We start from the raw sequence: 55,590 nt of genomic DNA on the forward strand, positions 1-55,590 counted from the left end.
CGAGCGCGTCCAGCTTGCGCCGCAGATAGCTGATGTAGGTCTCCACGACGGTCGACTCGGGCGGTGTGTGCTCGTACTGCCAGACATGGCGCAGGAGTTGCTCCTTGGGCACGATCCGGCCGCCGTTGCGCACCAGGAAGCGCAGCAGGGCGTACTCGGTGGGGGTGAGCTCGACGGAGCGGCCCGCGCGGTGGACGCTGTACGTCGTCTCGTCCAGCTCCAGGTCGCCGTAGCGCAGCGGGGGCCGCTGCGGCAGGACGTCGGCCGTGCGGGTGCGGCGCAGCACCGCGGTGATGCGGGCGACGACCTCGTCGATGTTGAACGGCTTGGTGATGTAGTCGTCGCCGAAGCCGAGGGCGCCGACGATCTCGGCGGGCGAGTCCCGCGCGGTGAGGAAGACCAGCGCCAGATCGGGCCGCCTGGCGCGCAGTTCGCGCCCCAGTGCCCGGCCGTCCCCGTCCGGGAGCATCACGTCGAGCAGCGCCGCGTCGGGCCGGGTGCGCTCGGCGAGCGCGAGGGCCTCGCGGACGGTGCCCGCGACCATCACCTCGAACCGGTGGTAGCGCAGGGCGATGGCGAGGACGTCCGCGATGCTCGGCTCGTCCTCCACCACCAGCACGGTGCCTGGAGCCGTCGTCATGACCCCAGTATCGGGCGGGCCACTGACAGCGGGGCCGGATCCCTCTTTGGAGTTCCTTGAGAGTCGGGGCATCTCCTGTCCACGCGCGCGCGGCGCCGCCAATCCTGTTGCGCAGGACCTGGGGGACCAACCGACGACCGTAGAGGAGCGTTGAACGTGGCGGCATTGGCACGGTGGTGCTATCGGCACCGGCTGGTGGTCCTGTTGCTGTGGGTGGGGGCGTTGTTCGGTCTGGGCTTCTCGGCCTCGACGGCGGGCACGAACTACGCGAACGTCTTCTCCCTCCCGGACACGGACTCCAAGAGCGCGTACGACCTGATGGAGAAGGCCTTCCCGAACACCTCGGGCGACACCGACACGGTGGTCTGGAAGGTCGACCAGGGCTCGGTGCGGGACCAGGCGGTCCGGTCCCGGATCACCCCTGCTCTCGACAAGATCGCGAAGATGCCGGGCGTCGGCGCGGTCACCAGCCCGTACGCCGGCAAGCAGGGCGCCGCGCAGGTCAGCCGTGACGGCACGATCGCGTACGCCCAGCTGACCTTCGCCAAGCGCGCGAACGAGGTGCCCAAGGACCTCGTGCAGAACGTCATGGACACCGCGCAGGGCGCCCGCAAGAGCGGTCTGCACGTCGAGTTGGGCGGCCAGGCCATCCAGCGCGTCCAGCAGCCGCCGCAGGGCCTGTCGGAGATGGTCGGCATCATCGCCGCGGCCGTCGTGCTGTTCCTGGCCTTCGGCTCGTTCTTCGCGATGACGCTGCCGATCGCCATCGCGGTCTTCGGCGTCGGCATGGGCCTGTTCTCCACCCAGCTGCTCAGCCACACCACCGACATCCCCGACATCGCCCCGCTGCTCGCCTCCCTGATAGGCCTCGGGGTCGGCATCGACTACGCGCTGTTCATCGTGACCCGGCACCGGCGCGGCATCCTGCGCGGACTGGACCCCGAGGAGTCGGCGGTCACCGCCCTCAACACCTCGGGCCGGGCGGTGCTGTTCGCGGGCGGCACGGTCTGCATCGCGCTCGCCGGCATGCTCGTGACACAGCTGCACTTCCTGGACGGCGTGGTCATCGGGACGTCCCTGACGGTCGTGCTCAGCGTCATGGCCGCCACCACCCTGCTCCCGGCCCTGCTCGGCTTCCTGGGCCCGCGGGTGCTCAGCCGCCGCCAGCGCCGCAAGCTGGCCGCCGAGGGTCCCGAGCAGGAGCGGGCGAGCGGCCTCGCGGCCCGCTGGTCGACCAACGTCGAGAAGCGGCCCCGCAGGATCGCCGCCCTCGCCCTGGTCGTCATGGCCGTTCTCGCCGTCCCCGTCCTGTCGCTCCGCCTCGGCGCCACCGACCAGGGCAACGACCAGGCGTCCACGACCACCAGGAAGGCGTACGACCTGCTCGCCGACGGCTTCGGACCGGGCTTCAACGGCCCGCTCCAGGTGGTCACCCAGGGCGGCGACACCGCCACCCTGGTCAAGGGAATCGAAACCACCCCCGGAGTGGCCCGCGTGGCCGCCCTGCCGCCCGCGCAGGGCGTGACGGTCATCCAGGTCGTACCGAAGACGTCACCGCAGTCCAAGGAGACCGACGACCTGATCGACACCCTGCGCGACGAGGTGATCCCGAAGGCCGGGGCGAACGCCCACGTCGGTGGGGTGACCGCGGTGTCCAAGGACTTCGCCTCCGTCACCGGTGACCGGCTGCCGCTGTTCATCGCGACGATCATCGGCCTCGGCTTCCTGCTCCTGCTGATCGCCTTCCGCTCCCTGGTGGTGCCGCTGACGGCCGCCCTGATGAACCTGATCGCCGCGGCCGCCTCCTTCGGCGTCCTCGTCGCGGTCTTCCAGTGGGGCTGGGGCCTCGACCTGCTGGGCCTCGGCAAGGAGGGCCCGATCAACGCCTTCCTGCCCGTCATCATGCTGTCCCTGCTCTTCGGTCTCTCGATGGACTACCAGGTGTTCCTGGTGAGCCGGATGCACGAGGAGTGGGTGCACACGCGCGACAACGCCCGCGCGGTCCGGGTCGGTCTGGCGGAGACCAGCCGGGTCATCAACTCCGCGGCCCTGATCATGGTCTGCGTGTTCCTGGCCTTCGTCCTGAGCGGCGACTCGGGAGCGGCGATGGCGGGCGTCGGCCTCGCCGCCGCGGTCGCCCTCGACGCGTTCGTCCTGCGCACGGCACTGGTGCCGGCCGCGATGCATCTGCTGGGCAACTCCAACTGGTGGCTGCCGGCCTGGCTGGAGAAGCGGCTTCCGCACCTGGCGGTGGAGCCGGGGGAGGAGGCCGAGACCGGACCAGGGGAAGGCCCCGCCTCCGTGGTCCACGGCTTCATCCGCACCGCCGACGGCGAACCGGTGGACGGCGCCTCGGTGACGCTGCTGTCGCAGGGCGGACGCCGGCTGGACCGGGTGACCTCACTGGCGGACGGCTCGTACATCGTGTCGGTGCCCGCACCGGGGACGTACCTGCTGGCGACGAGCGCCACGTCGTACGGCTCACGGGCGGCACAGGTCGTGGTGGCGGACGGTCCGCTGGTGTACGACGTGGAGCTGGCGGAGGGGGAGGTGGACGCGGTGAACTGACCGCGTCCCGCGCCTCAGGACGATCTGCCGGGGGTCGGCAGCACCTTCGTCATCCCCGGCAGGAAGTCCGTGAACAGCTCGTGCACCTCCCGCACCAGCGGCCGCAGCACCCGGAACCGGGCCAGCGACACTCCGCGGGCCGTCAGCCGCGCGCCCCGCTCGGCCAGCCGGTAGCTCCGCTCCCGCCCCTCCGTCCGGTCGAAGATCCAGTACAGGACAAGACCCATCTGGGAGAGCCACATCAACTCGGGCAGGACGTCCTTCAGTTCCTCCGGGACCTTCGTCTTCGTCGCGCCCGCCAGCACCTCCCGGTGGACCGAGATGGCCTCCACGCGCGCGTGCTCCGACTCCTCGGAGAACGGGCTGAGCGGGCTGTCCGGGTCGGCGGCGTTCTTGAAGAACTGCACCGCGAACTCGTGGTACGGCGTGGCGATGTCCAGCCACACCTTCAGGACGCCCGCGAGCCGCGCCTCCAGATCGGTCTCCCGATCCAGGACCTCCCGGATCGCCACCCGGTGCTCGGCGGCGAGCCGGTCGTAGAAGCCCTGGATCAGATGTTCCTTGCCGGCGAAGTAGTAGTACGCGTTGCCGACGGAGACCCCTGCCTCCTGGGCGATGGCCCGCATCGTCGTCTTCTCGTAGCCGCGCTCCTGGAACAGCCGCATCGCGGTCTCCAGGATCAGCGCGCGGGTCTGCTCGGACTTGCTGGGGTTGCCGCCCTCGTCGGGGCCGTCGTTCTTCGCAGGCACGGAAACAGAGCCTACGGGGTGACACAGGAGCCGCCGTCGCAGCCCGGTGCGCTGTACGTCCAGCCCTGGCTCGGGTGGTACTCCCACCCGTCGCCGCGGCGGTACACCCGGCCGCCCCACATCGAGCCCCGCCACTTCGAGGCCGCGAGGACCGCCCCTCGGGCGAGCCTCGCCCCCGACGGAGTGCTGAGCCGGTGGGCGAGCGGCCGGTGTTCGCGCAGCGCCCACAGGGTGACGATCCAGGCGGCGGCGGACCGGTAGACCTGGCCGGCGTCGCCGACGACGGTGATCTCGTCGAGGGTGGCGCCGTGGTCGAGTCCGGGGAAGCGCCGCCGGGCCGCTTCCGAGGCCGCGGGCAGCAGCTCCAGCGGCACGAGCTGCGGCTGCCGTACGAGCCAGTCGCGCAGGAAGGCGCAGAGCGCGCACTCGGCGTCGTACAGGACGGTGAGCCGGCGGACCGGGACCCGGTCCGCCGTCGTGGCGCTCACCTCGCTCACGCCCCGACCCAGTCCTGCGGCGCGACCGGCGGCACCTGCTCCCGCTCCAGCATCCCGCGCCGCCGGATCTTGTTGAGGACGTACACATTGCCCAGGTGCATCACACCGAGCACCAGCAGCACCACGCCCAGCTTGGTGGACAGGGCCTCGAAGATCTGCCGGGTGTCCTCGATGGTTTCGTCGCCGCTCAGGTACAGCGCGACGAAGCCGAGGTTGACGAGGTAGAAGCCGACCACCAGGAGGTGGTTGACGGCCTCGGCGAGCTTCTCGTTGCCCTTCAGCACGTCGGCGAGGAAGATCCGCCCGTTGCGGCTGAGCGTGCGGGCCACCCAGATGGTCAGCGCGATGCTGACCAGCAGGTAGATGACGTAGGCGATGACCGTGCGGTCCATGCCCCACCCCTTCTTGAACGCGTTCAAAACGCTGACAGGGATGACTGTAGACCTGTTTTTGAACACGTTCAAGCCCGAAGTGGCATCGCAGGGACGCGGGGTCGCGGGCGGGCCTCAGGGGCGGCGGCCGAGCTCCGGGCGCTTGCTGTAGTCGGTGAACCCGATGACGTTCCCCCACGGGTCGGCGATCTCCGCGGTCCAGCCGGTGGCGACGGAGAAGGGGTCGTCGAGGAGCGGGATGCCCGCGGCGGCGAGGGAGTCGGCCGCTTTCCGTGCGTCGGCCACCTCGATCCACACCCGGGGTGAGGGCCACGGCGGCGACCGGTGCCCCAGTTCCTCCTCCTGGCGCAGCAGGATCCCCGGTGTCTCGACCCCGACCTTCAGCAGGGCGATCCCGGCTTCGTCGAACCGGAAGCCCACCGTGAATCCGGCGCGCCGGTAGAAGTCGACCGCCACGGCGAGGTCCCCGACGGGCAGCAGCACGTTGTCGAATCCGAGCAGTTCGTACGACTGGTCATCTGACATACCGTCAGAATAGGAGCGGTGCAGCGCACCCGTGGGGACCGGCCGTGCGCGGTCACTCATTGGGGCGAGCGCCGCCGTCCCCCGGTACGCGCACGGCCCCACGAGCAAGGGCCCCGCCCCCGGAACGGATTCCGGGAGAGGGGCCCTCAGCGGCGTACGGAAGACGTACGACAGACCTGCGAAAGGAGGTCAGAAGCGGCGCGTGATCAGCGCCCGCTTCACCTCCTGGATCGCCTTCGTGACCTCGATACCGCGCGGGCAGGCGTCCGTGCAGTTGAAGGTCGTACGGCAGCGCCACACGCCGTCACGGTCGTTGAGGATCTCCAGGCGCTGCTCGCCCGCCTCGTCGCGCGAGTCGAAGATGAAGCGGTGCGCGTTGACGATGGCGGCCGGACCGAAGTACTGGCCGTCGTTCCAGAAGACCGGGCAGGACGAGGTGCACGCGGCGCACAGGATGCACTTCGTGGTGTCGTCGAAGCGCTCGCGGTCCTCGGCGGTCTGGAGACGCTCACGCGTGGGCTCGTTCGTGTCCTTCGTGATGAGGAAGGGCATGACGTCCCGGTACGCCTGGAAGAACGGCTCCATGTCGACCACGAGGTCCTTCAGGACCGTCAGGCCCTTGATGGGCTCGACCGTGATCGGCTTCTCGGGGTTGATGTCCTTGATGAGGGTCTTGCAGGCAAGACGGTTCTTGCCGTTGATCCTCATCGCGTCCGAGCCGCAGATGCCGTGGGCACAGGAGCGGCGGAAGGTCAGCGTGCCGTCGAGGTCCCACTTGATCTTGTGGAGGCCGTCGAGGACGCGCTCCTTCGGGTCGATCTCCAGCTGGAAGTCTTCCCAGACCGCCTCCGCCGAGACCTCGGAGTTGAAGCGGCGGATGCGGAAGGTGACCGTGATGTACGGGGAGTCGGCGAAGCCGGGCTCGGGGGCCGCGTCCGCCTTCTCCAGAGTCGGGGTTGCCATCAGTACTTACGCTCCATCGGCTGGTAGCGGGTCTGGACGACCGGCTTGTAGTCGAGACGGATGGACTCGGTGCCGTCGTCGCCCACCTCGCGGTACGCCATGGTGTGGCGCATGAAGTTGACGTCGTCGCGGTTCGGGTAGTCCTCGCGGTAGTGACCGCCGCGGGACTCCTTGCGGGCCAGCGCCGACACCGCCATGACCTCGGCCAGGTCGAGCAGGTTGCCCAGCTCGACGGCCTCGAGCAGGTCGGTGTTGAACCGCTTGCCCTTGTCCTGGATCGCGACGTTCTTGTAGCGCTCGCGCAGCTCGGCGATCTTCTCGACCGCGGTCTTGATCGTCTGCTCGGTGCGGAACACCATGACGTTCGCGTCCATGGTCTCCTGCAGCTCACGGCGCAGGACGGACACACGCTCGGTGCCGGTGGAGGTACGCAGCCGCTCGATCTGCGAGACGACCAGCTCCGCCGGGTTCTCCGGGAGCTCGACGAAGTCCGCCTTCTGGCTGTACTCCGCCGCCGCGATGCCGGCCCGGCGGCCGAACACGTTGATGTCCAGCAGCGAGTTGGTGCCGAGGCGGTTGGCGCCGTGCACCGACACACAGGCGACCTCACCGGCCGCGTACAGGCCCGGGACGACCGTCGTGTTGTCGCTGAGGACCTCACCCTCGACGTTCGTCGGGATGCCGCCCATCGCGTAGTGCGCGGTGGGCTGGATCGGGATCGGGTCCGTGTACGGCTCGATACCGAGGTAGGTGCGCGCGAACTCCGTGATGTCGGGCAGCTTGGCGTCCAGCTGCTCCGGCGGGAGGTGCGTGAGGTCCAGGTAGACGTGGTCGCCCTCGGGACCGCAGCCGCGGCCCTCGCGGATCTCCGTGTAGATGGAGCGGGAGACGACGTCACGGGACGCGAGGTCCTTCATGACCGGCGCGTACTTCTCCATGAAGCGCTCGCCGTCCTTGTTGCGGAGGATGCCGCCCTCACCACGGGCGCCCTCCGTCAGCAGGATGCCCATGCGCCAGATGCCGGTCGGGTGGAACTGGAAGAACTCCATGTCCTCCAGCGGCAGACCCCGGCGGTAGACCGCGGCCTGGCCGTCACCGGTCAGCGTGTGCGCGTTCGACGTCACCTTGAAGAACTTGCCGCAGCCGCCGGACGCGTAGATCACGGCCTTCGCCTGGAAGACGTGGATCTCGCCGGTCGCCAGCTCGTAGGCCACGACACCGGCCGACTTCTTGATGCCGTCGACCTCGGTGATCAGCTGGTCGAGGACGTAGAACTCGTTGAAGAACTCCACGCCCTCCTTCACGCAGTTCTGGTACAGCGTCTGGAGGATCATGTGGCCGGTGCGGTCGGCCGCGTAGCAGGACCGGCGGACCGGGGCCTCGCCGTGGTTGCGGCTGTGGCCGCCGAAGCGGCGCTGGTCGATCGTGCCGTTCGGGGTGCGGTTGAACGGCAGGCCCATCTTCTCCAGGTCGAGGACGGAGTCGATGGCCTCCTTCGCCAGGATCTCGGCGGCGTCCTGGTCGACCAGGTAGTCACCGCCCTTGACCGTGTCGAAGGTGTGCCACTCCCAGTTGTCCTCCTCCACGTTGGCCAGCGCGGCGGCCATGCCGCCCTGCGCGGCGCCCGTGTGGGAGCGGGTGGGGTAGAGCTTGGTCAGCACGGCGGTGCGGCTGCGCTTCGTGGACTCGATGGCCGCGCGCATGCCCGCGCCACCGGCGCCGACGATGACGGTGTCGTACTTGTGGATCTTCATGGTGGTTGCCTCAGCCCCGTGCCTAGCGGATGTTCGGGTCGAAGGTGAAGATCACCAGCGTGCCCAGCAGGATGGTGAACACCGTGGCGGTGTAGAGCAGGCCCTTGAGCCACAGCCGGGTGTTCGCGCGCTCCGCGTAGTCGTTGATGACCGTGCGCAGGCCGTTGGCGCCGTGCAGCATCGCGAGCCACAGCATCAGCAGGTCCCAGACCTGCCAGAACGGGCTCGCCCAGCGGCCCGCCACGAAGGCGAAGCCGATCTTCGACACGCCGCCGTCCAGCACGAGCTGGATCAGCAGGTGGCCGAGGACCAGGACGACCAGCACGATGCCGGACAGGCGCATGAAGAGCCAGGCGGCCATCTCGAAGTTGCCCCGGGTCGACTTCGGGGACTTCTTGGTGCGCTTGCGCGGGGCCTCGATGAGGGGCGCCGGGTTGTCCACGTTGTAGAGCGAGCCGCCCTCGACGGGGCCGATCCCGGACGCGGTGGTGTCAGTGGTGGCCATCGGTGTCAGCTCCCGAACAGTTCACGAGCGGCGTGACCGAGGACGGGGTAGATCGCCCCGAGCATCAGCACGACCCACAGGCCTACGACGGACCAGAGCATCTGCTTCTGGTAGCGCGGGCCCTTCGACCAGAAGTCGACGGCGATGACGCGCAGGCCGTTCAGCGCGTGGAAGAGGATGGCGGCGACGAGGCCGTACTCCAGCACAGCGACGATCGGGGTCTTGTACGTGGCTACGACCTTGTCGTAGTCCTCGGGTGAGACACGGACGAGAGCGGTGTCCAGCACGTGAACGAACAGGAAGAAGAAGATGAGGACGCCGGTGACTCGGTGAGCCACCCAGGACCACATTCCTTCCCGGCCGCGGTACAGCGTTCCAGCCGGCACGGAAGTCCCTCCGGGAGCGGGGATTGGGGCCGCGCCGGCTTTGCCTGTCGGTCGGGCCCGGCCGGGTACGGTCCACCGGCCCCCAGCATGGTAGCCAGCCGCCGGCTTGACGCTTACAGGGGGCCTACCGGTGTGATCAAAGTGGCACGCGTATGGGTTAGCGTTTGCGGCTTCTGAGGTGGGGTGTCCTGGTTCAGTTGCCGGGTGCGGCGCCGTGGGGGCTTGTCGCGCCCACGCGGCGGAAGCCGCAGATCGTCACAGCCCCGCGCCCCTGAGGGAGTGGCCCAGCCGCTGCCTTGCGAGGCGCCGGAGCTCTTCAGCCGCAATGACCCGTTCTTCCTCCGCGTCGTTTGCCAGACGTGACCGGATGCCCGCCAGCGTGTGGTCCAAGGTCTCGTTCGCGTCCAGGCCCTCCAGGCAGATCACGAAGGCGTGGCCGAACTTCGCCTCGTATGCCGCATGGGCCGCGCTCAGGGCCGTGTAGGCGATTGCGTACGTTTCGTCCGGCAGTGGCGGCAATGTCTCGCCTGCCAGGGCCTCCGACAGATCTGTCGGGGACAGGTCGTATGCCGCCTCGTCCGCTGCGGCGAGTAGGGAGTCGATGTCCGGGTACGGGCGATGGTCTGCCACCCGGTGGGCCCAGCGGAGGCTGCGGAGGCAACCCAGGAGCAGGTTGCGGGCCTCTTCCGTGGGCGCGATGTTGAAGGCGTCCAGGATGGTGGGCAGCGTCGGTATGGCGGCGACTCGGCCAGGAAGGTGTGTGGGCGTCACGTGTGTTTCGGCAGAGGATGCTGTGAGAGCTGCGAGAGATGTGGTCTTACGTTATCGAGATTGGACGCGAGGTGTCCGACGGATGCCCGAATTTCACCCGCAAGAGAGACTTTTGGGATGCGTGGTGGACGCGTCGTGTTGTCTGTGGGCTTTAGGTTGACGCTGTGAGCCAGCACAGGCGCCGGTCTCCGGCGCGGAACGTGAAGCAGCAGCGGCGCATGATCATCGCGGGTGCGTTCGCCGGGACCGTCGCGCTCGGGATCGGCCTGGGGTTCTGGGCCTCCGGTGACGACAGCGGGCCGGCCGGGTCCGCGCAGAAGCAGTCGCCGTCCGCCGGCAGATCCCAAGCGCCCAGCGCCTCGGGCGGCCGGAGCCCGGCGCCGCGCCCGAGCCGTTCGTACCCCCTGTCGAAGGCCCCGCAGACCATCCCCGCCGTGCGCTCCCACACCGCGGCGCGCGGGCCCGGCTGGCGTCCGGTGCGCGGCGAGCGGGTCGTCGTGAACGATGCCGACCTGGCCGACGAGGGGCGCCTGATCGCCGGTGAGCTGGGGCTGACGTACGCGGGGGAGAAGGACGACGTGCAGGCCGGGGACGTACGGCTGGCGCTGAACGACGACGAGGGGGCGAACCCGGAGTCGTATGCGATGACCGTGCGCGGTGGCCGGGTCACCATCAGCGGGCCGACGGATGCCGGTGTGTTCTACGGCACGCGGACGCTCAAGCAGGAGGTGCGCGGCGGGGGTACGGCGCCGGAGGGGGTGGTGAACGACCGGCCGGCCAAGGCGGTGCGCGGGTTCATGCTGGACATCGCGCGCAAGCACTTCACCGCGGGCTGGATCGAGGACCGGGTGCGGGAGCTCGGGGACCTGAAGTTCAACCAGCTGGGGCTGCACTTCTCCGACGACCAGGGGTTCCGGATCCAGTCCGACACGCACCCCGAGATCGTGTCGCAGCAGCATCTGACGAAGGCCGAGGTGAAGCGGATCGTCGATCTGGCCGCCGGCCGGCACATCACCGTCGTGCCCGAGATCGACTCGCCCGGGCATCTGGGGGCCGTCATCGCCGCTCACCCCGATCTGCAGCTGCGCAATGTGCGGGGCGTGGCGGCGAAGGGTGCCGTCGACATCTCCAAGCCCGCTGCCGCCAAGATCGTCGACGATCTGCTCAACGAGTACGCCGGGCTGTTCCCCGGCAGCCAGTGGAATCTCGGCGGTGACGAGTACCTGGCGCTGATGGTGTCCAACCCGGCCGCCTCCTATCCGCAGCTGGCCACCGCCGCGGTGAACAAGTACGGACCCGCCGGCACCGTCTCCGACCTGACCACGGGATGGCTCAACGACCGTGCCGACACGATTCGGGCCCACGACCGGACCATGCGGGTGTGGAACGACGGGTTCTTCCGGGGGACGTCCGTGCAGCCCGCCAAGGATCTGCAGGTCGGGTACTGGACGGGCAAGGAGATCGGCGCACGGCAGCCGGTGGAGTATCTGAGCGCCGGACGGAAGCTGATCAACTACAACGACGAGTTCCTGTACTACGTCCTCGGGCAGCCCAACAGGTTCTTCTACCCGACCGGGCAGCGGATCTACGAGCAGTGGACACCGCTCGTCGTGCGCGGCACGCAGGCGGTCCCGTCGCGGTACGACGGGCAGATTCTCGGCGGGTCCTTCGCCGTCTGGTGCGACCTGTCGAACTCCCAGACGCAGGACCAGGTCGCGGCCGGGATCCGGATGCCGCTGCGGGCGACGGTGCAGAAGCTGTGGGATCCGGGGCGGCCGGGGCTGTCGTGGACGCAGTTCAAGGCGCTGGCCGGCCGGCTGGGCTGACCGCCCCCGAACGGCCTGGGCTTTCTTGGCCCATACAGCTGCGAACTGTCGTACGACTGTGGTGTATTCGGCGCGAGCCGAAGGTACTGCGCCTTCCCGGGGGGTGACCCCCGGACCCCCAGCAGAAAGGCAGGTCAGCGGGGGTTACCGGTGCGGACGTTGCGAGGCAGATCTGAATGACACAGCCGTGGGGGGCCGGGATGGGCTACTGGGGGTATTTCGTCGTGGGCCGCAGCGAGCGGCCGCTTGCGGAGCTCGACGCGCTCGCCGGGGTGAAGGGCATGGTGCAGCGGTCGTCGGCGGCCGGTGGCTGGCAGGTCTGGGAGTATCCGAGCGGGGATGGCGAGGTCGGGAACATGAACGTCCTCGCCGCCGAGACCGGGGCGCCGGCGCTCTTCGGGTACGTCATGGACAGCGCCTCGGTCGTGGTCGAGGCGGCGGCGCCCGAGAGCGGGGCGTGGACCACGTGTCTCGCGCGGGCCGCGATGGCCGGGTACCTCGGCGCCGCGAGCGAGGGGCTCACCATCGAGGACTACTTCCTGGAGCCCCGGGACGCGGCCGACCGGGCGGTCGCGTGGGCCGCCGAGGCGGGGCACGACGTGGACACCGGGCCGTTGCTGGACGTACTGACCGCCGACCCCGATCCGTTGGCCGAAAACCTGTTTTTCCAGTTGCTCGACCGGCTCGGTGTGGTACCGCTGTGACACTCCCGGGCCGTCGCACGCAGTAAGGGGAAGTGCGGGCTCCGTAAGGGAAGAGCCCTGCTGGGCCCGGTACGGGACCCGCAGAAGGAGGCGTGGATGAGCCTGGTGGAACTGATCGCTCAGGCCGACGACCGCGGACTGGCCGCCAGCGGGTTGGCTTGTTTGGATCGGTGTGTGCCGCTGCTGGGCGGTGATGACGAGATCCTGCGGCCGCTGTGGGCCAGCCTCGCGGACTCCGGTGACGTCGGTGAGTGGGGTGCGCGGCTGGAGCACGCGCGGCTGAAGCTCACCGGGGGCGGGGAGTACGACGAGTCCGTCGAGGACGAGGCCGCGTTGCTGGCCCGGCGGATGCTGGCGGCGGCGCCGGTCGACCGGGCGCCCGCTCAGGTGCGGGTGTGGGCCGACGCCTGCTCCGTCGCGGCGCTGCAGATACACCGGCTGCTGGATCCCATGGACGATGCGGCGTCCTCGGTCGACTCCCGGCGGGAGGGGCGTACGGAGGGGATGTCTCCGCTCGTTGCCGCGGAGCTGCGGCGACAGGTCACCGTGCTGGAGCTGCTTGCGGGGCATGGGGCGGGGGGACTGCGCCGTGCGCTGGAGGTGTCCATCGAGGGGCGGCGGGTTTTGCAGGCGGTGGTGTCGCGGAGGGCGCGGCGCGGGTAGAGCGGTAACGGTTGGTGGGCGCCGGCGCCCCAAGGCACGAAGTCAGCGCAGCAGGCACTTCACCACCGCGTCGCCGTACTCGGCGGTCTGGGTGTAGAACGCCGTCAGGTCGCGGTGGGCCGAGGTGATGAGGGCGTGGGCTTCCTGTTCTGAGGCCGGGCCGCCGTAGCGCGGGAGGAGGTGCTCGCGGGCCCCGTGCCACAGGGTCTCGATGTCGGCCGAGGTGAGGAAGGCCGCCACCCGGGCCGCCTGAGCCGCGGTCAGCAGGAGAAACGGTGGGTCTTCGGGGGCGTGGTGGGGGACCGGGCGGCCGCCGAGGACCACATGGGTCCGGGGGCCCTCCTCGGCGCGGGTCGGGGGTGCGCCCGCGTAGAGGGTGTCGTGGTCGACGTAGTGGTGGTCCAGCATCTCCTCGCGGTGGCGGTCGATCCGTCGGCGCACGGTGTCCCAGTCGTCCTCGAACAGCCGTTGCAGCCAGGTCGCACTGTTGCGCAGGGCCGAGGGCGGCACCGCGCGGAGGTGGAAGTACAGGCTCATCAGTGAGAGGAGCGCGCGGAAGGGGCAAAGCGTCACTCCCGGGAAAAGCGCGCACCTGAGGGAGTCCTGTGACCGTCCTGCGGTGGCAGTGGGGCGGTCCTGCGCCGGTATCGGGGACTCCCCGGAAATCGCGTGACGGATGGCCCGCCGACCCCGCTCCTGTCTATGTGACTACCTTCCACGAGACCAGGCCGAGCGCGGCGACGAAGCCCGTGCGGTGGGCGGCGGACGCGGTCGCGGCGATGCGCGAGGGGGCGCGGCTGCGCCTCGACTACTCGGCGCAGAGCCTGTGGCGCGTCGACCGGATGATCGAGGGGATACGGCAGGAAGGGGCGCCGTACGCCGCGGTGGAGAGCGTCTTGCGCGGTTTCGGGGCGTACGCCGGTGAGGTGATCGTCCGTCAGACGGGCGCCGAGTGGTGGGCGACCGGCGGCGACCACTGGATACGCACTCCCGACGGCCGGATGTGGGACCCCTTCGACGAGGCCCGGCGCTGCTGGAGCGGGGACGGTTCGCTGCGGCTGCTGTGCCGGGACGCGACCGGCGGCGCCCGAAGGTGACCGCGGTACGGCGCTGCCGAACACCATCGCCGGACCGGGCGCCCACCCCGCGAGCTGCGCAGGAGCGGACGCCCGGACCGCTGGAGACGGCGATGTGAACTGCCGGGAGTCGTCGCCTACTTGATGTAGACCAGGCCGTCCGTCGTGACCGTCGGGCGGCCGCTGGTGCCGACCACCACGATCTTCACCGTGTGCTTGGCGCTGGACGACCAGGTCTTCGTCCAGATCGCCTGGCGGTACAGGGTGGTCGACGACTTGAGGTCGACGGTGCCGACCTTCACGCCGTCGACGTAGACGTATGCCTGGCCGGAGGTGGTGGCGCGGCTGACCACCCAGGAGGCGGAGCGGCCGGTGAAGGTCCAGGTCAGGCTCGCGCCCTTCGCACCGCTGGAGTACGACTTCCCGCCGAGGTAGCTGGTGGAGGAACGGGCCGTCCAGCTGCCGGACTTGGTGGCCGAGGTCTCCTGAAGGATCACCGGGGTGAAGGACGCGGACGACGTACGGGTGTTGCCCGCGTAGTCGTACGCCTTCATCGACCAGGTCCCCGCGGTGCCGGACGCGGCGGTGCGGCTGGAGCTGGTGGTGGTCGGGCCGAAGGTGGCCGTCGTCGGGGTCAGCAGGCTCACCGACTTCAGGGCGGCGTTGTCGGTCGCCTTCCAGCCGAGGGTGACCGGGACGGCGCTGGTGTTGACCGTGCCGGTGCGCAGGGAGAGCTTCGGCGCGGTGGTGAAGGTCGGGGCGGTCGTCTCCGCGACGACGTTCAGCGCGGCGGTCGTCGTGGTCTTTCCGGACTGGTGCACGGCCCGCACGGCGACGGTGTGGGTGCCCGGGGCGAGGGTCGCGCCGACCGAGGCGGACGTGCCCGAGGCGGTGGCGGCGACCTTGCCGTCCACCAGCAGCTCGAACCTGGAGATCAGCGAACCGGGCGTGGTCGTCGACCACTTCGCGGTAATGGCGCCCTTGGTGTAGTACGTCGAACCGGACAGGCCCGCTCCGGACAGCGAGGTCAGCTTCAGCCCCTGCACCGGACCGGACGCCCAGGCGCGGACGGTCGGCAGCTGGGCGTAGAGGGAGCTGCCCGGGCACTGGGTGTTGTAGCCGTCCCGGTGGCCGGAGATCCGGTTGAAGGGGTACGAGCTGCCCGCGGTGAAACCGGTCCCGAAGTAGTTCGTCTGGGTCGCGCCGGCCTTGAGCTGCACGGTGGTGGCCGGGTCGGCCCCGTACTGGCCGAGCTTCCAGGCCGCGATCCGGGCGATCGAGGTCAGGGCCGCGTCGGTGGCACCGGTGGTGGTGTAGTCACCGAGCACCGCGATGCCGGCCGACTCCCGGTTCCAGCCGTAGGTGTGCGCGCCGAGCACCGGGCGGTCGACGCCGCCCTTGCGGCCCTCGAAGACCGTGCCGCACTTGTCGACCAGGAAGTTGTAGCCGATGTCGTTCCAGCCGTTGGTCTGCGTGTGGTACGCGTAGATGCCCCGGACGATCGCTGCCGAGTCGGCGCACGAGTAGTCGTTCGTACCGTCCGTGTGGTGCACGAACACGGCCTTCACCTCGGCGTTGTACTCCGAGGGGTCGGGGCTGAGCGACTCGTCCGCGCCCCAGCCGGCCCGCGAGACGATCGGCGGCTCGGGCACGGTCGACGGCGGCGCGGTGGGCGTGGTGGCCGTGGGGCTCGCGGAGGTGCTCGCCGAAGGGGATGCGCTCGTCGAGGGGGACCCGGAGTCGCTCGGGGAGGCCGAGTCCGTCGGCGACGCGGAATCGGTCGGAGACACCGAGTCGGTCGGTGACGCGGAGTCGGTCGGTGACGCGGAGTCCGTCGGCGAGGCGGAGTCCGTGGGCGTCACGTCCGCCGCGTACGCGGCCGGCTCGGCCTTCTGCTCGGCGGCGGTCGCCACCCCCGGGTCGACCAGGTCGACCTCGAGCCCCTTGGGCAGGGCGGAGCCGGTGGAGCCGTCCTTGTGGACGACCTGGACCTGGACGCCGTCGGAGGGGCCGACCCACAGCGGTTCGGAGGCACCGCGCGCGCCGGCGCCCGCCTGCGGGTCCTCGAGCGGGTCGACGTTCGCCTCGAGGTCCTTCCAGGCGGTCCACTCGCCGGTCTCGCTGCTGCGGGTGCGCACCTGGGCCGTGCCGTGCAGCCGCTTGCCGGCGTCCTTCCAGGAGACACCGAGCATCGAGAACTGCTCGGTCCCCGTGCGCGGCAGCTCCCGCTTGCCGCCCGCCGTGCTCTTCAGGGCCAGGTCGTAGACCTTCGCCGGCCGCCTGGCCTGTCCGTGCCCGGAGGAGGGCCCGGCCACCGCGTACGTCGCCACACCCCCGCCGCCCAGTACCACCGCGCCGAGCGTGATCCACGCCCGTCGCTTCATGCTCAGCGGTCTGTACGCACGCGTACCGCGAAGACTCACTAACCCCACCCCTAGAAAGAGACCATGGCTGCCACACCTGTCACAGGACAGATGGCACTTACACACAGCGCTCGGCTCTGACCAAACGTCACTGCGCGGCAGCTGGGGTGTCGGCGCCGGCCTGTGACACTTCCGTGAGGGGCGGCGCAGTCTCTGACGTACCACTTGCATCACTCGTACGGACGACGAGGACAGTGTTGGGCCAGGGACGCGGACCCCGCCGAGGACAGACGTACGACGGGGAGCTGGGCGCGGCCGTCGCGCGGGCCCAGGAGGGGGACGAGGCCGCCTTCGCGGTCGCGTACCGGATCGTGCAGCCCAGCCTGCTCGGCTATCTCCGCGGGATCGTCGGCGACGACGCCGAGGACGTGGCGTCCGACGCCTGGCTGGAGATCGCCCGGGACCTGCGGCGCTTCAAGGGCGACGGGGCGGGCTTCCGCGGCTGGACCGCGACCATCGCCCGGCACCGCGCCCTGGACCACCTGCGCCGGCAGAAGGTACGGCCCCGGTCGTCGGCGCTCGAACAGGACGTGCTGGAGCTGCCCGGCACCCACAACACCTACGACCAGGCGCTGGAGGCGCTCTCCACCGAGCGCGCCCTGGAACTGGTCCGCAGCCTGCCCCGCGACCAGGCCGAGGCCGTGCTGCTGCGCATCGTCGTCGGCCTCGACGGCCCCGCCGCGGCACGCGTGCTCGGCAAGCGCCCCGGGGCGGTGCGCACGGCCGCCCACCGGGGGCTGAAGCGCCTCGCGGCCCGGCTGGGCACCCCAGGTGTGACGAATGAGGATCCCAGGACGCTGGGGGAGTCGAAATGAACGTCGACGGCGCAACGAACGTCAACGACGGAATGAACATCAATGACGGAATGAACGTCAACGACGGCAGGGACGGCCGCGAGGGCCGGCCGTCGGACACGGATGGATACGGACATGGGTGAACGGCAGAGCGACGGCAGTGCCCGCGGCGGCCGTCGGCGCGTACACCCCGGCGGGACCCTGTCGGGCACCGAGGACTGGGCTGCCGGATCCGTCCTGGAGAGCCTGCTCACCGACGCGATGTGCTCGGGCGCGCTCGACGCCGACGCCGAGCAGCGGGCGGTGGCCGCGTTCCGGGCGGCCCGCGACGCCGGGACGCTACGCGCGCGGACCCGGCGCCGGGACGACTGGCGCCCGCGTGAGCACGCCCGGGCCCGCCGCTCCCTGCGGGCCACGCTGACGCTGGCCCTGGCCGGACTCACCATGGGCGGTGTCGCGTTCGCGGCGATCGGCTCGGTGGGCGGCTCCTCGCACGACGACGGGAAAGCGGCCCGGCAGCGGCAGCACGCACCCCTCGTGCCCTCCGCGCGGGCCTCCGGTACGTCCGGTGCCGACGCCGGGCCGGACCAGCCGGAGACGGCCAAGGACACCGAGGCGCACTGCCGGGCGTACGAGAAGAAGCTCGACGGCAACGGCAAGGCGCTGGACTCGACGGCCTGGCAGCGGCTGATCGCGGCCGCGGGCGGCGAGGCGAACGTCACCGCCTACTGCGCCGAGCAACTCGGCAGGTCCACGGCCACCCCCAAGCCGGGCAAGGACGACAAGACCGCCAAGGCCGAGAACACCCCGAAGGCCGACACCACCGGTAAGGCCGACACGTCCGACAAGTCCGAGAAGCCGCGGAAGAGCGCCGGCAAGACGAGCGGCAAGACCGGGAACTGACCACCGGCCGAGTCGGCTCACCGCCGTCAGCAGGGCCTCCGCCGGCGGAGGACTTCCCCGAGTTGATTACGGCCCGCACCCGACTCGCTGATCAACCCCGCACCCCGGAGATTCGGTTCTGCCTGAACCCGACCGGACAGAAGGGAGCGGGGCCGTGTCCCGTTCACTCCGTAAAAGAATCGCCGGCGCCCTGGCTGTGGTCGCCCTCGCGGGCGGGTCGCTGACCCTCGCCGCCGGCGGGGCCGACGCCGCCACCTCTCCGCCGCCGCGCCCCTTCCCCCACCCCGCCTGCAACTCCCCCGTCTTCACCGCCTGCGTCGAGATCGTCAACCAGAGCGTGGACGCGTACAGCTGGCGTATCAGTGTCACCGAGCCCAACGGCCACCGGTGGAACCGCTGCCTCACGGGCGGCCGGCCCGGTGAGACGAGCTACTACCCGAGCGTGTGGTTCTCCAACAGCGACCGGGTCTCGCTGACGGCCTTCCGCGCAGGGAGCTGCGAGGGCTGGAGCCAGAACGACGACTGGTGGGGCGACTGGCGCTCGACCCCGGACCAGTACCACCTGATCGTCGTCAACAGGCACTGACCGCCGTACACCGCTCGCACACCAGACCCTCCCCCCCTCATTCCCCGCAAGGAGCCACCCCAGTGCGCCCCCACGCTCTGACGACCCCCGAAGCAACGCCCACAGTGACCAAGAAGGGCAAGCACCGCCGCTGGCTGGCGCCGGTGCTGAGCCTGGGTCTCGCCCCTCTCCTCCTGCTGGCCTCGCCCGGCTCCGCCTCGGCGGACACCTGGTGCTGGAAGCCGGACGGCTACAACATCCGCAAGGGCGACACCACCTGGGCCAAGGCCCAGTCCCAGGCCGGCAACACCTGGCAGGACTGGGTGTGGCGCGGTCCCACCTTCCGCTGCCCCACGAACGCACCCAGCTGCGGCTACGCCTGGCAGGAGTCGAAGACGTCGGGCTGGCAGTGGTCGGTCGGCGTCAGCGTCAGCAATCCGGTCCCCTGGCTCAACCAGGTGCTCGCCAGCATCACCCCCTCCTACGGCCGCAACGGGTCCACCACGACCTCATTCACCTTCAGCACGAACCTGAGCCCGGGGCAGTACGCCCAGCCGATCCAGGTGGTGGAGCGCCGCTGGACGCAGGGCACCTTCGTCGGCGCCTTCCGCACCGACCACTCCGGCTGCGAACACGGCAGCGAGCGGTACTGGTGGGACGGCAACTACCAGTGGGGCCACTGGGAGTCCAACCTCCGGGTCAACGACTACGGCACCTACAACATCTGGCGCTGACACCCCAGACCGGCCCGGCCCCGGTGTTCCTGCACCTGCACCGGGGCCGGGCCTCCTTCTCTCGCGACCTCGGACCCCGTGAGGAACCCCCAACCATGCACCCGCGCCGTCTGTCCCGCACCGCCCTTTCCGTAGCCGCCGCCCTCCTGTGCGGCCTGCTCACCTCCTGCTCCACGGGCAGCGCATCCCCGGCCGCGGCCAGTGCTGCCCCCAGCCGTGCCGCTCAGGGGACCAGCAGCTCGCCCGCCCCCACGGTCGACTCCTCGCCCAAGACCCTGCCGCCTTCCCGCCTGTGCGCCGTCCTCGACCGGTCCGCCGCCCGGCAGGTGCTGACCAACCCGAAGCCGGCTCCCCGCCTCGCACCCGGCAAGGGCACGGCCGGCGACTCGTGCAGCTACGCCTCCGGCGACGGGACGGCCCTGCTGACCCTCAACCCGTCCGCGCGCTCCTACGACGCCGAGGTCTCCGCCTCGCACCGCCTGGTCCGCGACCCCGCGTCGGCGGGCATGAGCGAGGTGAAGGTCACCGAGGTCGACGGGCTGGGGCAGGGCGGCTTCAGCGAGAGTGCCGAGGTGCTGCAGCCGAGGCAGAGCGTCGCGTACGTGGTGTGGCGCGCCGGTTCCCGCACCTGGGTGCTCACCCTCGCCACGCTGCCCGCCGGGTCGAAGGGCGGCGCCGATCAGCTCGTACCGCTGGCCCGGAAGCTCACGCGCCGGCTCAGGTGAGAGCGCGGACGAATACGGCCCACGCCTCAGGCGCCACGCCGGGGTGCGCGGCTTGGGGAGCCGTGAACCGGCTGTGCATCAACCCCCGCAGACCCGCTGGTACGGCACGTCCCGCACGTAGTTCTGCCACTGCGCCCGCGTCAGCCCCCCGCCTCCCGTCCGGGCGCACACCGTCGTCACCGCCCGCGCCGGATCGACGGTGTAGCGCTGGAGCGGAACGTGCGCGCTCGCCGCGTACAGCGTGCCGCTGTCGGCGCTGAAGGCCACGGTGTCGATCTTCTCGCCGGGCGTCGTCAGGAGGCCGCCCAGCGGCTGCTGCGTGGCGATGTCCCACAACTGCAGGCTCCCCGTCTCACCGGCCACCGCCAGCGTGGTGCCGTCGGGGCTGACCGCGAGCGCGCTCACGCCCTCCGAGGTGTCGCCGGTGAGCACGTCGCCTCCGTCCGGGAGCGCGGGGAAGACGCTTCCCAGGATCCCCCGCTTCTGCCGGAGACCGGCGTCCCACACCGCCACCCGGCCCGACTGGTCCCCGGCGGCCAGCAGCGAGCCGTCCGGGGCGAAGGCGAGCGCTCCGATGCCGTCGATCTGGACCAGGTCGTGGTCGGTGACCTTGCCGGAGGGCAGAGCGGCGACGCGGTTGTCACCGACCAGGACACGGCTGTCGGGGCCGATGGCCAGGTGGCTGCTGGACAGGCCCGGCAGGAGGGCCGTCCTGCGGCCGCGCGCCGTGTCCCAGACCTCGTCCACCGGGTGGGCGGCGGCGCCGGTGCGGGCGGCGTAGAGGGTGCGGGCGTCCGGGGCGAGGGCGATCGTGACCGCCGCCGCGGTCGACGCCTTCGCGGCCAGGTCGAGCGTGGCGCGCACCCGGCCCTTGGTGAGGTCCCAGATGGTGAGCGGCTGCCGGGAGGTCAGGCTGCTGGGTGCCGAGACGCCATAGGCGAACGCCTTGCCGTCGGGGGTGAACGCCAGCAGCGCGAAGGTGTCCCGCGCGGACACCGGTGCGGAGGGGTCCGTGGAGACGGGGAGCCGCGGGGCGGGCAGGGTGCGCAGCAGACGGCCGTCGTGGGGGTCGAGCAGGTCGACGCGGTAGTGGTCGCCGATGCGCCGCGCGGTGGCGAGGGTGCGGCCGTCGGGGCTGAGCAGCGTCCTGTCCAGCGGCTGCTCCCGCCAGGCGGAGGTGGTGGCGGCCGAGACGTCCAGCGTGTGCACGGTGCCGCCCTCCAGGTAGCGGAGCAGCGGGCGGTCCGGGTCCCACTCCAGTTGGCCGTAGAGATGCTGGTTGTTCTGGGAGTGGCGGAACACCGGGGCCTCGACGCCCAGCCGCCACACCCTGATCTCCTGGCCGTCGGCGGTCGCGAGGAACCTTCCGTCCGCGCTGAAGGAGAGGTACTGCACACCCGGGTCCCGGAGGTCGGCCAGGTGCCGCCCCGACCGGACGTCCCAGACACTCGCCCCGCCCGCGGTCAGCGCGGCGAGCCTCTCCCGGCCTTCGGCCGGAGGGACCCCCGGCTCGCTTCGCCCACCGCCGAGGGTGAGCAGCGACTGGTCCCGGCCGCAGAACTCCCCGCCGTGTTCCCAGCCGCCGGGGAGCGTGCGTCCGCCGCCGCCCAGGTCCCGTACCTGTGGCGCGCCTCCCTTGAGGGGGCAGGACGCGACGAGCCGGCCGTCCGCGCTCACCGCCACCACTTGCGCGTTCTCCGCCCGCGTGGCGAACAGCGGCCTTCCGTCCGCGGCCGCGCGCACCTGCACCTCGGTGTCATCGATGTCGCTGACGACATAGGTGTTCCCGGAGAACCCCACGAGGGACGAACCCGGCAGCAGGCCGCCGCGCCATTGCCCGGCGGCCGTGTCCCACAGGCGTACCCCGTCACTCCCGTGGACCGCCAGCAGCCGCCCGTCGGGGCTCACCGCGTCCACCCTGCCGTCGCTGGGCAGCCGCCCGGAGGCGAGCCGCCGGTGGTCCGCCACGTCCCAGGTCCGCCAGGTGCGCCCCTCGACGGTGAGCAGGGTGCGGCCGGACCCCGTCAGGAAGCGCGCGGCGTCCTCGCCCGGCTCCGGGTCGCTGAAGCTGTCCGCTTCCGGCTGGGCGAGGGAGCCCAGCAGCGCCCGCCGCGTCTGTGGCAGCCGGGCCACGCGCCAGGCGGCGACGCCCAGCAGCTGCGCGGTGCGCGGGTCGGTCGTGCGCAGGGAGTCCGCGACGTCGGCGATCCGGCGGGCCGCTTCCTGGGTGCGCCGGCGCTCGTTGTCGTCGTAGGCACGCCAGACGGCGACGGCCGTCAGCAGGGCCACCGCCAGGACGGCGGACAGGGACACGGTCAGGAACCGGTGCCTGCGGGCGGTCCGGGCGGCGGCCCGCTGCTCCGCCGCACGGGCCTCCAGCGCGGCGGCCAGGAAGGCCCGCTCCGGCACCGTCAGCGCGAGGTCGGCCGCAGGGGCCGAGAACAGCTCCTCGGCGCGGGCCAGCCGGCTGCCCCGGTACAGGTCCCCCGGGTCGCGTTCGTGTTCCAGCCAGGTCCGGGCCGCGTCCGCGAGCATCCGGTGGTGCCGCAGCCGCTCCCGGTCCTCCTCGATCCAGCCGTGCAGCCGGGGCCAGCAGGTGATCAGGGCCTCGTGGGCGAGCTGGAGGCCGGTCTCGTCGGCGGTCAGCAGCCGGGCCCGGGTCAGCCGCTCCACCACCACCCGCACATCGGCGTCCGCCCACTCCTCCAGCTCGGCCCGGGTGAGCGGGCGACGGGTGTCGGGGGTGCCCTGACCCGGCTCGACCATCCGCAGCAGCACCCGCCGGGCGGCACCCGCCTGGGCCGGGGACAGCCCGCCGTACACCTTCTCCGCACTCGCCGCGATCGCGCCCCGCACTCCGCCCGCGGCCTCGTACCCGGCCAGGGTGAGCATCCGGCCCTTGCGGCGGCGCCAGGTCTCCAGCAGGACGTGCGAGAGCATCGGCAGCCCGCCGGGTTCGCCCTGCACCTCGTCCACGAGGCGGGCGGTCAGCGTCCGCTCCACACGGCATCCGGCCGCCTGCGCCGGTCCGGTCACCGCCTGCCGCAGCTCGTCCGCCGTCATCGGGCCGAGCAGCAGCCCGGCGCCGTGCAGCGCGTCCGCGAGGCCGCGGTGCTCGGCGCAGCGGGCGTAGAAGTCGGCGCGTACGGCGACCAGCACGCGCAGTCTGCTGTCGGGGGCGCGGGCGGCGAGCAGCAGGTCGACGAAGCGGGAACGTTCCTGTGGATCGCGGCAGAGGGTGAAGACCTCCTCGAACTGGTCCACCACCACCCAGCTCTCCGGCTCGTCCTCGGCCGGGCTCAGCAGATGGCCGTACGTCGTGGCCGGCCTGGCCCCCGGGGTGAGGATCCGCAGGACGGCCGGGCAACCACGCGCCGCGATCTCCTCCTGCAGCCGGGGGATCAGCCCGGCCCGCAGCAGCGACGACTTCCCACTCCCCGAGGGCCCGAACAGCACCGCGAACCGGTGCTCGCACACCAGGTGCCCGACCTCGTCGACCATCCGGGCCCGGCCGAAGAACAGATGCCGGTCGTCGGGCTCGAACCGGGCCAGACCGCGGTACGGCGACGGTGCGTCCTCGGTGTACTCCGCGGGAGCCTGGTCGGCCTCCGCCTCGGCGGCCTTCCAGCGCAGCTCCCATCCGGCCGGGTCGCCCCCGCAGGCGCGCACATAGCCCTGGACCACGGCGAGGGACGGAAGCCGTTCACCGGCGGCGGCCAGCGACAGCGCGGTCGCCGAGAACCCCGCCGCCTTGGCCATCGTCCGGTACGAGGGGCTGCCGGCGGCCTTCCGCAGCTCCCTCAGCTCATGCGCGAGTCGTTGAACGGGCCCCGCTGCCGGGTCCACCGGTCTCTCGGGACGCCCCATGACACGCACCTCCTGACACCTGATGAAGGTGTCATCGTTGACATTCGGGCGACGACCATACGGATCGCACGTCAACAACCGGGTGTCATCGAGATGACAGGCAGGTGACCACAGCCGGGCGGTCGTCACCCAGGACGCTCAGGAACCTCGGCGTCCGTAACGGCTCAGCTCATCGGTGCGGCTGGAATCAAGTGCGACGTATCGGGCTGTTGGTCACGCGCCGGACCATGCCGGTCACGAATCTTGTCGCATCGCCGCAGGCCAGACCCTCAAACCGAAGCAACGGCCGGGGCCGCCACCCCCCACAGGAGAGGCCCCGGCCGTCGCGCGGTCGGGCCGCGCGGCGGCCCGTACTCTCTACAGCGCCGTGAGTGCGGTTTCTGTCACACCCCGGGTACGGTGAGCCCCCTCGCAAGGTGGTTGCATGGTGTCCGGACATGGACGAGCAGCGGTTTCAGGTCGTAACGTGCCTTTCGCGCCGGGCGCGGGAGGCGAACGACCATCGCGGACCATCGCAAACGATCGGCGGCCTCGACGCCGCGACCATCGAACGAGGAACCATCGGGTGCTGGGGGACGACGCGGAGCTGACCACCGCGGTGCTTGCGGCACAGGACGGGAACGAGACCGCGTTCCGGACTGTGTACCGAGCCGTGCATCCGCGGCTGCTCGGGTACGTCCGCACGCTCGTGGGCGATCCGGACGCCGAGGACGTCACCTCCGAGGCCTGGCTGCAGATCGCCCGTGATCTGGACCGGTTCAGCGGCGACGCGGACCGCTTCCGCGGCTGGGCCGCCCGGATAGCCCGCAACCGCGCGCTGGACCACATACGGATGCGCGGCCGCCGCCCGGCGATCGGCGGCGACGAAACGGAACTGACCGGCAGGGCCGCCGAGTCCGACACCGCCGGCGAGGCCATGGAGTCCCTGGCCACCGACCACACCCTCTCGCTGATCGCCCGGCTGCCGCAGGACCAGGCCGAGGCCGTCGTGCTGCGCGTGGTCGTGGGCCTCGACGCCAAGACCGCCGCCGAGACGCTCGGCAAGCGCCCGGGTGCCGTACGTACGGCGGCGCACCGCGGTCTGAAGCGGCTCGCGGAACTGCTCGGCGAGGATCCGGAATCGAGCGTCGGCCTGGACGGGCTGCCGCCCCAGAGGGAACCGCGCGGCCGCGCGGTGACGTCCGCGAGTGTGACGCAAAGCGTCGCGCGGACGCAGAAGGACATGTGATGGCCGACGAGCGCTGTGCCTTTCCGGAGGATTCGGAGTCCGCCGACGGCTCCGCCGCGGGCCCGACCCCCGCCTGGTGGCTGGACAGTGAAACAGCGGAGCTCCTGCTGCGCGGAGAGTCACTCGACACGGTCGACGCCGCCTCCCGCGACCAGGCCGAACGGCTCGCGAAGACCCTCGACGGGCTGATCGTCGAGACCCCCCTGAGTAGCGCCGAACTCCCCGGCGAGGCCGCCGCGCTGGCCGCCTTCCGCGCGGCGCGCGCCGGTGCGCTCCCCGAGCAGGCCGCCGCCGGGCTCCACCGTGGCCGCCCCCGGACGTCCGATGCCGGTCTCGTCCGCATCGGCGGCTCCGCTCCGGCCCCCCGGCGCTCGCGCTGGGGCCGGCCCGCGCGCTTCGGGCTGACGGCCGTACTGGCCGCCGGCATGGTCGGCGGTGCCGCGTTCGCGGCGACCACCGGGGTGCTTCCGGGGCCGTTCGGCCACGACGAACCCGGCCCGGTGGCCTCGGTGTCGGTCGGCGCGAGCCCCGAGCGCCCGCTCGTGTCGCCCTCGCAGAACAGCGCCCTGGGCGACCCGACCCCGGACGGCTCCACTTCCCCTTCCTCCGGCCCGACGGCCCCGCACGGCTCGACCGGCGGCGGCTCCTCGGCCAAGCCCGGCTCCGGCTCCGACGACGGGCGGGCCACCGGCGGCGGCTGGTGGCTCGGAGCCCCGTCGGCCTGCCGGGACGTGCGCGACGGCAGGGAACTCACCGCCGACCGCAGGCGGGCCCTGGAGGGGGCGGCGGGCGGCTCCGGCGCGGCCCGCGTCTGGAAGTACTGCAAGAACGTTCTCGCCGGCACCGAAGGCGCGCACCGCGGCGACGACAAGGACGGCAAGGGCAAGGGCGGACAGGGCGACCAGAACGGCAAGGGCGGCGACCAGGGGGATCAGGGTGGTGACGGCGACGGCCACCACATAGCCCCCGGCCCCGTCGTCACACCGTCCCCCCTCCCGCCCTTTCTGCCAAGGCAGCTGGTGACGACACCGACCCCGTCCCCCGAGCCGACCTACAGCGCGCTGTGACCTGCGGTTTTGCGCTCGCGGAATTTTTCTTCGGCCCACCAGTAACGTTTTCGGCCCCACCCGCGCAGTACTGAGTGAGCCGACTGGTCATCGGCCGTCGCACAGAGCCGGGGTTCCCCCCGTACCCACGGCTCGTGCATCGGCGCGGGCGGGACACGTTCCCCCGGTTCCGCCCGCGCCCCACTCACTTCTCTCCCGGCCTCCGGGTCTCAGCGGTACACGACGACCTTGTCGCCGTCGTTCACCTGTGCGTACAGGTCCGCGATCGCCGACTCGTCCCGGACGTTGACACAGCCGTGCGAGGCGCCGGCGTAACCGCGGGCCGCGAAGTCGTAGGAGTAGTGCACGGCCTGGCCGCCGCTGAAGAACATCGCGTACGGCATGGACGAGTCGTAGAGCGTCGACCAGTGGTGGCGGGACTTCCAGTACACGTGGAAGACGCCCTCGCGGGTGGGCGTGCCCGTCGCGCCGAAGCGGACCGACATCGTCGACACCGTCCGCCCGTCGATCATCCAGCGCAGGGTGCGGCTCGTCTTGTCGATGCACAGCACCCGCCCGGTCAGACACCGCGGATCGGCGGGGCCCGCGGGCTGACCGCCCATCAGATACAGCTCCCACTTGCCGGGTTCGTGCGTCATCCGCAGCAGCCGCTGCCAGGTCACGGTGTCCGTCCGCCCGGTCTTCGGCAGCCCGCGCTTGCCCTGGAAGCCCTTCACGGCGTCCTCGGTCAGATCGTCGTACGTCCCGGTCGGACCGTCGTAGAGCCAGGCCACCTGACGCAGCCGGGCCTGGAGTTCCCGCACGTCGTCCCCGGAGTCGCCGCGGGACCACAGCACGGCGGGACCGGCCGTCGAGGGCGACGCGCTCGGCTTGTCCTCGGAGCCGGAGCCGGAGCCGGAGTCCGGTTCGGACTTGCCGGAGGGAGTGCTGCTCGGCAGCTGGATGTGCACGGGCGAGTGCCCCTTGCCGTCCGTGCCCTCCACGGTGCAGCCGCACACGGCGGCCAGGGCCGCGAGAGCCGCCGCGGCGGCGATCGATCTCCCCATGCCCGTCATACGCACAGCGCCCCCCGGCGTCTCACCGAGGCCACCCACAGCCCCGCGTGTCACCTGAGATGCTGCCCGCGGATGACTCGTTGCGAACGGCGGTGCATGGTTGTGACGGAGACCGCAAAACCGCTGTGAGGAAGCTCCCAGCGTGCTCCCCTCCACCGACTGCACGCACCCCGCTACAGTCCGCAGGAGGGTCGGTCTGTACTGGCCAGTAACTCAGCGGGAGGCATCACACCATGGCGCGCGAGTCGGGCAGTGCTCGATCTACTGAGAGTGGACTGCCCATCGAACCGGTCTACGGGCCTGAGGACCTTGCGGGCTGGGACCCGGCCGAAAAGCTGGGTGAGCCGGGCTCGTACCCCTTCACCCGTGGTGTCTACCCGTCCATGTACACGGGCCGCCCCTGGACGATGCGCCAGTACGCCGGTTTCGGCACGGCGACGGAGTCCAACGCCCGCTACAAGCAGCTGATCGCCAACGGCACGATGGGCCTGTCGGTCGCCTTCGACCTGCCGACCCAGATGGGCCACGACTCCGACGCCCCGATCGCGCACGGCGAGGTCGGCAAGGTCGGCGTGGCGATCGACTCCGTCGAGGACATGCGGGTGCTGTTCGGCGGCATCCCGCTGGACAAGGTCTCGACGTCGATGACGATCAACGCGCCGGCGGCCCTGCTGCTGCTCATGTACCAGCTGGTCGGCGAGGAGCAGGGCGTACCGGCCTCCCAGCTCACCGGCACCATCCAGAACGACGTGCTCAAGGAGTACATCGCGCGCGGGACGTACATCTTCCCGCCGAAGCCCTCCCTCCGGCTGATCGCCGACATCTTCAAGTACTGCAAGGCCGAGATCCCGAAGTGGAACACGATCTCGATCTCCGGCTACCACATGGCCGAGGCGGGCGCCTCCCCCGCGCAGGAGATCGCCTTCACCCTGGCCGACGGCATCGAGTACGTCCGCACGGCGGTCGCCGCCGGCATGGACGTCGACGACTTCGCACCCCGGCTCTCCTTCTTCTTCGTGGCCCGTACGACGATCCTCGAAGAGGTCGCCAAGTTCCGTGCGGCCAGGCGCATTTGGGCCCGGGTGATGAAGGAGGAGTTCGGCGCGAAGAACCCGAAGTCGCTGATGCTGCGCTTCCACACGCAGACCGCGGGCGTCCAGCTGACGGCCCAGCAGCCGGAGGTGAACCTGGTCCGGGTCGCCGTCCAGGGCCTGGCCGCGGTCCTCGGCGGCACCCAGTCGCTGCACACGAACTCCTTCGACGAGGCGATCGCGCTCCCCACGGACAAGAGCGCCCGCCTCGCCCTGCGCACCCAGCAGGTGCTGGCCTACGAGACGGACGTGACGGCGACCGTCGACCCCTTCGCGGGTTCCTACGTCATCGAGAAGATGACGGACGACGTGGAGGCGGCCGCCATCGAGCTGATGGCCAAGGTGGAGGAGCTGGGCGGCGCGGTCAACGCGATCGAGCACGGCTTCCAGAAGTCCGAGATCGAGCGCAGCGCCTACCGCATCGCCCAGGAGACCGACTCCGGCGAGCGGGTCGTGGTCGGCGTCAACCGCTTCCAGCTGGACGAGGAGGAGCCCTACGAGCCGCTCCGAGTCGACCCGGCCATCGAGGCCCAGCAGGCGGAACGCCTGGCGAAGCTGCGCGCCGAGCGTGACCAGCCGGCGGTCGACGCCGCCCTGGCGGCCCTGAAGAAGGCGGCCGAGGGCGAGGACAACGTCCTCTACCCGATGAAGGACGCGCTGCGGGCGCGGGCGACGGTGGGCGAGGTGTGCAACGCGCTGCGTGAGGTCTGGGGGACGTACGTGCCCTCGGACGCCTTCTGAGCTGGGGTTTTCCAGGAACCGGGGAGCGGGCCGGAGGCGTCTTGGGAAGACGCATGGCCCGCTGTCTCGGGGAGGCTCGGATGGAATTCGAACTGCGCAGGCCGCGTGGGCGGCTCACACGGCCGGGGGAGGGCGTGCGGCAGCCGAAAATCGAGCCGGACCCGCATGCGCGAGGGGGCGCGAAGCCGTATCGGGGCCCCGAGTCCCGGCCTCCGATCGAGCGGAAGCCAGGACCGGACCTCGGAGCGCCGGTCTTCGAGGTGGGCCCGCTCACCGACGCGAAGACGGTCCTCGGGACGGCGCTCCGCCGGCTCGGCACCAGCACGACCCCGCTGACGCTCGAAGAGGTCAACGAGCAGGTCAAGGACCTCGCGATCACGTTCCACCGCTTCGACGCCGGCGACCGGTCGGCCATCGCCGTGGCGTGTCCCCTGGAGCGCAAGGGCCCCACGGGCTACGACGCCGCGTCGGCGGCCATCACCGCCCTGCACGGCCACGTCGACGCGGCCGCCTTGCAGATGGTCCACGCGGCGACCAAGGGCGACGACAGCCTGGCGGCGGGGACGGCCCGGTGCGTGATCAGCGGTTTCCTCATCCACCTGATGCCGACGTCGGTGATCGGCAAGGCCATCACGATGCTCGCCGAGGCGGTGCGGGGCATCAACGCGAGGACCGAGCTGAAGGAGATCACCGAGGCCAGGGACTTCGTGGCGACGCAGGGGGTCGGGGAGTTGCTCCGGCATGCGAAGAACGACGAGATCACCGACGAGTCGTTCCTGCCCGACCGCTCCGATGGGGCCGACCATTACCTGACCCGCGGAACACCGCCGGAGACGGTCAGTGACCTGGGTGACCTGGGTGATCCGGACGTCGGCTTCTCCATCGGCCTGTGAACTCGGTGCCTGCCCCTACAGGGCGAGGCGCGTGACGTACTCCGACAGGCCGTCCTCCGTTTCGCCGGCCCAGCCCACGTAACCGTCCGGGCGTACCAGGAACAGGCCCGTTCCGAGCGGCGGCTGGGCCTCGCCGGTGACCACGTGCACCGAATCCGGCAGTTCCGGCGGTGTCACCCCCACCGCGACCAGCGTCCAGTGCGGCCCGCGCAGCGCGTCGAAGAGCCGTACGCCCCCGACCGTCGTGTCCGGCGCGCGGTCGCCCGCCTGGACCGTTCCGGCGTCCGCCCGCGTCTCCTCCGTCAGTGACGACTCCCGGTAGCCGAGCCCGAGCTGGACGGTCGCCGCTCCCCGCTTGACCTCCCCGCGGTGCACGCCCGTGGAGATGCCGAGCATCTGGGCGGCGATGGGCCGCCGTTCCTCCTCGTAGGTGTCGAGGAGCTCGGCCGGCGCCCCACCCACCAGCACCGCGCCCAGCTTCCAGCCCAGGTTGTACGCGTCCTGGACACTGGTGTTGAGGCCCTGGCCGCCGGCGGGGGAGTGCACGTGCGCTGCGTCCCCGGCCAGGAAGACCCGCCCGGCCCTGAAGCGGTCCGCGAGAGCTGCGCGCGGGCGGAACTCCGAGGCCCAGCGGACCTCGGTCACGGCCTCGGGGGCGAGATGCGAGCGCGCGGCGACGACCTTGCGGATGCCGTCCGGGGACACGTCCACCGCGGTCCCCTCCGGGAACTGGGCGACGAGCTGGAAGTCCTCGGTACCGGCGAGCGGGCAGATGGCCAGATAGCCGTCCCCGCGCGGCGGGAAGATGTGCCAGTGGTCGCGGTCCAGGCCGGTGATCCGGACGTCCGAGACCAGCACCGGGTTCGGGTCGACCGTCTCGCCGGTCATGCCGATGCCGAGCGCGCGCCGCACGGCCGAGCGTCCGCCGTCGGCGGCGACGACGTACCGGGCGCGGAGTTCCGGCGCGGACGCGAAACGCACCCGCACGCCGTCCTCGTCCTGGTCGAGCCCGACGACCTCCCGGCCGAACTCGACCCGCCCTCCCAGCTCCTCCAGCCGCGCGAACAGGATCTCCTGCGTCCGCCACTGCGGCACCATCCACGGCTCGGTGAACGCCGAGTCGCCGGCCGACGCCTTCACCTCGTCCGCGTCGAACATCCGGTGCTCGCCGACCCGCTCCCCGTGCTGCCAGACCAGCCCGACCGGATAGCGCCCGCCGGCCGCGAGGATCGCGTCCAGCACGCCGAGATCCTCCAGGACCTCCAGGGTGCGCGGCTGCAGACCCTTGCCGCGCGAGCCGGGGAACAGCCCGTCCGCCTTCTCCACCACCAAGGCGTCCACGCCCCGCCGGGCGAGGTCGACCCCGAGGGCCAGACCGGTCGGGCCCGCCCCCACGATCAGAACATCGATCACGCCGTCCACGGCACGACTCATGATCCACTCTCCTTAACGCTGTTAAGTTCCCTTGGGTCCGAGAGTGCCCTTAACGCTGTTAAGCTGTCAAGCGTGAGTACGGAACGACGCGCGCCCCTCGACCGCCAGCGGGTCGCGGACACCGCCCTGAAGCTCCTGAACGAGGTGGGCCTGGACGGCCTGTCCCTGCGGGCCATCGCCAAGGAGCTGGACGTCAAGGCGCCCGCCCTGTACTGGCACTTCAAGGACAAGCAGGCGCTGCTCGACGAGATGGCGACGGAGATGTACCGGCGGATGGTCGCCGGGGCCGCCCTCGATCCGGACGACACCTGGCAGGAGCGGACGGCCAAGACGTGCCGGGGCCTGCGGGAGGCCCTGCTCGGCTATCGCGACGGCGCCAAGGTCTACAGCGGCGCGCGCTTCACCGGCACCGACCACGCCCGCGAGATGGAGGAGAACCTACGCCTGTTCACGGCCGCGGGTTTCACCCTCGCCCAGGCCGTCCGCGCCAACCAGACCGCGTACGCCTTCACCATCGGTTTCGTCACCGAGGAACAGGGTGTCCGCCCACTGCCGGACGAACGCCGCGAGGGCTATGGCGTCGACGAACGCGCCAGAATGCTGGCCGACTTCCCCCTCGCCGCCGCTGTCGGCACGGAGCTCTTCGAGGACTACGACCGCCACTTCGAGGAGGGCCTGGCGCTGATCATCGCGGGCGTGGAGGCGCGATACGCAATCGCCTGAGCGGCAACAGAGGAGCCCCTTGCGCCCGCGCGAGGGTGGGTACTTCGCGCAGCCGCAAGGGGCTTCGTGAGACGTGTGCCGAAGACGCCCCCTCCGCCTACCGCTGGACAGCCTTCCGCAGGGCCCGAGCCCGCCGCACGACCCGCCGAGCCGTGGAGTTCCGCGGAATGAACGCCAGCCGCTCCGGAAGCCCCCCGGGCAGCCCCAGCGCGGTGAGCCGCTTCCGCCTGAAGTACCGCTTGGTGCGCGCGGACAGGTGCTCGGAGAGGTGGCGTTCCGCCGCCGCCCGCAGGGACGGGTAGATCTGCGGCTGCATCGTGTAGCTGAGCGTGTCGAGCAGACCGTCCAGGGTGCTCGCGGGCAGCGTCTTCTCGGCCTTGCCGCCCTCCAGATCCGGCAGCAGCGCGTCGGCGAGAACGACCGGCACGCGGTTGCTGTTCTGGTACGGCGTGAGCGCGCCCAGCAGCGGTGCCGTACCGATGCGGGCGACCGGGAGGCCGTAGAACGCGGACGCCGTGAAGAGTGCCGTGGAGAAGCAGCCCACGACCAGGGCGGGCCGCGACTGCTCGAACAGCACCTCGGCCAGGACGGGCAGGTCGAGGACGGTGAGGTCCACGCCCAGCTTCCCGGCCTCGGTCTCCAGCGCGCGGCTGTAGCGGGCCGGCGCGGTGGGGTGCGGCTTGAAGACGATCGAGCGGTGTCCGCGCTCGACCGCCCCGCGCATCATCCGTACGTGCAGGTCCTCCTCCTCCTCGGGGGTGAGGATGCCCAGCGCGGACAGGTACTGGCCGAGCAGCAGCGCCGAGTTGTCGGGCAGCACCGGCAAGTCCTGGACCGAGGAGGAGAGTTCGCCCATCACCTTCAGGAACGCCTCGGTCGGCACCAGCTCCGCCGGTACGTCGAACTCGGTCAGCAGACGCGGGGTCAGGTCCGGCACCAGGTCCAGATGGAGCAGCCGCCGCACGCGCGTGCCCACCAGCGGGTCGATCTTGTTGCGGGTGGGGCCGTAGCTCATCAGGCCGTCGGCGTAGACGTGCACGGGTGCGTCGGTGAACAGCTGGGCCACCGTCAGCGCCGGGGCGACCTGGATGGACTCCACGACCAGCTCCACCCGGTCGTCGCCCAGGTTCCACAGCAGCCGCAGATAGCGCTCGAAGAGCGGGACGTCGTCCTGGCGCGGGGTCCAGGCGCCCGGATGGAAGGGGCGGATGGCCTCGTTCCAGGACAGGATCTCGTCGAAGTGGTCGCGCAGCGGCTCGAAGCCCGGCATCTCGTCGACGGGCGGCGTCGTCTCCGGGGTCGCCGAGTTGTTGAAGACCAGCAGCAGACTGCGGTCCTCGTCCTCGAAGCAGTCCGAGTCCAGCGCGGCGGCCAGGGTGGCGGCGCCGTACAGGGTCGAGACGCAGTAGATACGGGTGGTACGGGGCATCAGGCAGCCGCCTTCGCTGTCGTGATCCTGCGCCGCAGCCGCCGCAGCTTGGAGGAACGGTGCATGTCCATCGTTTCGAGCACGTCGCCGAGCATGTCCTGCGGCAGGCGCTGGATGGCGGCCGCGCTCCTGGCCCGCAGCTGCCGGTACACCGACGGCTCCCACTTGTCCTCGTCCGAGACGTGGTGGGCGATGATCGCGCAGTACGTGCGCACCGCCTTCGGGAGCAGCCGGTCCGCGTCCCGGTCCTTCGCCGTCTCCTCGATGACCTGGTCGAAGGCGCGGATGAAGTCGAGCTGGCGGACGTCGCCGATCTGCGTCAGGGACGACGCCACCCCGCGCCGGTAGAAGACGCCGAGCAGACTCAGCACGGCGAACGACTCCGCCTCGCGGTGCAGCTTCCAGATCCACGGCCGGTCCTCGGCCGTGCGCAGCCCGTCGGTGAAGTGCAGCAGACCCTGGTCGAGGAGCCGGCGGTGGTAGGCGCCGGCCCAGGCGAAGGCGTAGTCCACGGACGTCGAACGGTCGGCCGGCAGGATCGCCTCGCGCGGGTTCAGTGCCTCCCAGCGGCGCCCGATGGGGACCCTGCTCACACTGCGCGCGCGGGCGGTCGCCTGCACATGGTCGGTGCGCACGAAGTCGACGCCCAGCCCCTCGATGGCCGCGACCAGTTCGGCGAGGTAGCCGGGGGCCAGCCAGTCGTCGCCGTCCAGGAACGTCAGGTACTCGCCCCGGGCCGCGTCCAGGCCGGTGTTGCGGGCGGTGGCGAGTCCCCCGTTCTTCTCATGGCGGATATACCGCACCTGCGCCACGTCGGAGAGTTCCTCGGCCGCGCGTTCGAGAATCGCCGGGGTTTCGTCCTTCGAATGGTCGTCGACCAGTACGAACTCGAAATCCCGTTGCGCGTTCAAGCGAAGGCTTTTGAGGGTGTCCGGGGCGTATTGCTGCACGTTGTAGAACGGCACGATCACCGAAAGCTTTGGCACACGAGAAAGGGTAAGAGGCGGTTCGGCGGCGTAACTTTCCGGTGCCCGTACAGAGGGTGAACTCAATGTGTCGGAACGGTGCATCACCTGTAGCTCCGGGGATTTGGCGGGCCAGTTCGGCTCTCGGCGGGGTGTTGTTAACTTTTTGTTGAGGTGCGGTTGGGCCGCGCCTCGGAATTGCTTCTTACCGTCTTCGTCGTGCCACCAAGTACCTCGAAGCCCACGCGAATCGCCGTGCTCGCGGACTCCGACACCCGCTGGAAATGGGGTGCGCTGACCGCGGCTCGTATCGCCCCGGGCCCGTCCATGGAAACCGCACCCCGCGAGGACGCGCAAGTCGGTCTCGAGCTGAGCGGATTCCTGCTGCGCGGGCGGGCGACGCCCACCGCACGCCAGCTGGCGGAGGTCGGTGTGCGCGCCGACTCCCTCCGGGAGGTCACGGCCGTCGAGTTCCTGCGCGCGATGGCCGAGGAGGAGTACGACGTCCTCGTCCTCGCCCTCGTCGGCGGTGGCGTACAGGCGATGCTGCACGGCCTGCGGCACGTGTGGGAGAGCCGCGAGCGGCGTCCCGTGGTCGTCACCGGCTATGTCGGCGTCGTCTACGAGAAGCTGGCCGACGGCCTCCTGCTGCGGCACGGCGCGGACCTCGTCCTCGCCAACTCCCGGCAGGACGCGGAGCGCTTCCGGGCGGTGTACGAGGGGGTGGGCGCCGACGCCTCGTCGGTGACCGAGGTGGCACTGCCGTTCCTCGGCGGTGCTCCCTACCAAGGTGAACACGACCCCTACACCGTGGTGTTCGCCGTACAGCCGTCCGTCCCGGACACCCGCAAGGACCGCGTCTACCTGCTCGACCGGCTGATCCGGCACGCCCGGCTGCACCCCGAGCGCGAGGTGCTGCTGAAGCTGCGCTCCAAGCCGGGCGAGCACACCACGCACATCGAGGAACAGCCCTACCAGAAGCTGGTCCAGCGGCTCGACCCGCCGGCCAACTTCCGCCTGGTCTACGGGAACATGGGCGAGGTCCTCGACCGCACCGACCTGCTGGTCACCATCAGCTCGACGGCCGCGCTGGAGTCCCTGCACCGCCGTATCCCGACGGTCGTGCTGACCGACCTCGGCATCCGTGAGGTCCTGGGCAACCACCACTTCGTGGGCTCCGGCTGCCTCGCCTCCTGGGACCAGCTGGACGCCGGGCACCGGCCGGTGGCCGACGAGGAGTGGGTGGCCCGGCAGGGCGTCGCGACGGACGGCTCGTACGAGAGCGCCTTCGACGTGGCGAGGGAGCGCATCGCCAAGCTGCTCGACAGCGGTCCGGCGCCGCTGACCCCGTACTACACGCCTGAGACGGCGCCCGGCTATCTGCCCGGCATCCTCGCGCGCCACCACCTCGGCCCCGACGGCAGCCCGCTGCCCGGAGCCCCCGCCCACGACAGGGAGCCGGGCCCGGTCCGCCAGATCGTGCGCCGCGCGGCCCGTGGTGCCTACCGGCACGGGGTGCAGCGCGTGGCTCCGGTGATCCGGCGGATGGGGGAGCTGTGAGCGCCGCCGAGCGCTCCGCTGGAGTGGCCGGGACAGGAACTGCCGCGACAGGCCGTGTGCCGACTGCGGCGCCGTCGTCGCCGGTCGCGCCCGCGCGGCGGCAGCCGCACATGCGATACGGCCCCGCGCCCCTTCGGGCCGCGGACGCCGCGCAAGCGGCGGTCGCACGAGTCGTGTCCGCGGTGCAGACGGACGCGATCGGTCTGCCGGCCCGGGCCACCCCACAACCCACGGAAGCGCGAGCCGCAGTCGCGCCGATTCCTCCGCAAGGAGCCCAAGGAGTAGTCCCCATGTCCAACCCGCAAGCGGGCCAAGGCGCTTCGGTGCGCCGGGTGCTCGCGGTGATTCCCGCGCGCGGCGGCTCCAAGGGCGTGCCCGCGAAGAACCTCGCCCCCGTCGGCGGTGTGCCGCTGGTGGCCCGTGCCGTGCGGGAGTGCCTCGCCACCCGGCTGGTGACGGACGTCGTCGTGTCCACCGACGACCACGCCATCGCCGCGACGGCCCGTGAGGCGGGCGCCGAGGTCGTGCTGCGCCCCGCCGCCATAGCCGGGGACACGGCGACCTCCGAGGCCGCCGTCCTGCACGCCATGGACGCCCACGAGGCCCTGCACGGCGCGGCCGTCGACGTGGTGGTGTTCGTGCAGTGCACCAGCCCGTTCATCATCCGCGAGGACATCGACGCAGTGGCGGCCGCGGTCGTCGAGAACGGCGCCGACACCGCCGTCACCGTGGCCCCCTTCCACGGCTTCATCTGGCGGGACGCCGACGACGAGGCCACCGCGGGCACCGTCGCCGAGGCCGACGCGGCCACCGGCGGCGGCTACGGCGTCAACCACGACAAGTCCTTCCGCCCCCGCCGCCAGGACCGCCCCCAGGACCTCCTGGAGACCGGCGCCGCCTACGCGATGGACGCGGCGGGCTTCCGCAAGCACCAGCACCGCTTCTTCGGCCGTACCGAACTCGTCCGCACCGATCCGGCACGGGTGCTGGAGATCGACGACCCGCACGACCTCGCGCGGGCCCGGGCCCTGGCCCCCCTCTTCGACGCCGACCGGCCCGGCGCCCTCCCGACCGCCGACGACATCGACGCGGTCGTACTGGACTTCGACGGCACCCAGACCGACGACAGGGTGCTGATCGACGCCGATGGAAGGGAGTTCGTCTCCGTGCACCGCGGAGACGGGCTCGGCATCGCCGCGCTGCGCAAGAGCAGCCTGAAGATGCTGGTCCTGTCCACGGAGCAGAACCCGGTCGTCGCCGCGCGCGCACGGAAGCTGCAGATCCCCGTGCTGCACGGCATCGACCGCAAGGACCTCGCACTGAAGCAGTGGTGCGAGGAGCAGGGCATCGCGCCCGAGCGCGTGCTCTACGTCGGCAACGACGTCAACGACCTCCCGTGCTTCGCCCTCGTGGGCTGGCCCGTGGCGGTCGCGAGCGCCCACGACGTGGTACGCGGCGCCGCCCGTGCGGTCACCACCGTCCCCGGTGGCGACGGCGCGATCCGAGAGATCGCCAGCTGGATCCTCGGCCCCTCTCTCGACTCCCTAACCAAGTAAGGACAGTTCACTGCCATGAGCATCAACTCCCGCCTGCGCACCTTCGGTACCGAGCGCATCGCCGGCCCCGGTCAGCCCGTCTACATCTGCGGCGAGATCGGCATCAACCACAACGGCGAGCTGGAGAACGCCTTCAAGCTCATCGACGTGGCCGCCGAGGCCGGCTGCGACGCCGTGAAGTTCCAGAAGCGCACCCCGGAGATCTGCACCCCGCGCGACCAGTGGGACATCGAGCGCGACACCCCCTGGGGCCGGATGACCTACATCGACTACCGCCACCGCGTGGAGTTCGGCGAGGACGAGTACCGCCAGATCGACGCGTACTGCAAGGAGAAGGGGATCGCCTGGTTCGCCTCCCCGTGGGACACCGAGGCCGTCGCTTTCCTGGAGAAGTTCGACGTCCCCGCCCACAAGGTGGCCTCCGCCTCCCTGACCGACGACGAGCTGCTGCGTGCCCTGCGCGCCACCGGCCGCACGATCATCCTCTCCACCGGCATGTCCACCCCGAAGCAGATCCGCCACGCGGTCGAGGTCCTCGGCTCGGAGAACATCCTGCTCTGCCACGCCACCTCGACGTACCCGGCGAAGGCCGAGGAGCTCAACCTCCGCGTGATCAACACCCTGCAGGCCGAGTACCCGAACGTCCCGATCGGCTACTCCGGCCACGAGACCGGCCTGCAGACCACCCTCGCCGCGGTCGCCCTCGGCGCCACCTTCGTCGAGCGCCACATCACCCTGGACCGCGCGATGTGGGGCTCCGACCAGGCCGCCTCCGTCGAGCCGCAGGGCCTGACCCGCCTCGTCCGCGACATCCGCACCATCGAGGCCTCCCTCGGCGACGGCGTCAAGAAGGTCTACGAGTCCGAGCTCGGCCCCATGAAGAAGCTGCGCCGCGTCACGGGCGTCGTCGCCGAGGCGGAGATCGCCGCGGCCGCGGGCGAGCCGGTCACGGTCTGAGCCACCACCACTTACGGGACGGTCATACGTCGATGAGCCGCCGCGCCGGAACCGCCGGCAGCACCTCCACTCTCGCGTTCGTCGAGAGCCCGGTACAGCTTCTGAACGTGCTGGAGTGGGCGCATGCCCAGGCGCCCGGCGCGGGGCTCACCCTCGTCGTCCTGTCCCCGACCGACCCCATGACCCGCGGCCAGCTGCGCCGCATGGCCGAACTCGCCCGCGACGAGGGCCACACGGTCCGCTGGGAGGAGGCCCGGGGCGGTCCCGCGGCACCCTTCCAGACCATCGGCGGCCTGACGGGCACGCTCCGCAGGGCCGACCGCATCGTCCTGGGCGACCCCTTCTCCCGCTACGTACAACTCCTGCTGACCATCACCAAGGCCCGCGACCTGGTCGTCGTCGACGACGGCACGGCCACGATGGAGTTCGTCGCCCAGCTGGCCCGCGGTGAACGCCTCGTCCGCTGGCACCGCAAGGGCGGCCGCCCGAGCGCCCGCGACCTGATCTTCGCGCCGGTGTCCTCCAAGGCCCGCCGGCGCCTCACCCCGAGCGCCAGGCGCCGGGTGGCGGTCTTCTCCTCCATGCCCATGGACGAGATCCCGCCCGGCGTGACCGTCCACACCAACGACTTCTCCTGGACCCGCTTCCGCTTCGGCCCGCCCCGCATCACCAAGGGCGCCGACATGGTGGGCACCTCCCTGGTGGAGACCGGAGTGGTGGACGGCGACCGCTACCTGGAGGCCGTCCGCACCCTGGCGAAGACCCACGGAGCCACCCGCTACTTCGCCCACCGCCGCGAGAGCACGGACAAACTCCACCGACTGGCCGCCGAGACGGGCCTGGAGATCGTCCGCCCCGACCTCCCCCTGGAACTGATCGCCCGCCGCGGCCCCATCGGCCGCACCGTCCTGAGCTTCCCCTCGACGGTCGTCCACACCCTCCCGCTGGCCCTGGCGGGCACGGAGGTCCGGGTCGCCGTCTGCGACATCGACCCCGGGTGGCTCACCCAGAACGCCTCACCGCGGGCCCAGGGCTTCCTGTCGGGCGTGACCGGAACGGCACGGGACGTGACCCGGCTGTCGGCGGTCACGGCGGCATGACCGCGACCAGCCGCGACGATGCCGCGGACGACGCACGGCACCTCGTGGCACAGCCTCAGTCGTCCTTCCGCGCCAGCAAGAACGCCCGCGCCCGCTTCTCGTCCTGCGCAGGCTCGCGCAGCACCCGCGCATCCACCCGCAGCCCCGCCTTGACCAGCTGCTCGGCCACGGCATCCGGCGTACGCCAGTAGTAGTCCAGCGAGATCTCGCGCCCGAACCGCTCCTCCAGCCGCAGATGCCCGTCCTCGTCACCGCTCTGGAAGCCCAGCAGGACATGCCCCCCGGGCACCAGAACGCGCCGGAACTCGTCGAAGACGGTCTTCAGGTGGTCGTCCGGGACATGGATGATCGAGTAGAGGGCGAGCACACCGCCCAGCGTCTCGTCCGGCAGGTCCAGCGCGGTCATCGAGCCCACGTGGAACCGCAGCCCGGGATGCGCCTGCCGGGCCAGCGCCACCATGCCGGGGGAGACGTCGACCCCGAAGGCCGGCACCCCGAGCGCGTCGAGCCGCGCGGTGACATGGCCGGGCCCGCTGCCGACATCGGCGACAGGGGCCGTACCGGCCGCACGGACGAGCTCGGCGAAGGCGGTGACCAGGGCCAGGTCCAGCGGTCTGCCGCTGAGGTGGTCGGCGAACTGCGCGCTGTACGGGCGGGCGATCGCGTCGTACGAGGATCGGGTGGTATGCAGGAAGTCCGGGCTGCCCGGTATCGCGGAGCTCACGGGCCCGCACCCTACTAGCGGTCGTCCGTCGTCCAGGTGAAACCGCCGAGAGAGTCCTGCGAAGTCTCTTCGAACTCCACCTCTCCGGGCGGGTACCTCCACCGCCGGTACAGTGACACCGCCAGCACCAGCAGCCAGCCCGCGAGGGTCATCGCGACCAGCAGGCCCAGGAACAGGCCGGCCGTGCCGAGCAGACCGAATTTCGCCAGCATCCAGGGGATGTGTTCCTCGCCGCAGCCGCACGCCTCCATGGGGGCAGGCTGCCCGCGATCCACCCGCCGTGTGCGCTGCGTGGCGGAAATGTCGCGCGGTGGTGATGATTCCGGGATCCGGGCCCGTACGTCCCACAGTGCGGTCCCGACAGGTGGACCGGAACCACGGACAGGGGCGGGGCGTGGTATGCGTAGAGAAAAGCAAGGTATACCCATCTCAACCCTTGCCCAAGCGTCGAGCGGCCAGATTTTCTTCCCCTGACGGGTTGAACTTTTGTTGATCGAGGGGCAGTTGGCCACCCCGGCGTCCTACGCTTAAGAGGGTGAAGCAACTGATGTCACCAGAGTCCGAGGTCGATCATCCCGGGGCAGCCGTGCTCCCCGGCACGCTGCCCGAGGCGCTGCGTGCCGAACTCGTGGCCTTCCGTCGCGACCTGCACATGCACCCCGAGCTCGGCAACCAGGAGTTCCGTACCACCGCGGCGATCAAGGAGCGGCTCGAGGCGGCAGGCCTGCGGCCCCGTGTGCTCGCCACCGGTACCGGGCTCGTCTGTGACATCGGGGAGTGGGACGGCGGGCGGCCCATGCTCGGCATGCGCGCCGACATCGACGGTCTGCCCATCCCGGACACGAAGAGTGAGTGCCCGTACCGCTCGACCGTGCCGGACCGCGCACACGCCTGCGGACACGACGTGCACACCACCGTGGTGCTCGGCGCCGGCCTGGTCCTGGCCGAGCTGCACAAGCAGGGCAAGCTCCCGCGGCCCGTGCGGCTGGTCTTCCAGCCGGCCGAGGAAGTGCTGCCCGGCGGCGCCGCCGACGCGATCGACTGCGGTGTGCTGGACGGCGTCGGCCGGATGATCGCCGTGCACTGCGACCCCCGGGTGGACGCCGGCCGGGTCGGTCTGCGGCAGGGCGCCATCACCTCCGCCTGCGACCGGCTGGAGGTCGCACTCGACGGCCCCGGCGGCCACACCGCCCGCCCGCACCTGACCACCGACCTGGTCACCGCCGCCGCCCGCGTCGCCATCGACGTGCCCGCGCTCGTCGGCCGGCGGATGGACACCCGTGCCGGCCTCGCCGTGACCTGGGGCCGCATCGAGTCGGGACACGCCCCGAACGTCATCCCGCAGCACGCCGAGCTCTCCGGGACCGTCCGCTGCCTCGACATCGAGGCCTGGCGGGAGGCCCCGGACCTCGTGGTCGCCGCCATCGACGAGGTCGCCAACCTGCACGGCGCCAAGTCGGAGATCAACTACGTGCGCGGCGTCCCGCCCGTGGTCAACGACGCGGACGTGACCGACCTGCTGCGCGACGCCATGATCGCCCGCCGCGGCGCCCAGTCCATCGAGGACACCGAGCAGAGCCTCGGCGGCGAGGACTTCTCCTGGTACCTGGAGCACGTCCCCGGCTCCATGGCCCGCCTCGGCGTGCGCACCCCGGGCGAGCGCACGGTGCGCGATCTGCACCAGGGCGACTTCGACGCCGACGAGTCGGCGATCACGGTCGGTGTCGAACTGTTCACGGCGGCGGCCCTGCTGGACGCGGCTGAGTGATCCGAGCGTGCCGGGCGGCTCCCTCGGGGGCCGTTCCGCCGACCGGCGCAACATGCTCGTAAGCCAATCGTGCACGCATCGAAATCAGGGCGTGTGAAGGCACAAGAGTCTGAGTTCAGACTGTGTTTGCCTCGGTTCGATAACGGCTTCGAGAGGGGTGTTTTTCTGACATCTACGCGCGTTACGATGCCGCGAAGCCGACGCCGCAGGGGCGTCCGGGCCCGAGCACTGGCAAGGTGCTCACATGAAGCGCCGACATGGCGCTCAGGTCAGGTGAAGGAGCCTCCCGTGCGCCGGGTAGCCAAGCTTTCCGCTGCGTGTATCGCCACCGCAGCTCTCGCCATGACTGCCACAGCCTGTGGCAGCACCTCGTCCGACACTGGCAGCTCGTCCTCCCCCTCGGGCAGCAGCAAGGGCATCAAGATCGGTCTCGCCTACGACGTCGGCGGCCGCGGTGACCGTTCCTTCAACGACTCCGCCGCGCGCGGTGCCGACCAGGCCCAGAAGGAGTTCGGCGGCTCCATCAAGGAGCTGACCGCCAAGAGCTCCGACACCGAGGCCGACCGCGAGCAGCGCCTGACCGACCTGGCGGACGCCGGCTACAACCCGATCGTGGCCGTCGGCTTCTCCTACGCCACCTCGGTCGACAAGGTCGCCGCCAAGTACCCGAAGGTCAACTTCGGTCTCATCGACGCGGTCGCGAAGGCCAAGAACGTCGACAGCATCACCTTCACCGAGGAGCAGGGTTCCTACCTCGCCGGTGTCGCCGCGGCGCTGAAGACCAAGAAGGACCACGTCGGCTTCATCGGCGGCGTGGACACCCCGCTGATCAAGAAGTTCGAGGCGGGCTACGCCCAGGGCGTCAAGGACACCAACCCCAAGGTCAAGGTCGACGTCCAGTACCTGACCCACGGCTCGGACTTCTCCGGTTTCGCCGACCCCGCCAAGGGCAAGGAAGCCGCGTCCGGCATGCTCGACAACGGCGCCGACGTGATCTATGCCGCGGCCGGCTCCTCCGGCAACGGCTCGATCGAGGCCGTCTCCGGCGTCAAGGGCGCCTGGGCCATCGGCGTGGACTCGGACCAGTACAACATCCCGGGTCTGGCCAAGTTCAAGAACTCGATCCTGACCTCGATGGTCAAGAACGTCGACGTCGGCGTCTACGACTTCATCAAGTCCGTCCACGCCGGCAAGCCGCTGACCGGCAACCAGCTCTACTCGCTCGCCAAGGGCGGTGTGGGTCTCTCCACCAGCGGTGGCTTCATCGACGACATCAAGCCCAAGCTGGACGAGGCGAAGAAGAAGATCGTCGACGGCACCATCACGGTCAAGACCAGCTGACCTGACGGTTCCCGCCGGAACCCGGGCTCGACGAGGGGGCCTCGACACCCCCCTCGTCGAGCCATAACAATGTGTCAACTCTACGCGTGTAGCATGGAGTTGCCGCGCTAGCGTCGCCGACGCCTGCCCTCCCCTACGCAGCCCCTTTCCCCCAGGAGAGTGCGCCATCAACGCGTCCAGCCCTCCCGCTGCCGTCGAACTGCGCGGCATCACCAAGCGATTCCCCGGCGTCGTCGCCAACAAGGACATCGACATCACCGTCCGCACGGGCACCGTGCACGCCCTGTGCGGTGAGAACGGTGCCGGCAAGTCCACCCTGATGAAGATCCTCTACGGCATGCAGCAGCCGGACGAGGGCACCATCACGGTGAACGGCGAGACGGTCACCTTCCACACCCCCGCCGACGCCATCGCCCGCGGCATCGGCATGGTCCACCAGCACTTCATGCTCGCCGACAACCTCACCGTCCTGGAGAACGTCGTCCTGGGCGCGGAGAAGCTCTACGGCATCGGCGGCAAGGCCCGCGCGAAGATCCGGGAGATCTCCGACGCGTACAGCCTGAACGTCCGCCCCGACGTCCTCCTGGAGGAGCTCGGCGTCGCCGACCGCCAGCGCGTGGAGATCCTCAAGGTCCTCTACCGCGGCGCCAAGACTCTCATCCTCGACGAGCCCACCGCCGTCCTCGTGCCCCAGGAGGTCGACGCCCTCTTCGACAACCTGCGCGAGCTCAAGGCCGAGGGTCTCACCGTCATCTTCATCTCGCACAAGCTCGGCGAAGTCCTCTCCGTGGCCGACGAGATCACCGTGATCCGGCGCGGCACCACCGTCGGCACGGTCGAGCCCGCCGGCACGACCTCCAAGCAGCTCGCCGAGCTGATGGTCGGCAGCGAACTGCCCACCCCGGAGACCGAGGAGTCCACGGTCACCGACGTGGCGCTGCTCAAGCTGGACGGCCTGCGCCTGGCCCAGACCGACCTCGACGGCGTCGAGCGGATCATCCTCGACGACATCTCCTTCACCATCCACAAGGGCGAGGTCCTCGGCATCGCCGGCGTGGAGGGCAACGGCCAGTCGGAACTGGTCGAGGCCATCATGGGCATCCGCGACCCCGACTCCGGCACCGTCACCCTCGACGGCACCGACATCTCCCACGCGCCCACCCGCCACCGCCGCGAGTCCGGCGTCGGCTACATCCCCGAGGACCGCCACCGCCACGGCCTGCTCCTCGAGGCCCCGCTGTGGGAGAACCGCATTCTCGGCCATGTCACCGAGAAGCCCAACTCCCGCGGCCAGCTGCTCGACATCAAGGCGGCCCGCACCGACACCGAGCGCATCATCCAGGCGTACGACGTCCGCACCCCCGGCATCGACGTCACCGCCGCCTCGCTGTCCGGCGGCAACCAGCAGAAGCTGATCGTCGGCCGCGAGATGAGCCACGCGCCCAAGCTGCTCATCGCCGCCCACCCCACCCGCGGTGTGGACGTCGGCGCGCAGGCCGCGATCTGGGACCACATCCGCGAGGCTCGCCGCGAGGGCCTGGCCGTGCTGCTGATCTCCGCCGACCTGGACGAGCTCATCGGCCTGTCCGACACCCTGCGGGTGATGTACCGCGGCCGACTGGTCGCCGACGCCGACCCCGCCACCATCACCCCCGAGGAGCTGGGCTCCGCCATGACCGGTGCGGCCACCGGCCATCTGGAGCACGCAGCGGACTCCGCAGCGGACCACGAGGACGACGCCCGATGAACAAGCTGACCCAACGCATCGACAAGGAGCGGCTGCTCCTCGGCATCGCGGCCCCGCTGCTGGCGATCGTCGCCGCGCTCGTCGTCACCACCCTGGTGATCCTGGCCACCGGCAAGAACCCGGGCGCCGCCTTCAGCGACATGCTGACCTACGGCTCCGCGAGCGACAGCCAGGTCTACATCCTCAACAAGGCGACGACGTACTACCTGGCGGGCGTCTCGGTGGCCATCGGCTTCCGGATGAACCTGTTCAACATCGGCGTCGACGGCCAGTACCGCATCGCCGCGTTCTTCGCCGCGGTCCTCGGCGGCGCGCTGACCACGCCGGGCTGGATCTCCATCCCGCTGATCATCCTCTGCGCCATGGCCACCGGCGCCGTATGGGCGGGCATCGCGGGCGTTCTGAAGGTGACCCGCGGCGTGAGCGAGGTCATCTCGACGATCATGCTCAACGCGATCGCCACCGCGATCATCGCCTACCTGCTCCAGCCCGGAAAGCTCGCCGAGCTCCAGGCCGGTGGCACGGTCGTCTCCACCAAGCCGCTGCCCGAGTCGTCGTACTTCTTCCAGATCGACACCGGCGCGGCGGGCGAGCTGTGGGGCTTCATCGTCATCGCCGTGATCGTCGGCATCGCGTACTGGTTCGTGCTCGGCCGCACCCGGTTCGGCTTCGACCTGCGCACCGTCGGCCAGTCCGAGTCCGCCGCCGCGGCGAGCGGTGTGTCGGTGAAGAAGATGGTCGCCACCAGCATGCTCATCTCCGGCGCCATCGCCGGCCTGATCGGCATGCCGACCCTGCTCAACGACAGCCACCAGTTCAGCAACGACTTCCCGACGGGCATCGGCTTCACCGGTATCGCCATCGCCCTGCTCGGCCGCAACAACCCGGTCGGTATCGCGCTCGGCGCCCTGCTGTGGGGCTTCCTGGAGCGCACCACCAACCACCTCGAGTTCGAGGGCTACGACAAGGAGATCCTCGGCGTCATCCAGGGCGTCATCGTCCTGTGCGTCGTCATCGCCTATGAGCTCGTACGCCGCTACGGCCTCAGGCGCCAGCAGCAGCGGGTCGGCGCCGAGCTCGCCGCCCAGGCCGCCACGACCCAGAAGCAGGAGGTGGCGTGATGACTGCCACGATGACCGACACGCCGCCCCCCGCGGCCCCCAAGGCGGACACCGAACGTGGCCGCTCCGGCCGCTCGCTCGGCCAGATCCTGATGATCGTCGCCGGTGCGCTGCTGCTCGTCGCCGCGGTGCGTGTCATCTCCGGCTCCGACCAGCTCACCTCCGAGGGCCAGGTCTCCGCCGCGCTCAGCCTCGCCGTGCCGATCGGCCTCGCCGGTCTCGCCGGTCTGTGGTCCGAACGGTCCGGTGTGGTCAACATCGGTCTCGAGGGCATGATGATCCTCGGTACCTTCGGCGCCGGCTGGATCGGCTGGCAGTCCAGCCCCTGGCTCGGTCTGCTGTGCGGTGTCGGCTTCGGCGTCGTCGGCGGCCTGCTGCACGCGGTCGCGACCGTCACCTTCGGCGTCGACCACATCGTCTCCGGTGTCGCGATCAACCTGCTCGCGCTCGGCACCACCCAGTACCTCGCCAAGCTGTTCTTCGTGGACGGCAAGGCCGCCGACGCGGGCGGCAACCCCAAGCAGTCCCCGCCGGTCGACTCGCTGCCCACCTTCGACGTACCGGGCCTGTCCAGCGGGCTGCACTCCATCGAGAAGCACCACTGGTTCCTGATCTCCGACATCGCGGGCATCCTCGGCGGCCTGGTCACCGACCTGTCCGTGGTGACGGTCTTCGCCATCCTGCTGTTCGTCGGCAGCTGGTGGCTGCTGTGGCGCACTTCGTTCGGTCTGCGGCTGCGCTCCTGCGGCGAGAACCCGATCGCCGCGGAGTCCCTCGGCGTCAACGTCTACAAGTACAAGTACGCGGCCGTCGCCGTCTCCGGCGGCCTCGCCGGTCTCGGTGGCGCCTTCCTCGCGCTGGTCACCTCGCACAGCTACCTGGAGGGCCAGACCGGCGGGCGCGGTTATATCGGTCTCGCCGCCATGATCTTCGGCAACTGGCGGCCCGGCGGCCTCGCCATGGGCGCGGGCCTGTTCGGCTACTCCGACGCGCTCCAGCTGCGCAACGGCGGCGAGACCGTCCACGCGCTGCTGCTCCTGCTGTTCGTGCTGCTCCTGGCGATGGCCGGCTGGAAGCTGTACAAGAAGGCGCACTGGCAGGGCGGCATCAGCCTCCTGGTGGGCGCGGGCGTCCTGGTCTGGTACCTGGTCACCGACGAGGTCCCGAGCGACTTCGTGGGCGCCACCCCGTACGTCGTCACCCTGCTGGTGCTGTCGCTGTCCGCGCAGCGCCTGCGGATGCCCAAGGCGGACGGCATGCGCTACCGGAAGGGCCAGGGCAAGTGACCCCGCCGGCCGCTGTCGACTGGGAGGCGCTGCGGGAGCTGGCGCGCGAGGCCATGTCCCATGCGTACGCCCCCTACTCGGGCTTCCCGGTCGGGGTCGCCGCCCTGGTCGACGACGGCCGCACGGTCTCCGGCTGCAACGTCGAGAACGCCTCCTACGGTCTCGGCCTGTGCGCCGAGTGCGGTCTGGTCTCGGAGCTGCAGCGCACCGGCGGCGGGCGTCTGACGCACTTCACCTGCGTGGACGGCCGGGGCGAGATCCTCGTCCCGTGCGGTCGCTGCCGCCAGCTGTTGTACGAGTTCGGGGGCTCGGACCTGTTGTTGGAGACACCGGCGGGAATCCTGCCCCTGTCGGAGATGCTTCCCCAGGCCTTCGGCCCGGGCCATCTCACCACGTAACTCCCGTACGGCCCCTCCGGCTTGAACCCTTCGAGCGGAGGGGCCGCACACTTCCATGAACCTCGGAAGGAACGCACCCCATGGCCATGGACGCCATCTCCGTCATCCGCACCAAGCGGGACCGCGGTGAACTCAGCGACGAGCAGATCGACTGGGTCATCGACGCGTACACCCGCGGGGAGGTCGCCGACGAGCAGATGTCCGCGCTCGCCATGGCCATCCTCCTCAACGGCATGAACCGCCGTGAGATCGCCCGCTGGACCGCCGCGATGATCGCCTCCGGCGAGCGCATGGACTTCTCGTCCCTGTCCCGCCCCACGGCCGACAAGCACTCGACGGGCGGCGTCGGCGACAAGATCACCCTCCCGCTGGCGCCCCTGGTCGCGGCGTGCGGAGCGGCCGTTCCCCAGCTGTCGGGCCGCGGCCTCGGCCACACCGGCGGCACCCTGGACAAGCTGGAGTCGATCCCCGGCTGGCGCGCGCTGCTGTCCAACGAGGAGATGCTGAACGTCCTCGACACCACCGGCGCGGTGATCTGCGCGGCGGGCGACGGCCTGGCCCCCGCCGACAAGAAGCTGTACGCCCTGCGCGACGTCACCGGCACGGTCGAGGCGATCCCGCTGATCGCCTCCTCGATCATGTCGAAGAAGATCGCGGAGGGCACCGGCTCCCTGGTCCTGGACGTCAAGGTGGGAACCGGTGCCTTCATGAAGACGATCGAGGACGCCCGGGAACTGGCGTCCACGATGGTGGGCCTGGGCACCGACCACGGCGTGAAGACGGTCGCGCTGCTGACGGACATGTCGACCCCGCTGGGCCTGACGGCCGGCAACGCCCTTGAGGTCCGCGAGTCGGTGGAGGTCCTGGCGGGCGGCGGCCCCTCCGACGTCGTGGAACTGACGATCGCGCTCGCCCGCGAAATGCTGGACGCGGCCGGTGTGAAGGACGCCGACCCGGCGAAGGCCCTGGCCGACGGCTCCGCGATGGACGTCTGGCGCCGCATGATCGCGGCCCAGGGCGGCGACCCGGACGCGGCCCTGCCCACCTCCCGCGAGCAGCACGTCATCAAGGCCCCGTCCTCGGGCGTCCTCACCCGCCTCGACGCCTACGACATCGGTGTCGCCGCCTGGCGCCTCGGCGCGGGCCGCGCCCGCAAGGAGGACCCGGTGCAGGCGGGCGCGGGCGTCGAGATGCACGCCAAGCCGGGCGACACGGTCACCGAGGGCCAGCCCCTGCTGACCCTGCACACCGACACCCCCGAGCGCTTCGAGTACGCGCTGCAGGCGGTGGAGGGTTCCTACGACATCGGGGCGGCGGGGACGGAGTTCTCGGCGTCGCCCGTCGTGCTGGAACGTATCGCCTGACCAGGGGAGTTTCCCTTTCGAGTGAACGGGATCGGTGGACCCCCACCGGTCCCGTTCGGCATGCTGGGATCGGTGACGCAACCGAAGGAGACCGCCATGAGCGCACTCACCGTGGGCCACGACCCCGAGCAGAGCTGGGACGACCTCGTCCGGTTCTGGGAGGAGATGGACTGGCCCGAGGGCAGCAAGGTGGAGATCATCGAGGGGATCATCACCGTGTCACCTGCTCCCGCACCCCGTCACAACGTGATCGCGGAACGCATCCAGCGTCGCCTGTACTCCGTGATCCCTGAGGACTGGGGGGTCTACCAGACACAGGCCATCGCCGTCCCTTCGCGGCTGGGCATGTTCATCCCGGACATCCTGGTCGCCCCGGTCCAGGAGTGCACCGAGGCGGACACCTATCTGCCGGGCGCCGTGGCCGAACTCGTCGTGGAGGTCACCTCCAGGAAGAACGCCCGCCACGACCGCGTGAGCAAGCCGGCCGCCTACGCCTCCGCAGGCATCCCGCTCTACCTCCTGGTCGACCGCTGGGCACCCGAGGGCCCCACCGCGACGCTCTACGGAGAGCCGCACGGAGACGTGTACCGCCCGCTCGCTGTCGCCAAGTTCGGCGAACTCCTCACCATCCCCGCTCCCTTCGACCTCGTCATCGACACCAGCGAGTTCCCCGAGACCTGAGTCACCCGAGCAGCGCCGCCACAACGACCAACACCGGCACCGACAACACCGTCGACAGCAGGATCGAGTCCCGCGCCAACCCCTCCGCCACCCGATAGCGGCTCGCGTACGTGTACAGGTTCTGCGCCGCCGGAAGCGCCGACGTCACCACCACGTCGAGGAGTTGGTGACCACGCAGCCCGAACACCCCCACCGCCAGCGCCCAGGCGGCCACCGGCTGGCCCACCGCCTTCAGTGCGACCGACAGGAACACGGGGAACCTGTCGGCGCCCCGCCCCGGCATCGTGCTGCCGCACAGGGAGATGCCGAAGGCCAGCAGGACCGCAGGGACCGACATGTTGCCGATCAGGGTCAGCGGGTCCATGACGGGAGCCGGGACCTTCAAGCCGGTCGCCGACACCGCCACCCCGGCCAGCGACCCGACCGCGATCGGGTTGCGCAGCGGCGTGAGCAGCCGTAGCCACAGCGGGCCCTTCTCTCCCTTGCCGGAGAGGTCCAGGACCGTCAGGGCGATCGGCGTGACCGCGATGATCTGGAACAGCAGCACCGGCGCCACCAGCGAGGCGTCGCCCAGCACATACACCGCGATCGGGATGCCGAGGTTGCCGGAGTTGACGTAACTGGAGCACAGGGCGCCGATCGTCGTACGGCCCACACTCCAGCCCCGCACGACACCGACCGCGACGAAGACACCGGCCGCGGCCGCCGTGCTCATGGCCGTCACCAGCAGCCGGCTGGAGAAGATCACCGACAGGTCGGCCTTCGCGAGCGTCGTGAAGAGGAGCGCGGGGGAGGCCACGTGGAAGGCCAGCTTGGTCAGGACCTCGCGGCCGTGTTCGCCGAGACGCCCCTGGCGTCCGATGCCATAGCCCACACCGATGACGACCGCGATGACCGCGAAACCCGTCAACACGCCCTGCACGGCGCCTCCTTGACGGAGTGGAGGAGACCGTCGGGTATCCAGGGCGGTGCTGATGCTTGGGGCATACACCCAACCTTCTTGGGAAGGTGGGAGCGGGTCAATGTGATCCCGGTCGGTGGACACGCCCGGTAGTCGGGTGTGCCGCGATGAGTTCCGCCCGCCGGCCCGGTCTACCGATCGTGGACGCCATGACACCCGCCGTACTCGTGCTGCCCGGCCCCGTCACCCGTGACGAGGTGGCGGGGCTGTGCGAGGACGTGCGCGAGCTGCTGGAGTCCACCGGGGCCGCGGTCGTGGTGGTGGACGTCGCCGCGATCGGGCCACCGGGGCTCGGTGCCGTGGACCTGCTGGCGCGGCTGGAGCTGGCCGCCCGGCGGGCCGGGGGCCGGATACGGCTGCGCGAACCCGCCCCCTCGCTACACGCCCTCCTCGACCTGGTCGGGCTCCGCATCGAGGTGGAGGGGCAGGCCGAACAGCGGGAACCAGCGCTGAGTGTCGAGGAAGAAGTGGAACCCGGTGAGCCGGCCGTCTGATATCTCCAGCACCTGCACCGCCCACGGGGTGAAGCCGCCCTTCTCCGGGTCCGGTTTGTACTGGGCGAACCCCGGCAGCCCGTTGACCTGCACCGGCACCAGTCGCGAGCCCTCGCAGGCGGAGCCCAGCGTCGTCATGAAGCCCGTGATGTCGTCGTGGCCCGTCAGCCACAGGTCGAACGGCGGCATCGTCATCACGGCGTCCTCGTGCAGCAACGCCGTCAGCGCGGTCATGTCGTAGCCCTCGAAGGCCGCGACGTAGCGGTCGAGCAGCTTCTGCTGCTCCGGGTCGAGCGGGTCGGAGACCGCCGCGGCCGCGGCCTTCTCGCCCTCCCGCTCGGCGAGCGTGGCCCGGGCCCGCTGCAGGGCGCTGTTGACCGACGCCACCGAGGTGTCGAGCAGCTCGGCGACCTCGCTCGCCTTCCAGGCCAGCACCTCGCGCAGGATCAGCACCGCGCGCTGCTTGGCGGGCAGCTGCTGCAGGGCCGCCATGAAGGCGAGCCGCACGGACTCCTTCGCGACGGCGGCTTCCGCCGGGTCCTCGACGGTCGGCAGCACGCGGGCGTCCGGCATCGGCTCGAGCCAGGTGTTGTCCGGGCGGGGGGAGAGGGCGGCCCTGGCGAGGGGCGTCGACTCGCTCAGGTCCATCGGGCGGGCGCGCTTGTTGCCTGCGGTCAGCATGTCCAGGCAGACGTTCGTCGCGATGCGGTACAGCCAGGAGCGGAGGCTGGAGCGGCCCTCGAACTTCTCGTAACTGCGCCAGGCGCGGACCATCGTGTCCTGTACCGCGTCCTCGGCCTCGAAGGAGGAGCCGAGCATGCGGTAGCAGTAGCCGGTCAGCTCGACGCGGTGTTTCTCGAGCCTGACGTCGAGGTCTGTCGTCATGGTCCACCCACCCCTGTGGCCGTTCTGTGTCGCGCCTTTGCGCCCAGCACGTCCGAAGCTAGCGCAGGGCACTGACAATGGCGTGCCGAGCGGGGAAAGGTGCAGGTGGGCTCGGGTTGCCGTCCCCAGGGGACTCCGCCCCCTGGACCCCCGATCGGCCTGAACGGTCTCGTCCTCAAACGCCGGACGGGCTGAGAGCAGCCCCTCCGGCGTTTGAGGAGCGAAGAAAGCTCAGTGCGCCGGCACCGGGCTCCGCCGCGCGGCGACCCGTGCCGCCCGCGACCCGAGCACCGTGATCGTCACAACTCCCAGCACCGCCAGCAGCCCGACCCCCACGGTCCCGGCCCAACCCCCGGCGTGGAACGCCAGCGCCCCCACCGTGCTCCCCGCACTCGACCCGACGTAGTACGCGGACTGGTACAGCGCAGACGCCTGCGCCCGCCCCGCCGTCGCCGTCTTGCTCACCGCCGACGACGCGACCGCATGCCCCGCGAAGAACCCGGCGGTGATCAGCACCAGCCCCAGCAGAACCGGGACCAGGGAACCCGCGAGGGACAGGACCAGGCCCGTCGCCGTCGTGCCGCCCGCCAGGTACAGGGCCCCACGGCGACCCAGCCGCCCCACCAACCGCCCGGCGGTGGACGCGGACACCGTACCCACCAGGTACACCAGGAAGATCGACCCGATGATGCCCTGCGGCAGCGAGAACGGCGCCTCCGTCAGGCGGTAACCGATCACCGTGTACACCCCGCCGAATACCGTCATGAAGAGCGCGCCGATCGCGTACAGCCGGCACAGCAGCGGGTTCGACAGGTGGTCGCGCACCGTCCGGGCCAGCACCCGCGGCCGCAGCGAGCCCGCCTTGAAGTGCCGCGGAGCGGGCAGCAGCAGCCGGAAGGCCACAGCGCACACCACCGCGATCGCACCGATGACACCGACCGCGACGCGCCAGCCCCATTCCTGCGCGACCCACCCGGTGATGACCCGGCCGCTCATACCGCCGACACTGTTGCCCGCGACGAACAGCCCGATCGCCGTGACCAGCGCCTTCGGCCGGACCTCCTCCGCGAGATAGGCGGTCGCCGACGCCGGAAGCCCGGCCAGCGCGGCACCCTGCACCGCCCGCAGCACCACCAGCGCGGTCAGCGAGGGCGCGAACGGGACCAGGAGCCCCACCGTCACCGCGACCGCCAGCGAGCCCGTCATCACCGTACGACGCCCGAACCGCTCCGACAGCGCACTCATCGGAAGGACGAACACCGCGAGGCCACCGGTCGCCGCCGCCACGGTCCAGCTCGCCGCACTCGCCGCCACGCCGAACTCGCCGGAGATCAGCGGCAGCAGGGCCTGCGTGGAGTAGAGCAGCGCGAAGGTCGCGACCCCCGCGAGGAAGAGCGCGAAGCTCATCCGGCGGTAGCCGGGCCCGCCCGGCGTCATACGGGAATCGACGGCAGGGCCGGCAGAGGCGACGGGGACAGCGGGGACAACGGATGCGGCGCCCACGACGGTGGACGCCCCGGTACTGGCGGGAGACATGCCTCGAAGCTACGTACGACCCGGCTCATCCGTCCAATGCATGGAATCGCCATAATCGTTCCCATGGTGCATCAACAGAGGTCACAAGCTCGCCTGTCACCGTCCAGTGACACAAAAGACACCGAGGACATCGTCTCGCTGCTCGCCCCGCGCCTCGCCCACTTCGCCGGGGTCGCCCGCACCGAGCACGTCACGCGCGCCGCCCAGGAGATGCAGGTCCCGCAGTCCACCCTCTCCCGGGCCATGGTCCGCCTCGAACAGGATCTGGGCGTCGACCTGTTCGCCCGTCGCGGCCGCACCGTCTCGCTCACCTCGGCCGGCCGCACCTTCCTCGGCTCCGTCGAACGCGCCCTCGCCGAGATCGAGCGCGCCGCCGAGGAGGTCCGCGCCGACGCCGACCCGGCCACCGGCAAGGTCGCCTTCGGCTTCCTGCACACCATGGGCGCGGAGACGGTTCCCGGCCTCATCCACGCCTTCCGGGCCGACCACCCCCGCGTCCGCTTCAGCCTGGTCCAGAACTACGGCGAGGCGATGCTGGAGAAGCTGCGCGCGGGCGAACTCGACCTCTGCCTGACCTCCCCGGTCCCCGACGCCCCCGACCTGGTGGCCCGCCGCCTCGACGAACAGAAACTCCGCCTGGTCGTCCCCGCCGACCACCCGCTGGCGTCCCGCCGCCGCATCCGCCTGGCCGAAGCAGCCGACGAAACCTTCGTCACCCTCGAACCCGGCTACGGCATGCGCCGCATCACCGACGACCTCTGCAAGGAGGCCGGCTTCCGGCCGAGGATCGCCTTCGAAGGGGAAGAAGCGGAGACCCTACGAGGCCTGGTGGCAGCAGGCCTCGGAGTAGCCCTCCTGCCCCCACCCGCCTTTCCCCGCCCGGGAGTCGTGGAACTCACGGTCACGGCCCCGAGAGCGGCAAGGGAAATCGGCGTGGCATGGCTGGACGGCCACCCGGACACACCCCCGGTGGCCGCCTTCAAGAGGTTCCTGCTCTCAAGAAGGGGCAACTTGCTCCCTGCCTGAGCGGCGGCGAACAACCCGGACCCCCGAGGTCTCACCGGCGCAGAGATTTACCGAACCCCGCAGCCAGGGGCATCCGCAGTCCCAACGGCGGCGGAGCCGCCAGCGCATCCTCCACCGGCCGCGAAAACGACCGCCCGAACAACACCCCCATCACGAAGTCCTCGGCCAGCGCGTGCACTTCACTCCGGTACTGATGCAACCCATGACCGTCGGAGTGCACTTCGAACCGGCACACGTCCCGGTTCGCCTTCTTCGCCCGCGCCGCCAGCCGGAAGGACAGCTCGGGGTCGCAGACCTCGTCCCTCGTGCCGTGAACGATCAGCACCCGCCGCCCCGCCAACTGCTTCACCGGTTCAGGCGAAGCCGCGACGTCCTCCCCCGGCAGCCAAGGCGCCATCGCCAGGACGGAGTTGACCGCCTCGTGCCCGC

53 protein-coding genes (2 of these 53 only partly in view) are annotated in these 55,590 nt (G+C 70.8%); 30 read left to right on the forward strand and 23 right to left on the reverse strand.

Annotation, left to right across the window (positions count from 1 at the left end; all coding sequences use genetic code 11):
* Nucleotides 1-640, reverse strand: the 5' portion of a protein-coding gene (locus tag ACWC1K_RS10940) for a response regulator transcription factor (RefSeq protein WP_115906323.1). The gene continues 50 nt to the left of window position 1, outside the view; only the first 640 of its 690 coding nucleotides appear in the window; the start codon lies at nucleotides 638-640; its stop codon lies off the left edge, out of view.
* A gap of 165 nt (nucleotides 641-805) precedes the next feature.
* Here ACWC1K_RS10940 and ACWC1K_RS10945 point away from each other — a divergent pair, with 165 nt between their 5' ends.
* Entirely contained in the window at nucleotides 806-3,208 is a 2,403-nt protein-coding gene (locus tag ACWC1K_RS10945; RefSeq protein WP_450830363.1) for an MMPL family transporter, read from the forward strand.
* A 14-nt stretch (nucleotides 3,209-3,222) separates the two neighbouring features.
* Here the strand turns inward: ACWC1K_RS10945 and ACWC1K_RS10950 are convergent, their stop codons facing one another.
* The 9 genes from ACWC1K_RS10950 to ACWC1K_RS10990 all read right to left on the reverse strand — a co-directional run bounded on the left by ACWC1K_RS10950 (nucleotide 3,223) and on the right by ACWC1K_RS10990 (nucleotide 9,750).
* Nucleotides 3,223-3,957, reverse strand: a complete 735-nt coding sequence (locus ACWC1K_RS10950; protein WP_450830267.1) for a TetR family transcriptional regulator — start codon at nucleotides 3,955-3,957, stop codon at nucleotides 3,223-3,225.
* An 11-nt stretch (nucleotides 3,958-3,968) separates the two neighbouring features.
* Nucleotides 3,969-4,454 (reverse strand): thiol-disulfide oxidoreductase DCC family protein, encoded by a 486-nt coding sequence (locus ACWC1K_RS10955; protein WP_450830269.1) that lies wholly within the window; start codon nucleotides 4,452-4,454, stop codon nucleotides 3,969-3,971.
* Complete coding sequence (locus ACWC1K_RS10960; protein WP_450830271.1) at nucleotides 4,451-4,846, reverse strand: hypothetical protein; 396 nt, start codon at nucleotides 4,844-4,846, stop codon at nucleotides 4,451-4,453. The genes ACWC1K_RS10955 and ACWC1K_RS10960 overlap by 4 nt, the downstream gene beginning before the upstream one ends.
* Nucleotides 4,847-4,960: 114 nt before the next feature.
* Nucleotides 4,961-5,371, reverse strand: a complete 411-nt coding sequence (locus ACWC1K_RS10965) for a VOC family protein (RefSeq protein ID WP_398956898.1) — start codon at nucleotides 5,369-5,371, stop codon at nucleotides 4,961-4,963.
* A gap of 189 nt (nucleotides 5,372-5,560) precedes the next feature.
* Nucleotides 5,561-6,334: a succinate dehydrogenase iron-sulfur subunit gene (locus ACWC1K_RS10970; protein WP_450830273.1), complete on the reverse strand. Its 774-nt coding sequence runs from the start codon at nucleotides 6,332-6,334 to the stop codon at nucleotides 5,561-5,563.
* Nucleotides 6,334-8,088, reverse strand: a complete 1,755-nt coding sequence (gene sdhA / locus ACWC1K_RS10975; protein ID WP_450830275.1) for a succinate dehydrogenase flavoprotein subunit — start codon at nucleotides 8,086-8,088, stop codon at nucleotides 6,334-6,336. Before sdhA ends, ACWC1K_RS10970 begins: the two co-directional genes overlap by 1 nt.
* Nucleotides 8,089-8,110: 22 nt before the next feature.
* A complete protein-coding gene (locus ACWC1K_RS10980) occupies nucleotides 8,111-8,593 on the reverse strand; it encodes a succinate dehydrogenase hydrophobic membrane anchor subunit (RefSeq protein ID WP_450830277.1) in 483 nt (160 codons plus the stop codon).
* A 5-nt stretch (nucleotides 8,594-8,598) separates the two neighbouring features.
* Entirely contained in the window at nucleotides 8,599-8,979 is a 381-nt protein-coding gene (gene sdhC / locus ACWC1K_RS10985; RefSeq protein ID WP_037884595.1) for a succinate dehydrogenase, cytochrome b556 subunit, read from the reverse strand.
* Nucleotides 8,980-9,234: 255 nt separating this feature from the next.
* Nucleotides 9,235-9,750 (reverse strand): 2-oxo-4-hydroxy-4-carboxy-5-ureidoimidazoline decarboxylase, encoded by a 516-nt coding sequence (locus ACWC1K_RS10990; RefSeq protein WP_450830279.1) that lies wholly within the window; start codon nucleotides 9,748-9,750, stop codon nucleotides 9,235-9,237.
* A gap of 218 nt (nucleotides 9,751-9,968) precedes the next feature.
* On the opposite strand from ACWC1K_RS10990, the gene ACWC1K_RS10995 reads away from it, so the two are divergent.
* The 3 genes from ACWC1K_RS10995 (at nucleotide 9,969) to ACWC1K_RS11005 (ending at nucleotide 12,943) form a co-directional block, all read left to right on the forward strand.
* A complete protein-coding gene (locus ACWC1K_RS10995) occupies nucleotides 9,969-11,576 on the forward strand; it encodes a family 20 glycosylhydrolase (protein ID WP_450830365.1) in 1,608 nt (535 codons plus the stop codon).
* A gap of 200 nt (nucleotides 11,577-11,776) precedes the next feature.
* Nucleotides 11,777-12,280 (forward strand): hypothetical protein, encoded by a 504-nt coding sequence (locus ACWC1K_RS11000; protein WP_450830367.1) that lies wholly within the window; start codon nucleotides 11,777-11,779, stop codon nucleotides 12,278-12,280.
* A gap of 96 nt (nucleotides 12,281-12,376) precedes the next feature.
* Nucleotides 12,377-12,943, forward strand: coding sequence for a hypothetical protein (locus ACWC1K_RS11005; RefSeq protein WP_450830281.1), 567 nt, complete (start codon nucleotides 12,377-12,379; stop codon nucleotides 12,941-12,943).
* Nucleotides 12,944-12,985: 42 nt separating this feature from the next.
* On the opposite strand, the gene ACWC1K_RS11010 is transcribed toward ACWC1K_RS11005, so the two are convergent.
* Nucleotides 12,986-13,480, reverse strand: coding sequence for a DUF1877 family protein (locus ACWC1K_RS11010; RefSeq protein ID WP_450830283.1), 495 nt, complete (start codon nucleotides 13,478-13,480; stop codon nucleotides 12,986-12,988).
* 167 nt (nucleotides 13,481-13,647) lie between these two features.
* Here ACWC1K_RS11010 and ACWC1K_RS11015 point away from each other — a divergent pair, with 167 nt between their 5' ends.
* On the forward strand, nucleotides 13,648-14,040 hold the full coding sequence (locus tag ACWC1K_RS11015) for a hypothetical protein (protein ID WP_450830285.1): 393 nt from the start codon (nucleotides 13,648-13,650) through the stop codon (nucleotides 14,038-14,040).
* A 116-nt stretch (nucleotides 14,041-14,156) separates the two neighbouring features.
* On the opposite strand, the gene ACWC1K_RS11020 is transcribed toward ACWC1K_RS11015, so the two are convergent.
* A complete protein-coding gene (locus tag ACWC1K_RS11020) occupies nucleotides 14,157-16,403 on the reverse strand; it encodes an N-acetylmuramoyl-L-alanine amidase (RefSeq protein ID WP_450830287.1) in 2,247 nt (748 codons plus the stop codon).
* Between the two features lie 236 nt (nucleotides 16,404-16,639).
* Between ACWC1K_RS11020 and ACWC1K_RS11025 the strand changes: the two genes are divergently transcribed.
* The 6 genes from ACWC1K_RS11025 to ACWC1K_RS11050 all read left to right on the forward strand — a co-directional run bounded on the left by ACWC1K_RS11025 (nucleotide 16,640) and on the right by ACWC1K_RS11050 (nucleotide 20,163).
* The gene (locus ACWC1K_RS11025; protein ID WP_450830289.1) at nucleotides 16,640-17,257 is read left to right on the forward strand and encodes an RNA polymerase sigma factor; all 618 of its coding nucleotides are present in this window, start codon (nucleotides 16,640-16,642) and stop codon (nucleotides 17,255-17,257) included.
* Nucleotides 17,254-17,379: a hypothetical protein gene (locus ACWC1K_RS11030; protein WP_450830291.1), complete on the forward strand. Its 126-nt coding sequence runs from the start codon at nucleotides 17,254-17,256 to the stop codon at nucleotides 17,377-17,379. Before ACWC1K_RS11025 ends, ACWC1K_RS11030 begins: the two co-directional genes overlap by 4 nt.
* Nucleotides 17,372-18,139, forward strand: coding sequence for a hypothetical protein (locus ACWC1K_RS11035; RefSeq protein WP_450830293.1), 768 nt, complete (start codon nucleotides 17,372-17,374; stop codon nucleotides 18,137-18,139). The genes ACWC1K_RS11030 and ACWC1K_RS11035 overlap by 8 nt, the downstream gene beginning before the upstream one ends.
* A 154-nt stretch (nucleotides 18,140-18,293) precedes the next feature.
* Complete coding sequence (locus ACWC1K_RS11040) at nucleotides 18,294-18,725, forward strand: hypothetical protein (RefSeq protein ID WP_450830295.1); 432 nt, start codon at nucleotides 18,294-18,296, stop codon at nucleotides 18,723-18,725.
* Between the two features lie 62 nt (nucleotides 18,726-18,787).
* The gene (locus ACWC1K_RS11045) at nucleotides 18,788-19,438 is read left to right on the forward strand and encodes a hypothetical protein (RefSeq protein ID WP_450830297.1); all 651 of its coding nucleotides are present in this window, start codon (nucleotides 18,788-18,790) and stop codon (nucleotides 19,436-19,438) included.
* Between the two features lie 95 nt (nucleotides 19,439-19,533).
* Nucleotides 19,534-20,163, forward strand: coding sequence for a hypothetical protein (locus tag ACWC1K_RS11050; RefSeq protein WP_450830299.1), 630 nt, complete (start codon nucleotides 19,534-19,536; stop codon nucleotides 20,161-20,163).
* A gap of 78 nt (nucleotides 20,164-20,241) precedes the next feature.
* Here ACWC1K_RS11050 and ACWC1K_RS11055 read toward each other — a convergent pair whose 3' ends face one another.
* Nucleotides 20,242-24,030: an nSTAND1 domain-containing NTPase gene (locus ACWC1K_RS11055; RefSeq protein ID WP_450830301.1), complete on the reverse strand. Its 3,789-nt coding sequence runs from the start codon at nucleotides 24,028-24,030 to the stop codon at nucleotides 20,242-20,244.
* Between the two features lie 565 nt (nucleotides 24,031-24,595).
* On the opposite strand from ACWC1K_RS11055, the gene ACWC1K_RS11060 reads away from it, so the two are divergent.
* Nucleotides 24,596-25,258: an RNA polymerase sigma factor gene (locus tag ACWC1K_RS11060; RefSeq protein ID WP_450749622.1), complete on the forward strand. Its 663-nt coding sequence runs from the start codon at nucleotides 24,596-24,598 to the stop codon at nucleotides 25,256-25,258.
* Nucleotides 25,258-26,325 carry a hypothetical protein gene (locus tag ACWC1K_RS11065; RefSeq protein ID WP_450830302.1) on the forward strand — a complete coding sequence of 356 codons (1,068 nt, stop codon included), beginning with the start codon at nucleotides 25,258-25,260 and terminating at the stop codon, nucleotides 26,323-26,325. Before ACWC1K_RS11060 ends, ACWC1K_RS11065 begins: the two co-directional genes overlap by 1 nt.
* A gap of 209 nt (nucleotides 26,326-26,534) precedes the next feature.
* Here the strand turns inward: ACWC1K_RS11065 and ACWC1K_RS11070 are convergent, their stop codons facing one another.
* Nucleotides 26,535-27,371, reverse strand: a complete 837-nt coding sequence (locus tag ACWC1K_RS11070; protein WP_450830303.1) for a L,D-transpeptidase family protein — start codon at nucleotides 27,369-27,371, stop codon at nucleotides 26,535-26,537.
* Between the two features lie 242 nt (nucleotides 27,372-27,613).
* Between ACWC1K_RS11070 and ACWC1K_RS11075 the strand changes: the two genes are divergently transcribed.
* Nucleotides 27,614-29,212: an acyl-CoA mutase large subunit family protein gene (locus tag ACWC1K_RS11075; RefSeq protein ID WP_450830305.1), complete on the forward strand. Its 1,599-nt coding sequence runs from the start codon at nucleotides 27,614-27,616 to the stop codon at nucleotides 29,210-29,212.
* Between the two features lie 80 nt (nucleotides 29,213-29,292).
* Nucleotides 29,293-30,105 carry a hypothetical protein gene (locus ACWC1K_RS11080; RefSeq protein ID WP_450830306.1) on the forward strand — a complete coding sequence of 271 codons (813 nt, stop codon included), beginning with the start codon at nucleotides 29,293-29,295 and terminating at the stop codon, nucleotides 30,103-30,105.
* Between the two features lie 15 nt (nucleotides 30,106-30,120).
* On the opposite strand, the gene ACWC1K_RS11085 is transcribed toward ACWC1K_RS11080, so the two are convergent.
* Nucleotides 30,121-31,539 carry an FAD-dependent oxidoreductase gene (locus ACWC1K_RS11085; RefSeq protein ID WP_450830308.1) on the reverse strand — a complete coding sequence of 473 codons (1,419 nt, stop codon included), beginning with the start codon at nucleotides 31,537-31,539 and terminating at the stop codon, nucleotides 30,121-30,123.
* 72 nt (nucleotides 31,540-31,611) lie between these two features.
* Between ACWC1K_RS11085 and ACWC1K_RS11090 the strand changes: the two genes are divergently transcribed.
* Nucleotides 31,612-32,262 carry a TetR/AcrR family transcriptional regulator gene (locus ACWC1K_RS11090; protein WP_450830310.1) on the forward strand — a complete coding sequence of 217 codons (651 nt, stop codon included), beginning with the start codon at nucleotides 31,612-31,614 and terminating at the stop codon, nucleotides 32,260-32,262.
* Nucleotides 32,263-32,359: 97 nt separating this feature from the next.
* Here the strand turns inward: ACWC1K_RS11090 and ACWC1K_RS11095 are convergent, their stop codons facing one another.
* Together ACWC1K_RS11095 and ACWC1K_RS11100 are read right to left on the reverse strand one after the other, a co-directional pair.
* The gene (locus ACWC1K_RS11095) at nucleotides 32,360-33,691 is read right to left on the reverse strand and encodes an alpha-2,8-polysialyltransferase family protein (protein WP_450830311.1); all 1,332 of its coding nucleotides are present in this window, start codon (nucleotides 33,689-33,691) and stop codon (nucleotides 32,360-32,362) included.
* Nucleotides 33,691-34,677: a glycosyltransferase family 2 protein gene (locus ACWC1K_RS11100; RefSeq protein ID WP_450830312.1), complete on the reverse strand. Its 987-nt coding sequence runs from the start codon at nucleotides 34,675-34,677 to the stop codon at nucleotides 33,691-33,693. The genes ACWC1K_RS11095 and ACWC1K_RS11100 overlap by 1 nt, the downstream gene beginning before the upstream one ends.
* A 198-nt stretch (nucleotides 34,678-34,875) precedes the next feature.
* Between ACWC1K_RS11100 and ACWC1K_RS11105 the strand changes: the two genes are divergently transcribed.
* The 4 genes from ACWC1K_RS11105 (at nucleotide 34,876) to ACWC1K_RS11120 (ending at nucleotide 39,829) form a co-directional block, all read left to right on the forward strand.
* Nucleotides 34,876-36,216 (forward strand): DUF6716 putative glycosyltransferase, encoded by a 1,341-nt coding sequence (locus tag ACWC1K_RS11105; protein ID WP_450830314.1) that lies wholly within the window; start codon nucleotides 34,876-34,878, stop codon nucleotides 36,214-36,216.
* 290 nt (nucleotides 36,217-36,506) lie between these two features.
* Nucleotides 36,507-37,772, forward strand: coding sequence for a cytidylyltransferase domain-containing protein (locus ACWC1K_RS11110; RefSeq protein ID WP_450830316.1), 1,266 nt, complete (start codon nucleotides 36,507-36,509; stop codon nucleotides 37,770-37,772).
* Between the two features lie 15 nt (nucleotides 37,773-37,787).
* On the forward strand, nucleotides 37,788-38,729 hold the full coding sequence (locus ACWC1K_RS11115) for an N-acetylneuraminate synthase family protein (RefSeq protein WP_351462316.1): 942 nt from the start codon (nucleotides 37,788-37,790) through the stop codon (nucleotides 38,727-38,729).
* 32 nt (nucleotides 38,730-38,761) lie between these two features.
* A complete protein-coding gene (locus ACWC1K_RS11120) occupies nucleotides 38,762-39,829 on the forward strand; it encodes a hypothetical protein (protein ID WP_450830318.1) in 1,068 nt (355 codons plus the stop codon).
* A gap of 55 nt (nucleotides 39,830-39,884) precedes the next feature.
* Here ACWC1K_RS11120 and ACWC1K_RS11125 read toward each other — a convergent pair whose 3' ends face one another.
* Complete coding sequence (locus ACWC1K_RS11125) at nucleotides 39,885-40,553, reverse strand: class I SAM-dependent DNA methyltransferase (RefSeq protein ID WP_450830319.1); 669 nt, start codon at nucleotides 40,551-40,553, stop codon at nucleotides 39,885-39,887.
* Nucleotides 40,554-40,567: 14 nt separating this feature from the next.
* Nucleotides 40,568-40,804, reverse strand: coding sequence for a hypothetical protein (locus ACWC1K_RS11130; RefSeq protein ID WP_450830320.1), 237 nt, complete (start codon nucleotides 40,802-40,804; stop codon nucleotides 40,568-40,570).
* A gap of 296 nt (nucleotides 40,805-41,100) precedes the next feature.
* Here ACWC1K_RS11130 and ACWC1K_RS11135 point away from each other — a divergent pair, with 296 nt between their 5' ends.
* From ACWC1K_RS11135 to ACWC1K_RS11170, 8 genes are all read left to right on the forward strand, one after another.
* Complete coding sequence (locus ACWC1K_RS11135; RefSeq protein ID WP_450830369.1) at nucleotides 41,101-42,321, forward strand: M20 family metallopeptidase; 1,221 nt, start codon at nucleotides 41,101-41,103, stop codon at nucleotides 42,319-42,321.
* 288 nt (nucleotides 42,322-42,609) lie between these two features.
* Nucleotides 42,610-43,662: a BMP family lipoprotein gene (locus tag ACWC1K_RS11140; RefSeq protein ID WP_450697795.1), complete on the forward strand. Its 1,053-nt coding sequence runs from the start codon at nucleotides 42,610-42,612 to the stop codon at nucleotides 43,660-43,662.
* A 199-nt stretch (nucleotides 43,663-43,861) separates the two neighbouring features.
* On the forward strand, nucleotides 43,862-45,409 hold the full coding sequence (locus ACWC1K_RS11145; protein ID WP_450830371.1) for an ABC transporter ATP-binding protein: 1,548 nt from the start codon (nucleotides 43,862-43,864) through the stop codon (nucleotides 45,407-45,409).
* Entirely contained in the window at nucleotides 45,406-46,530 is a 1,125-nt protein-coding gene (locus tag ACWC1K_RS11150) for an ABC transporter permease (protein ID WP_450697794.1), read from the forward strand. Before ACWC1K_RS11145 ends, ACWC1K_RS11150 begins: the two co-directional genes overlap by 4 nt.
* Nucleotides 46,530-47,816, forward strand: a complete 1,287-nt coding sequence (locus ACWC1K_RS11155; protein WP_450830322.1) for an ABC transporter permease — start codon at nucleotides 46,530-46,532, stop codon at nucleotides 47,814-47,816. The genes ACWC1K_RS11150 and ACWC1K_RS11155 overlap by 1 nt, the downstream gene beginning before the upstream one ends.
* Complete coding sequence (locus tag ACWC1K_RS11160; RefSeq protein ID WP_450830324.1) at nucleotides 47,813-48,214, forward strand: cytidine deaminase; 402 nt, start codon at nucleotides 47,813-47,815, stop codon at nucleotides 48,212-48,214. Before ACWC1K_RS11155 ends, ACWC1K_RS11160 begins: the two co-directional genes overlap by 4 nt.
* 86 nt (nucleotides 48,215-48,300) lie before the next feature.
* Nucleotides 48,301-49,578, forward strand: coding sequence for a thymidine phosphorylase (locus ACWC1K_RS11165; RefSeq protein ID WP_450830373.1), 1,278 nt, complete (start codon nucleotides 48,301-48,303; stop codon nucleotides 49,576-49,578).
* Nucleotides 49,579-49,674: 96 nt separating this feature from the next.
* Entirely contained in the window at nucleotides 49,675-50,259 is a 585-nt protein-coding gene (locus ACWC1K_RS11170) for a Uma2 family endonuclease (protein ID WP_450830326.1), read from the forward strand.
* 1 nt (nucleotide 50,260) lies between these two features.
* Here ACWC1K_RS11170 and ACWC1K_RS11175 read toward each other — a convergent pair whose 3' ends face one another.
* Complete coding sequence (locus tag ACWC1K_RS11175; RefSeq protein ID WP_450830328.1) at nucleotides 50,261-51,181, reverse strand: AEC family transporter; 921 nt, start codon at nucleotides 51,179-51,181, stop codon at nucleotides 50,261-50,263.
* Between the two features lie 146 nt (nucleotides 51,182-51,327).
* Between ACWC1K_RS11175 and ACWC1K_RS11180 the strand changes: the two genes are divergently transcribed.
* Nucleotides 51,328-51,714 (forward strand): STAS domain-containing protein, encoded by a 387-nt coding sequence (locus ACWC1K_RS11180; RefSeq protein ID WP_450830329.1) that lies wholly within the window; start codon nucleotides 51,328-51,330, stop codon nucleotides 51,712-51,714.
* Here the strand turns inward: ACWC1K_RS11180 and ACWC1K_RS11185 are convergent.
* Entirely contained in the window at nucleotides 51,598-52,599 is a 1,002-nt protein-coding gene (locus tag ACWC1K_RS11185; protein ID WP_450830331.1) for a sigma-70 family RNA polymerase sigma factor, read from the reverse strand. The two genes, ACWC1K_RS11180 and ACWC1K_RS11185, sit on opposite strands and share 117 nt — an antisense overlap.
* 231 nt (nucleotides 52,600-52,830) lie before the next feature.
* Complete coding sequence (locus tag ACWC1K_RS11190) at nucleotides 52,831-54,135, reverse strand: MFS transporter (RefSeq protein ID WP_450830333.1); 1,305 nt, start codon at nucleotides 54,133-54,135, stop codon at nucleotides 52,831-52,833.
* Between the two features lie 63 nt (nucleotides 54,136-54,198).
* Between ACWC1K_RS11190 and ACWC1K_RS11195 the strand changes: the two genes are divergently transcribed.
* Nucleotides 54,199-55,161 carry a LysR substrate-binding domain-containing protein gene (locus ACWC1K_RS11195; RefSeq protein WP_450830335.1) on the forward strand — a complete coding sequence of 321 codons (963 nt, stop codon included), beginning with the start codon at nucleotides 54,199-54,201 and terminating at the stop codon, nucleotides 55,159-55,161.
* 31 nt (nucleotides 55,162-55,192) lie between these two features.
* Here ACWC1K_RS11195 and ACWC1K_RS11200 read toward each other — a convergent pair whose 3' ends face one another.
* On the reverse strand, nucleotides 55,193-55,590 hold the 3' portion of the coding sequence (locus tag ACWC1K_RS11200; RefSeq protein ID WP_450830337.1) for an alpha/beta hydrolase. It continues 364 nt past the right edge of the window; 398 of the gene's 762 nt are visible here — the last part of the coding sequence; its start codon lies off the right edge, out of view — the gene reads right to left on this strand; it ends in the stop codon at nucleotides 55,193-55,195.

This window comes from Streptomyces sp. NPDC001492, assembly GCF_053597275.1.

What these genes read in the sequence shown, in the direction of transcription:
- ACWC1K_RS10960 (WP_450830271.1), bottom strand. Translation starts at nt 4,846, where the DNA reads ATGGACCGCACGGTCATCGCCTACGTCATCTACCTGCTGGTCAGCATC.
- ACWC1K_RS10965 (WP_398956898.1), bottom strand. Translation starts at nt 5,371, where the DNA reads ATGTCAGATGACCAGTCGTACGAACTGCTCGGATTCGACAACGTGCTG.
- ACWC1K_RS10970 (WP_450830273.1), bottom strand. Translation starts at nt 6,334, where the DNA reads ATGGCAACCCCGACTCTGGAGAAGGCGGACGCGGCCCCCGAGCCCGGC.
- sdhA (WP_450830275.1), bottom strand. Translation starts at nt 8,088, where the DNA reads ATGAAGATCCACAAGTACGACACCGTCATCGTCGGCGCCGGTGGCGCG.
- ACWC1K_RS10980 (WP_450830277.1), bottom strand. Translation starts at nt 8,593, where the DNA reads ATGGCCACCACTGACACCACCGCGTCCGGGATCGGCCCCGTCGAGGGC.
- ACWC1K_RS10995 (WP_450830365.1), top strand. Translation starts at nt 9,969, where the DNA reads ATGATCATCGCGGGTGCGTTCGCCGGGACCGTCGCGCTCGGGATCGGC.
- ACWC1K_RS11000 (WP_450830367.1), top strand. Translation starts at nt 11,777, where the DNA reads ATGGGCTACTGGGGGTATTTCGTCGTGGGCCGCAGCGAGCGGCCGCTT.
- ACWC1K_RS11005 (WP_450830281.1), top strand. Translation starts at nt 12,377, where the DNA reads ATGAGCCTGGTGGAACTGATCGCTCAGGCCGACGACCGCGGACTGGCC.
- ACWC1K_RS11010 (WP_450830283.1), bottom strand. Translation starts at nt 13,480, where the DNA reads ATGAGCCTGTACTTCCACCTCCGCGCGGTGCCGCCCTCGGCCCTGCGC.
- ACWC1K_RS11020 (WP_450830287.1), bottom strand. Translation starts at nt 16,403, where the DNA reads ATGAAGCGACGGGCGTGGATCACGCTCGGCGCGGTGGTACTGGGCGGC.
- ACWC1K_RS11030 (WP_450830291.1), top strand. Translation starts at nt 17,254, where the DNA reads ATGAACGTCGACGGCGCAACGAACGTCAACGACGGAATGAACATCAAT.
- ACWC1K_RS11035 (WP_450830293.1), top strand. Translation starts at nt 17,372, where the DNA reads ATGGGTGAACGGCAGAGCGACGGCAGTGCCCGCGGCGGCCGTCGGCGC.
- ACWC1K_RS11050 (WP_450830299.1), top strand. Translation starts at nt 19,534, where the DNA reads ATGCACCCGCGCCGTCTGTCCCGCACCGCCCTTTCCGTAGCCGCCGCC.
- ACWC1K_RS11055 (WP_450830301.1), bottom strand. Translation starts at nt 24,030, where the DNA reads ATGGGGCGTCCCGAGAGACCGGTGGACCCGGCAGCGGGGCCCGTTCAA.
- ACWC1K_RS11065 (WP_450830302.1), top strand. Translation starts at nt 25,258, where the DNA reads ATGGCCGACGAGCGCTGTGCCTTTCCGGAGGATTCGGAGTCCGCCGAC.
- ACWC1K_RS11070 (WP_450830303.1), bottom strand. Translation starts at nt 27,371, where the DNA reads ATGGGGAGATCGATCGCCGCCGCGGCGGCTCTCGCGGCCCTGGCCGCC.
- ACWC1K_RS11075 (WP_450830305.1), top strand. Translation starts at nt 27,614, where the DNA reads ATGGCGCGCGAGTCGGGCAGTGCTCGATCTACTGAGAGTGGACTGCCC.
- ACWC1K_RS11080 (WP_450830306.1), top strand. Translation starts at nt 29,293, where the DNA reads ATGGAATTCGAACTGCGCAGGCCGCGTGGGCGGCTCACACGGCCGGGG.
- ACWC1K_RS11085 (WP_450830308.1), bottom strand. Translation starts at nt 31,539, where the DNA reads ATGAGTCGTGCCGTGGACGGCGTGATCGATGTTCTGATCGTGGGGGCG.
- ACWC1K_RS11095 (WP_450830311.1), bottom strand. Translation starts at nt 33,691, where the DNA reads ATGCCCCGTACCACCCGTATCTACTGCGTCTCGACCCTGTACGGCGCC.
- ACWC1K_RS11110 (WP_450830316.1), top strand. Translation starts at nt 36,507, where the DNA reads ATGTCCAACCCGCAAGCGGGCCAAGGCGCTTCGGTGCGCCGGGTGCTC.
- ACWC1K_RS11115 (WP_351462316.1), top strand. Translation starts at nt 37,788, where the DNA reads ATGAGCATCAACTCCCGCCTGCGCACCTTCGGTACCGAGCGCATCGCC.
- ACWC1K_RS11120 (WP_450830318.1), top strand. Translation starts at nt 38,762, where the DNA reads ATGAGCCGCCGCGCCGGAACCGCCGGCAGCACCTCCACTCTCGCGTTC.
- ACWC1K_RS11130 (WP_450830320.1), bottom strand. Translation starts at nt 40,804, where the DNA reads ATGGAGGCGTGCGGCTGCGGCGAGGAACACATCCCCTGGATGCTGGCG.
- ACWC1K_RS11135 (WP_450830369.1), top strand. Translation starts at nt 41,101, where the DNA reads ATGTCACCAGAGTCCGAGGTCGATCATCCCGGGGCAGCCGTGCTCCCC.
- ACWC1K_RS11150 (WP_450697794.1), top strand. Translation starts at nt 45,406, where the DNA reads ATGAACAAGCTGACCCAACGCATCGACAAGGAGCGGCTGCTCCTCGGC.
- ACWC1K_RS11155 (WP_450830322.1), top strand. Translation starts at nt 46,530, where the DNA reads ATGACTGCCACGATGACCGACACGCCGCCCCCCGCGGCCCCCAAGGCG.
- ACWC1K_RS11165 (WP_450830373.1), top strand. Translation starts at nt 48,301, where the DNA reads ATGGACGCCATCTCCGTCATCCGCACCAAGCGGGACCGCGGTGAACTC.
- ACWC1K_RS11170 (WP_450830326.1), top strand. Translation starts at nt 49,675, where the DNA reads ATGAGCGCACTCACCGTGGGCCACGACCCCGAGCAGAGCTGGGACGAC.
- ACWC1K_RS11180 (WP_450830329.1), top strand. Translation starts at nt 51,328, where the DNA reads ATGAGTTCCGCCCGCCGGCCCGGTCTACCGATCGTGGACGCCATGACA.
- ACWC1K_RS11185 (WP_450830331.1), bottom strand. Translation starts at nt 52,599, where the DNA reads ATGACGACAGACCTCGACGTCAGGCTCGAGAAACACCGCGTCGAGCTG.
- ACWC1K_RS11190 (WP_450830333.1), bottom strand. Translation starts at nt 54,135, where the DNA reads ATGTCTCCCGCCAGTACCGGGGCGTCCACCGTCGTGGGCGCCGCATCC.
- ACWC1K_RS11195 (WP_450830335.1), top strand. Translation starts at nt 54,199, where the DNA reads ATGGTGCATCAACAGAGGTCACAAGCTCGCCTGTCACCGTCCAGTGAC.